Below are 57671 nucleotides of genomic sequence, written 5' to 3'. Positions count from 1 at the left end.
GAGTCTCAAGGCCGAAGGCAAGGCCACCACCGCGGAGGTGGCTTTCGTGGTGGCCGACGAACACCAGGGTCGCGGACTCGGACCGATCCTGCTCGAACATCTCGCCGGGGCGGCCGCGGAGAACGGTTTCGAGCGGTTCACCGCCGACGTGCTGGCCGAGAACCCCTACATGGTCGGCGTGTTCCGGGACGCGGGCTATCAGCTCTCGCGCAGCTTCGACGGCAGCACCGTGAACGTCGAGTTCACCATCGACCCCACCGAGGCACTGCTGACCGTGCGCAACGCCCGCGAGCGTGCCTCCGAGGCCCGCAGCGTGACGAATATGCTGCGGCCCACCTCGGTGGCGGTGATCGGCGCATCCACCGACCCCAAGAAGGTCGGCAACGCCCTGCTGGCCAACATCGTCGAGCACGGCTTCACTGGTCCGGTGTATCCGGTCAACGCCGAGGCGCGCGCGGTGCGCGGGATACGCGCCTATCCGACCGTCCGCGACATCCCCGACCCGGTGGACCTCGCGGTGGTCGCGGTGCCGGCCGGCACGATGGACGAGGTGCTCGCCGACTGTCTGCACAAGGGTGTCAAGACGCTGCTGGTGATCTCGTCGGGCTTCGGTGAGAGTGGCGCCTCGGGTATGGAATCCGAACGGCGCCTGGTGAAGTCGGTGCGAGAGCACGGGATGCGACTGGTCGGGCCGAACGCGCTGGGGGTGGCCAACAACGATCCGAGCGTGGCACTCAACGCGACCCTGGCGCCGCATGTGCCGGGCCGCGGGCGGATCGGATTCTTCTGTCAGTCGGGTGCGTTGGGGATCGCGATCCTCGACGCGGCGGCCCGGCGCCAGCTGGGTCTGTCGACCTTCGTCTCGGCCGGCAACAGGGCCGACCTGTCGGGTAACGACATGTTGCAGTACTGGGACTCCGACGAGACGACCGACGTGGTCCTGCTCTATCTCGAGTCGTTCGGTAACCCGCGTAAGTTCTACCGGCTCGCACGGGATGTGGCGCGGCACAAGCCGATTGTCGCGGTGAAGCTGGGTCGCGAGGCGCTGCCGCCGACCCAGGCCGCGCACGACTCGACCCTCGACGACGAGTCCGCCCGTGCCATCCTCGCCGAGGCCGGTGTCATCCAGGTGCGGTCGATCGAGGAGCTCTTCGACACCGCGATGGTCTTCGCCTACCAGCCGCTGCCGGCCGGACGTCGGGTCCGGGTGGTGGGTAACTCCACGGTCCTCGCGTCGCTCGCGATGGGGGAGGCGGCGGGATTCGGGCTCACCAACGCCGGACAGGTCGACCTGGGCCCGGGTGCAGGCGCCGACCAGTTCCGCACCGCGCTCGCCGAGGCGCTCGCCGATGACGACGTCGATGCGGTGATCGTGGTGTTCGTGCCGCCGGTCGCCGTCGCTCCTGACGAATATGCGCAGGCACTGATGGCGGCCAGCCAGGGTGCCACCAAACCCGTGGTCACCACCTTCCTGGCCGTCACCGGTATCGCACCGGGACTCACCGTCCGCGACACCGACGGCGCCCCGGCGCGCGGGTCGCTGCCGTCGTACTCGGGTCCCGAACGTGCGGCAGCGGCACTGGGGCGGTCCTGGCGTTACGCGGAGTGGCTCGCGCGGCCGGAGTCACCCATCGTGCGACCCAGCGGCATCGACGCCGAACGGGCTCGCGAATACGTTCGCGAGGCGATCAGCGGCGCGACCCCGGGACGGTCGATCACCCTCGACGACATCGGGTCGTCGCCGGTGCTAGCCAGCTACGGCATCGAGGTCACCCCGTTCCGGGAGGTGACCACCGCGGCGGCGGCCGTCGACGCCGCCATCGCGCTCGGTTTTCCGGTGGCCGTGAAGGCCAAGTCGCCGTACTGGCGTGGCCGGCTCGACCGCGAGGGCGCGCGGCTGGACCTGTCGGACACCACGTCGGTGGCCGCGGCGTTCACCGAGCTGACCCTGCTCACCGGCGATCGCACCATGCAGGTCCAGCAGATGGCACCCAAGGGTGTCGGGACCGCCGTCCGGGTGCGCGACGACCCGTCGTTCGGTTCGCTGATCTCGCTGGGGCTGGCCGGGGTCACCTTCGACGTACTGGGCGATCGTGCCTACCGCGGCACGCCGCTGACCGAGAGTGAGGCCTGGCGGCTGGTGAACGCGCCGCGGTCGGCACCGCTGCTGGCCGGGTATCGCGGCCAGCCACCCGTCGACCGCGCCGCGCTGGTCGATCTGCTCATCCGGGTGTCGACCCTGGTCGACGACATCCCCGAGGTCCGGGGTGTGGTGCTCGACCCGGTGCTGGTGAGCACCGCCGGCGCCGCGGTGCTCAATGCGTCCATACGGCTGGGCCCGGAGCCGACACGTGTGGTCGATTCCGGGCCCAGAAGGCTTCGCTGACAGGGGGGCATCAGCGTCGCCTCGCGCCCCCGCGCCGGCGCGGGACGTCTGTGCAGTTGTGTCGTCGACGCCGTGACCGCCTCAGGCGGGCCGCCACGGCGTCATGGCGTGAGGGTGCTCAGCCGACGTACGAGCTCAGCTGGCGTAGGAGCGCAGGCGCTCGGCACGCTCGCCCTGACGAAGTTTGGCCATCACCTCGCGCTCGATCTGACGCACGCGTTCACGTGACAACCCGAACAGGCGGCCGATCTGGTCGAGGGTGCGGGGCTGTCCGTCGTCGAGACCGAAGCGCAGCCGGATCACCTGCTGCTCGCGCTCATCGAGGGTCGCGAGCACGCTGCGCACATCCGAGTGCAGCAGACCCGCGATCACGGCGCTCTCGGCCGAGGTGGCCTCGGCGTCCTCGATGAAGTCGCCCAGCGGCGCCTCCTCGTCGCTGCCGACCGGCATGTCCAGGCTCACCGGGTCGCGGCTGTGATCGAGCAGATCGGCGATCTTCTCGGCCGGGATGCCCGACTCGTTGGCCAGCTCCTCGTCGGTGGCCTCGCGACCGAGCTGCTGATGGAGTTCACGCTTGATGCGCGCGAGCTTGTTCACCTGTTCCACGAGGTGGACGGGCAGCCGGATGGTGCGGCTCTGATCGGCCATACCGCGGGTGATGGCCTGCCGGATCCACCAGGTCGCGTAGGTGGAGAACTTGAAACCCTTGGCGTAGTCGAACTTCTCCATCGCGCGGATCAACCCGAGGTTGCCCTCCTGGATGAGGTCGAGCAGCGGCATGCCACGTCCGGTGTAGCGCTTGGCCAGCGACACGACCAGACGGAGATTGGCCTCGAGAAGGTGCGACCGGGCGGCCTCGCCCTGTCGGACCACGATGGCCAGATCCCGCTTCTTCGCCGCAGTCAGGCGCTTCTTGGTGGCGAGAATGTGCTTGGCGTAGAGACCGGCCTCGATCTGCTTGGCCAGCTCCACCTCCTGCTCGGCGTTGAGCAACGCGGTACGGCCGATGCCGTTGAGGTAGACGCGGACTAGATCGGCCGCGGGGCTTTGGGCATCCAGGTCCGCATCCGTCATGGCCGGCCGGATGGACTCCTGTGTCTCGACGTCCTTGATCCGGGTGGTGGTGGCGGTGGTGCGTTGCATGTCGGCCTCCTGCAGAGTGCGAATGACTTCATGAGGTTCAACGGCGCACATACCGAGAAAAGTTCCCGGTGGTGGATTTGAGAAGACTGTCTGACCTGCATCTATGCGGCGACGTACTGAGAAGTTGCTGAGAGATGATTAAGGTGTTCCGGCACTCGGCGCGATCCGGGCATGCAGACCGGACCGCCTGGCGTCAGCGCAGAAAGCCGTGGCGGATGAGGTCGGTGAGCACCGAGTGCACGGTGGCCGCGTCCAGATCGGCGCCGGTGGCGGCCTCGAGTAAGGCCACCGTGTCACCCACCGACAGCCCGTCGCGACGCAGACCGGCCAGCAGCGCGGTCACGATGTCGTCGGTCTCGTGCGACCACCGCGGCCCGTCGGTGCGATGCAGACGCGCGACGATCCGATCCCATGCGGGACCCTGCGGTCCGTCGGGTGAGTCACGTGCATCGGGTGCGGTGAGTGCGGAGACCTCCTCGAGCACCACGGTCGGCGGCGCCTGCAGGTGTGCGTCGGCCAGGTCGGTGGTCCTCAGCAGTTCGGTGCGGGCGAAACAGTCCGCCGCTTCGGGACCGAGCGGGTCGTCGAACGGCTGCATCATCTCCTCGGCGATCACCTCGGAGGGCCCGTCGACCCGGCGCAGATAGACGAACCCGAAGCCGACGGCACGTACGCCACTGCGCTCGAAGTGTTCGAGCCACTCGTCGGAGAGTGTGGCGCCCGCGCCCGTGCGGGGGTCGTAGCCCGCATCGCGCAGCCACGTTCCGACATACAGTGCGGGGTCGGCCACGTCGCGCTGCAGGATCCACGCCTGCACACCGTCGTCGGGAACCCACGAGGCGACGCGCTCGCGCCAGTCGTCGGAGGTGATCGCCCACGATGCGAGCAGGCTGGCCGTCCCGCCCTCGGTGAGGTGATCGGCGGCCTGCGAGATGACGATCTGACTGGCTCCGTCGAGGTCGAGTCCAGAATCGCGGTAGCTGTGCGTGACACGCGGTGGTCCCACCACGAACGGCGGGTTGGCCACGATGCGGTCGAACCGTTGACCGGCCACCGGTTCGAACCACGGACCGCGCGCGAGGTCGACCTGGGTGGCGTCGATGCGGTTGATCGCAAGTCCGGCGCGGGCCATGGCCAGCGACCGATCGGTGATGTCGGTGGCGGTGACGTGGTCGGCGTAGTCCAGGGCCGCCACGGCCTGCACGCCGCAACCGGTTCCGAGATCCAAGACGCGGTGACACGGTTCGGCGATCGTGGCCGTCAGCAGCGACAGTGAGGCATGACCCACGCCCAGCACGTGATCCTCGCCGATCTCGACCGGCCGCATGCTGCCGTCGAGATCGGAGAACAGCCATCGGGTTCCGTGGCCGATGTCGAGCGGCCGCACGTCGACGGCGGTCCGCACCATCGTGTCGTCCGTGTCATCGGGGCCGGGGTCGGCGCGGTCATCGGGGTCGGTGAGCAGCAGGCCACAGGCGAGAGCGTCGGTGACCTCGAGCGGCGCGATCGCTGCGGCGACCTCCGCACGATTCAGGGTGTCGGCCAGTAGGAACAGTCTGATCAGGGTGCCCAATTCGGCGAGACCGCGGGCGGCTCGTCGAACCGGTACCGGCTCACCGCGCCCGAGCGCGGCGTGGACGTCGGGGCCGAGGGCGTCGAGGATGCCGTCGGCGTCGAAGTGGTGGGCGTCGAAGGCCTCGCGCAACGGTTCGGCGATCAGATACAGCTTCGCCACGTCGCCCGAGCCGGGGCCGGCGGTGGTCACTCGCCGCGGTTGCGCTGTTCGAGCCGCCAGAGAGCGGCTTCGGCGGAGTTCTCGGGGTAGGGGCTTCCCGTCGAGGTGGACGCCGGCGATCCGGCTCCCCGCGCGGACTTCCCCGATCCGCGTCCGCTGCGCGGTGCGTCAGCGCCCGTTTCGGTGAAGGGGCCGTCGGTGTGGGAAGCGTCGGTGTACGTGCCGTAGCCGTTGTCGTCGAAGTCGAACCGGCCTCGCGGTGCGCCGAGTCCCTGCGGTCCGGTGTCGCGCGGTGCGTACTTGTACCGGGGGACCTCGCCGCGGCGGCGCGGCGGGCGGTCGTTGGCGATGAGCACGGCCATCCACGGGATCGGGATGGACACGGCCACGATCGCCAGCGCCCACAGACCGGATCCGGTGGTCGCGTAGACGATCCCGGCGATCACCAGAGCGGGGATGCGGATGGCCATCATGGCGAGATATTTGCGCACCCGTTCCCGATGCTGATCGTCCTGGGACGTCTCGGCTTCGGTGATGAGGATCGGCGTGCGATCGGACTCTCGTGCCACGTCCTCCACTGTTCCACTTTCATCGGTGTGACGCACGCCTCGCCCGTGGTCAGAACCGTTGAGACGGGTGCGGTGTGGGTACCCGTGTGGCAGATGTGGTGCCCGGACGCGGTGTGAGTGCCGGCCGGCCCGCGCGCGGCGCAGCGTCGGTGCGGACGACCGGGCGCAGGGGGCACAATGGCAGGTATGGGTACCCAGACGATCGAACGTCCGGACGTCCGGACCGACGAGACCACCGAAGACGACACTCCCGACGTATTCCACTACGTCAAGAAGAACAAGATCGCCGAGAGCGCGGTCATGGGCACGCGCGTGGTAGCGCTGTGCGGTGAGGTGTTCCCGGTGACGAAGTCGCCGAAGCCCGGATCACCGGTGTGCGGGAAATGCAAGAAGATCTACGAACGGATGAAGAAGGACGAGTGACCGGCCGACCTCAGTCGTCGGGAGCACGCCGATCGTCGGGTGTGCGCGGGTCGTAGGGCGTGTGCTGTTCCACGCGTCGCCGCGGCCTGCCCTCCGGCGCGGCCGGTGACCCGTGCGCGGGTCCCTGTGAGCGTGCCCGGTCGGTGACGAGTCGTCGCCGACCGGGCATCGCTGTTCTCGTGCCGGGGATCCCGGGATCCGATGATCCGGGTCGTCGGATCCGGGCGTCGGGCGTACTGCCCGCCGTGTCCGGCCCGCTGGTCTCGCTTCGTCGCCCCGCGTCTGCGTGTATCCGGTCGTTGTCCGGGACGGATGAGGCCGGGGCACACGGCTCTGGGGCCCGTGACTGCGGGGACCGGGCAGAGTCGGAGGGGTGGGGCGACGAGGTGCGCCGGATGGGGCCGGTCGGCAGTTTCGTCGGCCACACCTTGATTTGTTCGCTGATGTCGGCGGTCTGAGCGGCCATCCAGTCGCGCACCTGGTCGACATGGGTCGGTCCGGCCGGCCACATCTGCTGGATCACCGCGTTCAGCTCGGCTCCCAGGATCACCGAGAAGCCGAGGAAGAAGGTGAACAACAGGAAGGCGATCGGCGCTGCGAGCGCCCCGTAGGTGTAGCCGGTCGACGTCACGTAGGCGAGGTAGATGCGCAGGATCGTGGAGGCGCACCAGAAGACGACGCCGGCCAGGATCGCCCCGATCATCAGTCGGTGCCACGGCAGCGGTTTGGGCAGCGCGACTCGATACAGCGTCGTCAGCGCGATCACCAGCAGCAGACCGACCGCGGGGAAGTAGCCGTACTCGATGATGTGCGTCGACAACGGATGCCAGGAGTCGGGCACGATCCGACCGATGTAAGTGGGTCCGAGTGCAACCATCGGCAGCACGAAGACCGCCCCGATCAGAAAGAAGACATACAGGCCGAGTGCGAATATGCGCTGCCACACCGGATTCCGGACGGTGTGCTGATCATGCGCGGCGACGATCGAGTCGACGAAACTCGACACCGCCGACGAGCCCGCCCACAGCGACAACACGAAGCCGACCGAGATGATCTCGGCGCGTCCACGCCCCAGCACGTTGTCGACGGTGGGGGAGATGATCTGCGTCACCACGTCCTCGGAGAAGGTGCGGTTGGCGAACCCGATGATGCGCGAGTGAACGATGTCGATCGTGTCGGGTCCGAAGAGGCCGCCGATGTAGCCGATCGTCCCGAGCAGACCCAGCAGCAGCGGAGGCAGCGACAGCGTCTGCCAGAACGCGGCCTGCGCCGATCGGCCGAAGATCGAACCGTTCCAGGACTCCACGATGGTCCGCCAGATCACGAATCCGATGACCCGCACGACCCCCCGCGGACGCGTCGGCTCGCCGCGGTGACCGGTCGACGCCCCCGCGGTCGGTGGACGGCGCTGCGCGCAGTCGTCGTGACGACCTGATCTGTTCGTGATGAGTCCAGCATCGCCGATTCGAGTGCCTTGCGTGCGCACCCGATGGCGCGTGTCTGGCCGGGTGGGCCCGTAGGCGGCCGGGTAACATCGCTTCTCGTGCCGGTTCCCGCTGATGGCGGTGAACTCGGCGGCCCGGTCGAAACCCCGTACCACCGTGACGCGGCGTCTGATCGCCGGCGATGCGGGGGCGTCGCGACTGTGGCCTGGCGAGTGCGAGGAGAATCTGTACCTGTGGTGAGTACCCCGGCCGACATTGATGGACGTACATCCGACGAGCAGGTTCAGGGGGCCGCCACTGCGACCGCGGGTCCGGCCGGCGGGGCACTGCGCGCCTGGCAGCGGCGAGCGCTGACCAGGTATCTGGCCACCGGGCCGAAGGATTTCCTGGCGGTGGCCACCCCGGGTGCCGGTAAGACCACCTTCGGTCTGCGCATCGCCCAGGAGCTTCTCTCGGACCGAACGGTCGAGCAGGTGACGGTCGTGGCTCCCACCGAACACCTCAAACATCAGTGGGCGGCGGCCGCGGCGCGGGTGGGTATCGCACTCGACTCGCGGTTCTCCAACTCCGCGGGTGCCACCAGCGGGGACTACCACGGTGTGGTGGTCACCTACGCACAGGTGGCCTCGCATCCGTATCGGCACCGTGTGCGCACCGAGAACCGTCGCACGCTGGTGATCCTCGACGAGATCCACCACGGCGGTGACGCCAAGAGCTGGGGTGACGGCATCCGCGAGGCGTTCTCCGATGCCGAACGCCGGCTGGCGCTGACCGGAACGCCGTTTCGCTCCGACGACAGCCCCATCCCGTTCGTCAACTACGAGCCCGACGGTGACGGCGCGATGCGCTCGCGGGCCGATCACTCGTACGGCTACTCCGACGCCCTCGCCGACGGTGTCGTGCGACCGGTGGTGTTCCTCGCCTATTCGGGTCAGGCGAGCTGGCGCACGAGCGCCGGTGAGGAGTTCACCGCGCGGTTGGGTGAACCGCTGTCGGCCGAGCAGACCGCCCGGGCGTGGCGGACTGCACTCGACCCGCACGGCGACTGGATCCCCTCGGTGCTGCAGGCCGCCGACACCCGGCTCAAACAACTGCGCGCCTCGGGTGTGCCCGATGCCGGCGGACTGGTGATCGCCACCGACCAGAAGGTCGCCCGCGACTACGCCGAACTGCTGGGTGCAATCTCGCACACTCCGGTGACGGTGGTGCTCTCCGACGACCCGACCGCATCGAAGAAGATCGAACAGTTCTCCCAGTCCGACGATCACTGGATGGTCGCGGTCCGCATGGTGTCCGAGGGTGTCGACGTGCCGCGGCTGGCCGTCGGTGTCTACGCGACGAGTGCGTCGACACCGCTGTACTTCGCGCAGGCGATCGGCCGCTTCGTGCGGTCGCGGCGGCCAGGGGAGACCGCGAGTGTCTTCCTGCCCTCGGTGCCGGTGCTGCTGCAGCTGGCCAGTCAGCTGGAGGCGCAGCGCGATCACGTGCTGGGGAAACCGCATCGCGAGTCCGACGGTCTCGACGACGCGCTGCTCGCCGATGCGCAGAAGCAGAAGGACGAGCCGGGCGAGGACGAGCCGGCGTTCCAGTCATTGCATGCCGACGCCGAACTCGACCAGGTGATCTACGACGGCGCGTCATTCGGTACGGCGACGTTCGCCGGCAGCGACGAGGAGTCGGACTATCTGGGGCTTCCCGGGCTGCTCGACGCCGAGCAGATGCGCGCGTTGCTACGAAAGCGCCAGCAGGATCAGGTGGACAACCGCACCGCTGCCGCGGCGCCGTCGGTCCCCGCACCGGCCGCCGAACCCGACACCCGGGCGAAACTCAGTGCGCTGCGCCGCGAACTGAACAGTCTGGTCGCGATGCATCACCACCGCACAGGTAAGCCGCACGGTGTGGTGCACAACGAACTGCGCGCCAAACTCGGCGGGCCGCCGACCGCGATGGCCTCGGCCGACCAGCTGCAGGAGCGGATCGCCGCGTTGCGCACCTGGCGTTGACGAATTCGCTGACGGCGACGGCGTTGGACAACCCGCCGACGCCGATGGCGTGAAAAACAACGATGCCGAACCCCTGGGGGTCCGGCATCGTTGGTGTTCGACTCACATCGAACTCGACGACTTCTTCGTCGAGGACGGTCGACTAGACGAGTTCCTCGTCGTGGGTGGTGACAGTGGCACCCATGTCGACCAGACGTGCCTCGTGCTCGTTGAAGTGGTGGCGGCAGAACAGCAGTTCACCGCCTGCCGGGAGTGTGGCGCGTACACGTGCAGCAGCGCTGCAGCGGTCACACCGATCTGCGGCAGTGAGCGGCATGGAGATCGGGGGTGTTGTGGTCACGATGTCTGGCATTGGTTCCTCCGTCCCGGGCGAGCGTTGCGCCGTCCCTTCGCGAGCTGACGCACCAGGTCTGGCGCGTCACCCTCACTCTGTCAGACGTTTGGCGGCTCGGTATTGTTCCCACCCGCATTCTGCGAGTCTCGTCACTCATCCGTTACACGGCCCGTCGCGGACGGGGATGCTCGACACAAACGCGGTGCGCGAGCAGCGGGAATCGTGCAGCAGGGAATGTGCCAGCCCAGAGATGTACCAGCCCAGAAGACATACCAGCGAGGAAGCAGGAGTCGATCGCGATGGATCAGCAGGATGAGCAGATGGGCGGTGAGAAGGCCGGTGTGGTCGTGCATCTGTGCGGGCTGGCGGCGTGGGACGAGGCCAGAACCTCAGGAGAGGTGATCCCGCCGACAGCGGCGGCCGACGGATTCATCCACCTCAGCCAGCCGCACACCGTCGCTGTGCCTGCCAACGCCTTCTACGCCGGTCGCGATGATCTGGTGCTGCTGTGGATCGACCCGGCACGCGTAGACGGTGAGATCCGCTACGAGCAGGGATCACCGCCGAGCCCGGACGGCCAGGTGTTCCCGCATCTGTACGGCCGACTGCCGGTGGCGGCGGTGACCGCGACCAGTCGCTATCTCCCCGGGGAGGGTGGGGTGTTTGTCGCGCCGGCTCTGCCACCCGAGGTCACCGACTGAGATCTCGGGCGGGTGGGCACCGACTGCGGTCCCCGACGGAGTGCAGCTGCTGGCCGTCAGCGCTCCAGCCACAGTCGCTTGCGGGAGACGGCGCGCATCCTGTCGACCCGCGCCGGTGGGACGTCGACGGGAGGGGCGACCTCAAGGCTGTTCTGCAGTGTGACGAAGAACTCGGGCACGCTGAGGCCGAACTCCGACCGGATCTGGTCGGCCGGTCCGCCGCCGTGTTCGAGCCAGCGGCTCTCGAACTCGTACAGGCGACGAGGATCGATCGGTGAGGACATGGTGATCTCCTGCATCTGGATGTGACCCGCGCGAGCGACGTCTGACCCGGTGACTCCGGCGTCAGCGCAGTGCGCGGGTGGGATCGACGTCTCGCGATGCGACGACACTGCCGGCCGGTCGCTCACGCGGAGAACCCCCCGTCGGACCTCCAGAGTGCCACGGGATCGGCCGGTCCTCGGCAACGGAACGGCAACTATTGCCGCGGTAGGTGACATCGATTCGGTGTCCCCGCGCCAGTGGTCCTGTTCCCACGCCGGTGTCCCCACGCGGCTTCCGGCGGACGCGACTGCGCCCCGTCCGAGGGGACAGGGCGCAGTCGGTGGGTCCGAACGGGTGTCGGATGGTCGCTCGGGAGGAGCGGTCAGTCCAGGTAGTCGCGGAGGACCTGAGAGCGGCTGGGGTGGCGCAGCTTCGACATCGTCTTCGACTCGATCTGGCGGATGCGTTCACGGGTCACGCCGTAGACCTGGCCGATCTCGTCGAGTGTGCGTGGCTGGCCGTCGGTGAGTCCGAAGCGCAGACGCACCACACCGGCCTCGCGTTCGGAGAGCGTGTCGAGCACCGACTGGAGCTGGTCCTGCAACAGGGTGAACGAGACGGCGTCGACGGCCACGACGGCTTCGGAGTCCTCGATGAAGTCACCGAGCTGGCTGTCGCCCTCGTCGCCGATCGTCTGGTCGAGCGAGATGGGCTCACGCGCATACTGCTGGATCTCCAGCACCTTTTCCGGCGTGATGTCCATCTCCTTCGCGAGCTCCTCGGGAGTCGGCTCGCGGCCGAGGTCCTGAAGGAGTTCGCGCTGGATGCGGCCCAGCTTGTTGATGACCTCGACCATGTGCACCGGGATGCGGATGGTGCGGGCCTGGTCGGCCATCGCGCGGGTGATCGCCTGACGGATCCACCAGGTGGCATACGTGGAGAACTTGTAACCCTTGGTGTAGTCGAACTTCTCGACTGCGCGGATCAGACCGAGGTTGCCCTCTTGAATGAGATCCAGGAAGGCCATGCCACGTCCGGTGTAGCGCTTGGCCAGCGAGACCACCAGGCGCAGGTTCGCCTCGAGCAGATGGTTTTTGGCGCGGTTGCCGTCACGTGCGATCCAGGACAGGTCGCGGCGCTGGGCCATCGTGAGCTTCTCGCTGGATTCCATGATCCGACGCATGCGCTCGGTGGCGTAGAGACCGGCTTCGATCCGCTTGGCGAGCTCGACCTCCTCCTCGGCGTTGAGCAGTGCGACCTTGCCGATCTGCTTGAGGTAGGCGCGCACCGAGTCTGCCGACGCGGTGAGTTCGGCGTCCTTGCGGGCCTGGCGCAGCGCCTCGGACTCTTCCTCGTCCCAGACGAAGTCGCCGGAGGCCTTGTCGGACTCGCTGGGTTCGACGATGCCGTCGTCTTTCTTGCCCTTGTCGGCAGCCTTCGCCGGGGTCGTGGCCGACGCTGCCGGTGCGGCGTCGTCGCCGTCGGCCTCGTCATCGTCGTCGGATGCGGCCTCGTCGCCGGCGTCCTCGGTGTCATCGTCATCATCGAGTTCGAGGTCGATGTCGGCGTCGTCACCGAGTTCGTCGGGCTCGTCGATGTCGTCGATCCCGGCGTCGCCGTCGGCATCGCTGGGTTCGACGGAGTCATCGGCCTTCTTGGCGGTCTTCGCGGTGGCCTTCTTGGCGGCCTTCTTCGCTGGTGCCTTCTTGGCCGGTGCCTTGCGAGCTGCCTTCTTCGCCGGTGCTTTCGCGGCCGGTGCCTTGGCGGCGGCGTTGGCGCCACCCTCGGCCGTTGCGGTCTCTTCCGCGTCCGACGAGACGCTCTCAGTGTCCGACAGTGCCTGGGTGGTATTCGTGGCTGCCACGTACGACCTTTCGCGACGCTTCAACTTCACTGCGCCGTTGGTGGCAGGGCACGCTGAATGTGCTGTCCGGCCGGCGCAGGTGGGGGGCTTGAGTGGTCTGGGTTAATGCCAGACCACGCCATTGTAACGACACCGAGATCGAATTCGTCGCAGCACCAGGTCAGCCGCGGTGCACACCGGCAACGAGGGCACCACAGTGCCTCGTTCGGGCAGCTGTGCCGAGTCTGCGGGATCGCACGGGATCAGGTCGGTGACCAGCCGGGAGTCCGCTCGGCATCTGGCCGGGGATCGCGAATCAGGGATATCGCGAATCAGGGATGCAGACCCTGCTCGGCGGCCATCGCCGCACCGACGATGCCCGCGGTGTTGGCCAGGCTCGCCGGCACCACCGGCACGGTGTTGGTGAGCTTGGGAATCCACTTGTCGGACTTACGGCTGATGCCACCACCGGCGATGAACAGATTCGGCCAGAACAACTTCTCGTACTCCTCGAGAACTGTCGACACGTGCTTGGCCCACTTCTTGTACGACCAGTCCTTGTCGGTCTTCACTTTGGAACTGGCCTGCTTCTCGGCTTCCTTCTTGCCCACCTGCAGGTGGCCCAGCTCGGTGTTGGGCACCAGGGTGTCGCCGACCAGCAACGCCGACCCGATGCCGGTGCCGAAGGTCAGCAGGATCACCACACCGCTGACGTCGCGGCCGGCGCCGTAACGCTGCTCGGCCATCCCCGCTGCGTCGGCGTCGTTGAGTACTGACACGTCGTCTCGATCGAGGTACTCGGTGAACAGCTGTGTGGCGTCGACACCGATCCAGGAGTCGTCGATGTTGGCGGCGGTGCGCGCCACACCGTTGGTCACCACCGCCGGAATCGTGATCCCGACCGGACCCGACCACCCGAAGTGCTCCACCACCTCGCGCACACCGCCGGCGACCCCGTCGGGTGTGGCCGGATGGGGGGTGAGGACCTTGAAACGCTCGCCCACGAGCGCTCCGGTCTCCAGATCGACGATCCCGCCCTTGATCCCCGACCCGCCCACATCGACGCCGAAACCCTGCTTGGCGCTACTGGACTGCGTGGAACGACTGCTACTGGCTTCGCCGGACATGTTGGTCCCTTCGCTGGGTACTGTGCGGTGACTGGTGATGTCGTGCACTGCGGTGTGGAGTTGTCACTGCTCGTGAGTGGTCGCTGCTGTTGAGTTGTCACTGCTCTTGCGATGTCACTGCTGTGGAGTTGTCGGGGCGGGTGGATCAGTACACGCGGTGGTGCGCGGGTACCGAGTGGTCGCTGCCATCACGAGATCGCGCGGTAGTCGACGCTGTTCACACCCTCAGGCTAGTGGGCGCACCACGGGTGCGCTGCTGATCGACGCGCACTGAATTCGCTTGACCACCCGCGAATTTCGAATTGCCGGAATTTTTCGGCGACCACCCGTCCGACATGTCCGTTCGCGGTGGGATCGCCCACGCGGGCCGCGTCTGTGTCACGGTGTGTGGGTGACTGATGAGACCCACCACGTGGGCGCGCAACTCGATGCCGATGCCGGCGCGGATGAGACCGACACGGTCGCCGCGGACCTGACGACGATCGCGCGCGGACTCGCCGAGCGCGCCGCCGACCATGTCCGTGTGCGCCGTCGCGAACTGTTCGATCGCGACTCGCGGGGCGATACCGGCGAGCCGACGGCTGCGGCCGAACTGGTCGCGACGAAGTCGAGCCCGACCGATCCGGTGACCGTCGTCGACACCGAGACCGAGGGGCTGATCCGCGGGCAGCTGGCAGACCTGCGCCCCGACGACTCGGTGCTCGGTGAGGAGGACGGCGGCAGCGTCGAGGTTCCCGATGGGGTTCGCTGGGTGATCGACCCCATCGACGGCACAGTGAACTTCCTCTACGGCGTGCCCGCCTACGCGGTGTCGATCGCCGCGCAGATCGACGGTGTGTCGGTGGCCGGAGCTGTCGCCGACGTGGCGGGCCGACGGGTGTTCTTCGCGACGCGTGGGGCTGGATCCTTCGTCGCCGATCTCGGGTCGACGTCGGCGCGTCGACTGCGGGCCTCCTCAGCCGACAGCGTTGACCTCTCGCTGGTGGCCACCGGATTCGGTTATGCCGCCGCGCGCCGCCGACGGCAGGGCCAGATCGCTGCGGCGTTGTTGCCCCGGATCCGCGACCTGCGCCGAATCGGTTCGGCCGCACTGGATCTGTGCATGGTTGCAGACGGTGTGGTCGACGCCCACTTCGAGCACGGACTGAGTCCGTGGGACTGGGCGGCAGGCTCGCTGATCGCTGAGGAGGCCGGCGCGATGCTCCGGCTCCCGTCGGCGGCCTCGCGCTCGGATGACGGTGACCTCACCCTCGCGGCGGCGCCGGGAATCGCCGAGGAGCTCACAGCGCTACTCGACGAACTCGGCGCGCTCGACCCGATCCCGAAGTGATCTCGGCAGGCAGGTGGCCGCTGCCGGACGTGGTCAGGGGGCTGACAGCCCGCCAGGACCCGACAGATCGCCAGGACCCGACACATCGACGCGATTCAGCGCATCGACAGGACTCAGCACGCGTTCTTGTGTACCGCCCGCACGAGTGAGGGATCCACCGCGGTCTTCGCATTGTTCGGGTCGGCGGTACGCAATGCATCGAGCGCTGCCTGGGCGTCCTGGGACTGTTCGGTCGAGGTGTAGTGCTCCCCGAGCGCCAGGTCGACCACCGACCCGCTGCGTCCGTCGTTGACGAGTTCGGCGCAGGGTACCGCGACCCAGACCGCCGCCGCGGCGGCCTTGGTCGCGTCGCCGAACCGGATCTGCGCGACGCAATCCATCGGGTCGGAGTAGAGGGTGTCGTCGGCGTAGGGGTCGGTGGATGCCTGCCGGAATCCCAGCGAGGTCAGGTCGTCGAGCGCGTTCTGCGCGGCACCACGCTGGCCGGAGGCGTTGAGCACGCGTACCTGGAAGGTGGACAGGGCGGCGGGCTGCTCGCCGAGCATCGACGATTCGGCGACGACGGTGTGCTTGACCGGGACGGCGTTGGCCGCGGGTGCCTGACCGGGGGTGGCAGCGGTGGGGGAGGCCGATGGGCTCGGAGGTGCCGGGCAGGCGACGGGCACGGCGCTCGACCCTCCCGAGGCGGCTGCGATGATCCAGACCACGCCCGCGATCACCAGCAGGACTACCACTAGGACGATCGCAGGCGCATAGCGTCGGCGACGATAGGGACGGCCCCGTCTGTCGGTCGGGTGTCCGGTCGTGATCTGTGAAACCACCGTCTGCCTTCCGTGTCCGGCCGCGAGCGCGATTGCGCCCTCACCTTACGGTGCCCGCGCCGCAGGATACGGAATTGAGCGACTCTTGAAATCGGGGATGTCGTTTGGTAAGTTCCGTTCGCTTTCGATGGTGATCCGCCTACACCCCCCGATCGGAAGGTGTGGCGTATTTCACAAAATCGATTGCTGGCGACGGCAACGATTTCGAGTGCCTCGTCGTTTGTGCTGTGAGCATCGTCGGGGTTCAACGTCGGCCGCGTCGATCACATCGGAACCCGTCGGTCTGAAAACCAGCCCGAACGGTTCCGCTCGGTCACAAGCCGATCAACGGACGCTGCATCGACAGAGTGAGGCAACAACATGGCTACTGATTACGACGCACCGCGCCGCACCGAGACCGAAGACCTCGGTGAGGATTCACTGGAAGAACTGAAGGCACGGCGCAGCGAGGTGCAGGCAGCTTCCGTCGATGTCGACGAAAGCGACACCGCCGAGTCCTTCGAGCTTCCCGGTGCCGACCTGTCCGGAGAGGAACTCTCCGTTCGTGTCATCCCCAAGCAGGATGACGAATTCACCTGCACGAGTTGTTTTCTGGTCTATCACCGGAGCCGGCTCGCTCGTGAGAACGGCAATTCGCGCATCTGCATCGACTGCGCATGAGGTGACGGCCGCCCGAGCGGTGGCCGCATCAGGGACGACGCCTCGCCCCGGCCCCACGTGGGACGCAGCGTCTCCGGGCGCACGACAACGAACACGGACCCCCGACCTTCTGGGGGTCCGTTTCGTTGTGTCCGAAGGTTTTTCCTGAGGAGTTCCCCTGCGAGGCCCGGGCCGGCGGCGAGGCCGCTCGGGTCGTCAGCGCAGCTGAACCTGGCCGGCCGTCACGGTGTCAGTCGTCGTGTTCGTCGCCGGTCGACCGCGACGGCGTGCCCGAATCGTTGGATTCACCCGACTCCGTCAACGCATCGCGCAGACCGAGAGCGGCGATGACGCGATCGGGATGACGGGTGCTCACCAACCAATAGGGCGTCGGGTCGTCGGGATCGTCGAGGACCACCAGCACCATCGTCTTCACCCACGCGCGATGCATCAGGTATGCGGCAGGGTCGAGCTGGCGGCCGAGAGCCGCGGACTTCGCGCTGGCAGGAACCGAGGCGGCGCGGTCGATGACCGAGACCGGCAGGCGCGCCTTGTGCGCGATCAACTCGCGATCGTCGGTGACCGACACACTCACGCGCCCCATCGACCACAGCAACCACACGGCGATCACCGCGAGGACGATGTAGGCGACGGTGCTCCAGATCTGGTGTCCCGTCGCGATTTTCACCTCATAACCGACAACGCCGACCACCACGGCCGCACAGGGCCACCACCACCACGGCACATAGAGGCGTTCGTGGTAGCGCAGCCCCGCGCGGCGGTCGCCGGGTCGGGAGTCGGGGGTCGGGGAGTCGGACACGCCGTCAGCGTAGTCTGCCCGTTGTGACCAGCGATGCACCGCTCATCGAACCGGCCGCCGCCGGCGGCGCGACGAGTCCACGGATCGACGCGGTCGAGTTCCGCCGCCTCGACGACGGAATCCCCGCGCCCCATCGAGCCCATCCCGAGGACGCCGGCGTCGACCTCTGCTCGACCAGTGACGTCACCATCGCCCCGGGTGAACGCGCGGTGGTGGGCACCGGCATCGCGATCGCGTTGCCCATCGGCACCGTGGGCCTGGTGCACCCGCGGTCGGGACTCGCCGCGCGAGCCGGACTGTCGATCGTCAACACCCCGGGCACCATCGATGCGGGGTACCGCGGCGAGATCAAGGTCTGCCTGATCAACCACGACCCCCGGTCGCCGATCGAGATCGCGCGAGGGGATCGCATCGCGCAGCTGCTCGTGCAGCGCGTGGAGTTGCCGATGTTCGTCGAGGTGGACGAACTGTCGGACACCTCGCGTGGGGACGGCGGCTACGGCAGCAGTGGCGGACATGCGCTGCTGACCGCCTCGGACGACTCGACCGCGTCGGATCCGTCGACCTCCCGGGCGGCAGGCGAGGCGGCGACTGCAGGCGAGGCGGGGACGGGGCATGAGCCCGACCACGCGCGACCCTGACCGCGAACGGCACCCAAGATCGCACCACGAACCCTCGCACCACGACCCCGCCAGCCGGTGGCCCGGCAGGCGAGTGAACCTCAACAGATCGGAAGGACATCTGATGGCTCGACGAGACGACCACACGCAGACGCCCGAGAGTGCGCCGGCGCAGATCGGTCAGGGTCTCGGTCCCTACGACATCGCCGATTTCGGCAGTGACCCGGATCTGGAGAACTCACACCTCGACCTGGGCTCGGTACTCGTCCCGGTGGTGGAGGGTGGACAGGTCACGGTCGAGATGTCGCCGGATCACCAACCGCAGGGCGTATTCCTGGTGACGCCCTATGGGCGTATCAACGTGGCCGCCTTCGCCGCCCCCCGTAGTCCGGGACTGTGGCGCGAGGTGGTCAAGGAGCTGTCGGAGTCGTTGCGCAACGACGGTGCCACCGTCACCACCTCCGACGGTCACTGGGGACGTGAGGTCGACGCCGAGATCGCCGGCGGACGACACCACTTCATCGGCGTCGACGGACCGCGATGGCTGGTTCGCTGCGTGGCAAGCGGCCCGGTGGAGTCCTCTGAACAACTCATCCCGATCGCCCGTGCGGTGTTGAGCGAATCGGTGGTGCGTCGCGGAACAGAGCCGGCGCCACCGCGTGAGCCGCTGCCCGTGGTGTTGCCGCCGGTACTCGCCGAGCAGGTGGCGGCCGCCCAGCAGCAGATGATGGAGCAGGCGGCGTCGGGCGAGGGTCCCAACCCGTTCGTGGAGGGGGCTGTGGCCATCGACGAGAACGGTGAGGTCTCCGACGGCTCGGCGATGCGTCAGCTGCGCGACCAGCAGGGTGGCGATCGCTGAGATCCGGTGGTCTCGGGTGCGCGGGCGGCAGGGTGTGCCACCACGGTTCCCAGACGCGGCGTGCAACGGATGTCTGCGCAGCTCAGAGCTGGTTTTCAGGATGCTTCGCCAGCCGCGAACACGCCGGTCTTGGCCTTGGTGTCCCATCGGGTCTACAGTGGCGTGGATGAGCACGAGGACCGTGCCTGTGACGAGGTTTTCCCGGTCCGAAATGCCCTGAAAGTCGGCCCGGGCCGTTGTGGTGCGAACAAGCGTCGTCATCGCCGTGATCCGGGCTCACAGCCCGCCGGGTGGCCCCGGCACGACGTCACGTCAGCAGCCCACCACACACTCACACACCACTAAGAGGTAGCCATGAGCGCGACCGGATATCTCAAGCGACTGGGTCGCCGGCTCACCGAGGATCTCGACACCCTCGACGCCGAAGAGATCTCACAGGAGTCCAAGGCCGCCGGTGCGCGTAGCGCCGCCGACTGTGTCCGCGGCGAGGATGCCGTGATGCAGGGCGAGCTACGTTCGGTCGAGACTTGCTCGAAGGCGGCCAAGACCGGCGTCGCCGCGGAGTTCTTCGACGGGTCGGGGACCGTCACCCTCAAGTGGATGGGCCGACACCGGATCCCCGGCATCGAACCGGGCCGTAAGGTCGTGGTCCGTGGCCGCGTCGGCGAAAAGGACGGCCGCAAGGTGATGTACAACCCGTACTACGAGCTCCTCGGCGACGAATGACGACGCCGTCGGGACCCGGCTGAGTACGGGAACCGACGTAGGTGAGGACATGCTCGAGCAGTGACTGACGATATCGACGACGCGCGCGACGATCGCACTGACGACCGACGGCAGCCGCCGGCCGTTTCCGACGGCACTTCTGCGTCGTCAGACGCGGCAGGTGCGCACCAAACTGTCCCGGCCGGGCAGCGCTCGCACAATCCCGACCAGTTCGATCCCGACCAGTTCGATCCCGCTGACGATCCGCGTGTCGAACTCGTCGAGGCGGAGGAGGAATCGGCCACTCTGCTCGAGCAGATGGGCGGTATCTCCGGCCTCATCTACACCACCATCCCCATCCTGGTCTTCGTGCCGGCCAATGCGATCTGGAATCTGAAGGTCGCGATCATCGCAGCGCTCGCGGCGGCCGCGGTGATCCTGGTGATCCGGCTGGTGCGTCGCGACAAGCTGCAGCCCGCCGTCTCGGGATTCATCGGCGTGGCGATCTGCGCCTATATCGCCCACCGCACCGGGTCGGCGAAGGGATACTTCCTCTTCGGCATCTGGACCACGTTGGTCTATGCGGTCATCTTCGTGCTCTCGATCGTGGTGCGGTGGCCGCTGGTCGGGGTGATCTGGAACGGGATCAACGGCGCCGGGTCGAGCTGGCGCCACCGCCGGCGTACGCGTCTTGCCTATGACATCGCCACCGCGGTGTGGGCGGCGCTGTTCGCGATCCGTTATCTCGTGCAGTCATTCCTCTACGACCACAACCAGACCGGCTGGCTGGCGGCCGCGCGTATCGGGATGGGGTGGCCGCTCACCGCGGTCGCGGTCCTGGCCACGGTGCTGTTGGTGCGCCACGCCGATCGGGAGAACGGACGCGAAGCCCTCGCCGACGAGTCGGCCGCCGATGAGTCCGGCGCCGACGGAACCGGTCCGGCGCGAGACACCGCGGCCGAGCGCACCACCGCCGAGCGCGACGCCTGAACCGGGTCGAGCGCTGCGGACGCGGTGATACCGGCCGCCGATACCGGCAATCGCCGGCAGCGTCCTCAGGCGACGATGATCGCCTTGCGCAGGGGTTCCTCACCACCGTGTTCGACGATGAACACGAGTTCGTCGCCACCCTCCACCGGGTCGTCGGCCTGCGGCACGATCACCCGGCCGCCCCGCAGGATCGCGACCAGTGCGGCGTCACGGGGTAGTTCGAGTTTGCCGACGGGGCGTCCGGCCAGCGCGGTGTTGTCGGGCAGCGTCATCTCCACGAGGTTGGCCTGTCCCTGGCGGAAGGTCATCAGCCGCACCAGATCCCCGACCGACACGGCCTCCTCCACGAGGGAGGCGAGGATGCGTGGGGTCGACACGGCCACGTCGACGCCCCAGTCCTCGCCGAACAGCCATTCGTTGCGCGGGTCGTTGATACGCGCCACCACACGATCGACGGCGAACTCGGTCTTGGCCAGCAGGCTGACCACCAGATTCGCCTTGTCGTCGCCGGTCGCGGCGACCACCACGTCGAAGGTCTCCAGATGGGCGCGTTCGAGGTTCTCCAACTCGCAGGCGTCGGCGTAGACCCACGTCGCACCCGGGACGGCGGTCTCGTCGATGTGGTCGATGTCGCGCTCGAGCAGTAACACCTCGTGGGAGTTCTCGATGAGCTCGCGGGCGATGGAACGGCCCACCGCTCCGGCTCCGGCGATGGCCACCTTCATGATGTGGGCTCCTGGGTCTGTCAGGTCGGGTTGGTCAGATCAGGTCGGGTCAGGTCAGGATCGCGCGGGTCATCTCTCGTTCGGCCGGCCCTCGTTCAGTCGACCCTCGTTCAGTCGACATCGTCGGGACGCCGCCCCGCGATCGCCTGTGCGACGGTGTCGAGTTCGGTGCGCAGCGCCGCGACGTAGATCGTGTCGCCGTGCTGCAGCACGCTCTTGGACTCGGGCAGGATCGACCGGCCCTGACGTTTGAGGAAGGCCACCCGGCCGCCGGTGGCCTGCTGGAACCGGGCGAGCGGGGTGCCCACCCACGATTCGTCGTAGGGCAACAGTGTCACGGTCACCTCGCCGGTCGGGTCGACCCAGCCGGCGGCGTTCTCGCCCCGCTCGCCGAGTGCGCTGACGAAGCGTTCGGTGGTCCAGGGGACGGTTGCGACGGTGGGGATCCCCAGCCGTTCGTAGACCGCGGCGCGGCGCGCGTCGTAGATCCGCGCGACCACACGCTCGACGTCGAACAGTTCCCGCGCCACCCGCGCGGAGATGATGTTGGAGTTGTCGCCGGAGGAGACCGCGGCGAAAGCGTCGGCGGTCTCGATGCCGGCGGCGCGCAGCACCTCCCGGTCGAAGCCCACACCCTTGACCCGGCGACCGGTGAAGGAGTCGCCGAGGCGGCGAAACGCGGAGGGGTCCTTGTCCACCACGGACACCTCGTGACCTGCGTTGTTCATCGCCAGCGCCAGCGACGAACCCACGCGTCCGCACCCCATGATCACGACCTGCACACCATCTCCTCGTCCGGCTGCTGCGACTGTGGCGACACCGCTGCGACCCGGTGACCGGACGGCGGTGTCGCCACTCAGTATCACCCGCGCGTTGTCGAACCGGTGCCCGGCATGGCTTTCGCCCAGGCGAGGTCCTAGTCTTTGCGGAGTGTCAACGGTCTCCAAGGTGTCGGTAGCGGCCAAACGGCTGGTTCTCGGGCGCCCATTCCGCAGCGACAAACTGGGTCACACCCTGCTGCCCAAACGCGTCGCACTCCCGGTGTTCGCATCCGACGCGATGAGCTCGGTGGCCTACGCCCCGCAGGAGATCTTCCTGGTGCTCTCCACGGCCGGGCTGACCGCCTACAGCTACAGCATCTGGATCGGCATCGCGGTGGCCGTGGTGATGGCGGTGGTGGTCGCGAGCTACCGGCAGAACGTCCACGCCTACCCCTCGGGCGGCGGCGATTTCGAGGTCGCCACGGTCAACCTCGGGCCCAAGGCCGGTCTGGTGGTCGGGTCGGCGCTGCTGGTCGACTACGTGCTGACGGTTGCGGTGTCGATCTCGTCGGCCGCGGAGAACATCGGCTCGGCGATCCCCTTCGTCGAGGCCCACCGGGTAATCCTGTGTGTGCTGGTGATCGTCTTCCTGGCGGCCATCAACCTGCGCGGCATCAAGGAATCCGGTGCCGCGCTGGCGATCCCCACCTATGCCTTCGTGGCCGGGGTGATGGTGATGCTGGTGTGGGGTTTCGTCGACATCTACGGCTTCGGCCATCACCTCAAGGCCGAGACCGCCTCCTACGGCCTGCACGCCGAACATCCCGGACTCAAGGGCTTCGCCTACCTGTTCTTGATCGCCCGGGCGTTCTCCTCGGGTGCGGCGGCGCTGACCGGTGTGGAGGCGATCAGCAACGGTGTGCCGGCGTTCCGCAAGCCGAAGTCGCGCAACGCCGCGACCACGCTGCTGATGCTGGGCGTGCTGGCGATCACGTTGTTGCTGGGCATCATCGAGCTCGCCCGCGTGATCGGCGTCAAATACGTCTCCGATCCGGCGCGCGATCTGATCGGCGCACCCGAGGGCTATCAGCAGAAGTCGGTGATCGCCCAGCTCGCCGAGACGGTCTTCCACTCGTTCACGCCGGGCTTCTACTTCATCGCGGTGGTCACCGCACTGATCCTGGCGCTGGCGGCCAACACCGCATTCAACGGCTTCCCGGTGCTCGGTTCGGTTCTGGCGCAGGCCCGCTACCTGCCGCGGCAGCTCTACACGCGCGGCGACCGACTGGCCTTCTCCAACGGCATCATCTTCCTGGCGGTGGCCGCGATCATCTTCGTGGTCGCGTTCAAGGCCGAGGTGACCTCGCTGATCCAGCTCTACATCGTCGGCGTCTTCGTGGCGTTCACACTCAGCCAGACCGGGATGGTGCGGCACTGGACGCGACTGCTGCGCACCGAGACCGATCCGGCCGCGCGCAGCCGCATGCAGCGGTCCCGTGTCATCAACACCATCGGCCTGGTCATGACCGGCACGGTGCTGGTGATCGTGCTCATCACGAAGTTCACCGCCGGTGCGTGGATCGCCATCGTCGCGATGGTCGCGGTGTTCGTCCTGATGCAGGCGATCCACCGGCACTACATGTCGGTGCAGGCCGAACTCGACGAGTCCGACTACGAGGCGGTGCTGCCCAGCCGCACCCACGCGATCGTGTTGGTGTCCAAGCTGCACCTGCCGACCAAACGAGCGCTGATCTACGCGCGCGCCACACGGCCCGACACGCTCGAGGCGATCACCGTCAACGTCGACGAGGCCGACACCCGTCAGCTCGTCAACGAGTGGGAGAGCAGCGACATCAACGTGCCGCTCAAGGTCATCGCCTCGCCCTATCGTGAGGTCACCCGGCCGGTGGTGGACTATGTGCGCCGGGTCCGCAAGGAGTCCCCGCGCGACGTCATCACGGTGTTCATTCCTGAATACGTGGTCGGTCACTGGTGGGAGCAGATCCTGCACAACCAGTCGGCGCTGCGTCTGAAGACCCGTCTGCTCTTCGAGCCGGGGGTGATGGTCACCTCGGTGCCGTGGCAGCTGACCTCCTCGGCGCGACGCAAACAGACCGAGGATCAGCCGTTCGTCGGACCGGGGGACACCCGTCGCGGGATGGGCGGGGTGAGTCCGGACTCCTCGGTGTCGGCCCCGGCGACCGAACGCCGTAAGCGCGGCGGGACCGACCGGGATGTGAGTCGGTCGCGGTGAGCACCACGTCGATGCCGCCGGAGTCCTCCAGGGACAGCGCATTCGAGGTGCGCATCACCGCACCGGGCCATCTCGGTATCGGGATCGGCCGCCACGACGGGCGGGTGGTGTTCGTGCGCGACGTGCTGCCCGGCGAGCTGGTGCGCGTGACACCCGTCGACGATCGTGGCTCATTCGTGCGGGCCCGACTGCTCGACATCATCGAGCCCTCCGCCGATCGCATCCCGATCGCATGTCCGGCCGCTGCGCGCGGGGCCGGCTGCTGCGATCAGGCATATGTCACCGCCGCCGCGTCACGGCGGCTCAAACGCGAGGTGCTCGCCGACCAATTGCGCCGCATCGCCCATCTCGACGTCGACGCCTCGCCTCCGGGGCCGCTGCTCGGCGACGTCGAACGGATCGATCCGCAGATCCCGCTCGAGGCGGTCGTCGAGACCCAGTGGCGTACCCGCATGCGTTTCGCCCTCGACGCCGACGGCAGACTCGGTCTGCGCGTGCGGGAGAGCGACACCGTCGTCGAGGGCACCGACTGCGCACAGCCGGTCGCCGGTCTCACCGACGATCTCGAGGCTGCCGTCGCGGCCGGTCTTCACAGTCCGCCGGCGGGGACCGAGGTGGTCGTCGGGGTCGGCGACGGCGGGCGACGATCGGTGGTGGCGGTGGCCCCGCACCGTCGTGCCCACGACCGTCGCCGCGGCTCGGCCCGCCAGCATGCGCAGCGCCGACGCGCCCAGTCGGCCGCAGGACATGACCGCAGGCTGATCGCGGGGGAGCCGACACTGGTACAGACGGTGGGCGGACGGGTCTTCGAGGTGCCGGCCGACGGCTTCTGGCAGGCCCACCGCGGCGCTCCGGCGCGCTATGGGCAGGTGGTGGCGAGCTTCGCCGAGCAGGCCGCGGCCGACGCGCGGGTCGTCTGGGATCTCTACGGCGGTGTCGGGGTGCTCGGCGGGGCGGTGCTCGACACGCTCACCTCCGTGCGCTCCCTGACGATCGCCGACGCCGACGCCCGCGCCATCGACATCGCCGCTCAGACCTACGCCGGCGACGAGCGGGTGAGCACGGTGGCCGGACCCACCGTGCGCGCAACCGCCGATCTGCCCGCACCCGACCTGGTCGTCGCCGACCCGCCCCGGTCGGGGGCCGGATCGGCCGACGTGGCCGCGATCTGCGCTGCCCGACCAGGTGCGGTGATCCACGTGGGCTGTGATCCGGCGTCCTTCGCCCGCGACGTCGGTCTCTATGCCGCCCACGGCTACCGGATCAGCGCGCTGCGCGCATTCGACGCGTTCCCGCTCACCCATCACGTCGAGGCGATCGCGCTGCTCACGCCGAGCTGAGCAGGCGATGGTGTGGGACGCATGCGGTGCGCCGGGGCACCCGCGGGTCGGCCTCGCCGCGATTGTCGGCGCGTGCGCCGTAGACTGTTCGGCACATGGCCTCACGTAGAAGGAGCTCGTGCCGGTGTCAGTCCTTGATTCGGTTTCCACCCCCGCCGATCTGAAAGGACTCACGCCCGAACAGCTCGACGAACTCGCCGGAGAGATCCGCGAGTTCCTCATCGCCAAGGTCTCAGCCACCGGCGGTCACCTCGGTCCCAACCTCGGCGTCGTCGAACTGACGATCGCGATGCATCGTGTCTTCGATTCGCCCACCGACGCGGTCCTCTTCGACACCGGACATCAGTCCTACGTCCACAAGATCCTCACCGGACGCGCAGCCGGGTTCGACCAGTTGCGTCAGCGCGGCGGACTGTCGGGCTATCAGGATCGTGCCGAGAGCGAACACGACTGGGTGGAGTCCTCGCACGCCTCGGCCGCACTGTCCTATGCCGACGGCCTGTCCAAGGCCTTCGAACTCGCCGGCGAGGACCGCCACGTGGTGGCGGTGGTCGGTGACGGTGCGCTGACCGGCGGGATGTGCTGGGAGGCGCTCAACAACATCGCCGGCGCACAGCGGCCGGTGGTGATCGTGGTCAACGACAACGGCCGCTCCTACGCGCCGACGATCGGCGGATTCGCGCGGCATCTGTCGGGTCTGCGCCTGCGCCCCAGCTACGAGAAGGTGCTCGACGAGAGCAGGCGGATGCTCCAGCAGCTGCCGGTGGTGGGTTCGACGGCGTATGCGGTGCTGCACGGGATGAAGACCGGGGTCCGCGATCTCATCGCACCGCAGGCGATGTTCACCGAACTGGGGCTGAAATACGTCGGGCCGGTCGACGGCCACGATCTGGTCGCCCTCGAGCAGGCATTCTCACGGGCCAAGGCCTTCGGTGCGCCGGTCATCGTGCACACCGTGACCCGCAAGGGCAACGGGTACGCGCCCGCCGAGAACGACGAAGCCGACCAGATGCACTCCACCGGGATCATCGACCCGCTCACCGGTCGCCCGACGAGTGTCCCCCCGCAGGACTGGACCTCGGTCTTCTCCGGCGCGCTCATCGACGCCGGGAGCACACGCGAGGATGTGGTGGCGATCACCGCCGCGATGGGCGGCCCCACCGGACTCGCCGCATTCGGGGACCGCTATCCCGACCGGCTGTTCGACGTGGGTATCGCCGAACAGCACGCGCTCACCTCGGCTGCCGGACTCGCCGCGGGCGGCCTGCACCCGGTGGTGGCCATCTACTCGACATTCCTCAACCGCGCCTTCGACCAGCTGTTGATGGATGTGGCGCTGCTCAAGATGCCGGTCACCCTGGTGCTCGACCGCGCCGGGATCACCGGCCCCGACGGCCCCAGCCACCACGGCATGTGGGATCTGTCGCTGCTGTCACTGGTACCGGGCATGCGGGTGGCGGCCCCGCGCGACGCGATGCGGCTGCGCGAGGAGCTCGGCGAGGCGCTGGAGGTGTCCGACGGGCCCACCGCGCTGCGCTTCCCCAAGGGTGCGGTGCCCGAGGACATCCGGGCGGTGTCGCGTCTGGCCGATGGCGTCGACGTCTTGCACCGCCCGCCGCGCGACGCCCACGACGACGTGCTGATCGTCGCGGTCGGCGCATTCGCCGGCCTGGCGGTCGAGACCGCCGAGGGATTGTCCCGTGAGGGTTTCGGCGTGACCGTCGTCGATCCCCGCTGGGTGCTGCCCGTACCCGACTCGGTGGTCGAGCTCGCGGGTCGTCACCGACTGGTGGTGACCCTGGAGGACAGCGGTGTACAGGGCGGCGTCGGAGCGGCCGTCGACGTGCGCCTGCGCGAAGCCGGCATCACCACGCCGGTCATCCACCGTGGCATCAACCAGGATTTCATCGCCCACGCCTCGCGTTCGCAGATCCTCGCCGATCTCGGACTCACGGCCAAGGCGCTGACCCAGATGATCACCGGCGCCGCGTCGGGTCTGTCGACCGAGCCGCTGTCCGGTGACACCGGACGGTCACCGGAGGCCGGCGGATCGAGCGCGGTCAGTCACTCAGAGCGTCAGTGATCGGCTCGACGGTGAGCGTGCGCTGCCAGTTGCGGGCGTGCGCGGCCGCCAGCTCCGAGTCGACCGCCTCGACGGTCAGCGGCCCCTCGACGCCACGCCAGCACAGCCCGCGCACAGTGTCGGGGGCCAGTAGATTCTCCACCGGCACCTCGACCTCCTCGGCGATCTGCACCAACGTCGGACGGACGCGCGAATAGCGTTGGGCGGCTTCGGGATTGCGTGACTCCCAGCGGCTGGTCGGGGGGATGGCGCCGGTGTGCCGACGTCGGGGCAACTGCGAGTCGGGCAGGGCGCGCGCCCGGGCGATCGCCGCATACCACTCGCCGGCCGAACGACGCTGACGTGAGCCGCCGAAGACGGGCAGGCGAGTCAGCTCCTGCGGGCTCGCGACATCGGAGACCGCTGCGGCGATGATCGCCGAATCGGGCAGCACCCGGCCGGGCGCGATGTCGCGGCGCTGCGCCATCGCCTCGCGGGTCTCCCACAGCGACTTGATGATCGCGAGCTGGCGGGGATTCTTGATCTTGTGGATCCCCGAGGTGCGCAGCCAGCGGTCCTGACGCGGCGGCGGGGCCGGCTTGGTGCGCACGTATTCGAACTCCTCGCGCGCCCAGTCGAGTTTGCCGTTCTCCTCCAGCGCCGCGGCGACCGCGTCGCGCAGTTCGACGAGGACCTCGACGTCGAGTGCCGCGTAGTTGAGCCAGTCGTCGGGCAACGGGCGTGTCGACCAGTCGGCGGCGCCATGCCCCTTCGCCAGCCCCAGACCCAGGAAGTGGGCGACCATCGTCGCGAGGTTCACCTTGGGCAGGTTCAGCAGCCGTCCGCCGAGTTCGGTGTCGAACAGGCTCGCGCAATGCAGGCCCAGCTCCCGCAACGACGGAAGGTCCTGGTCGGCGGCATGAAGCACCCATTCCGGACCGTCGAGCGCCTCGGCGAGCGGACGCAGCGCGTCGGGATGCTCGATCGGGTCGATGAGATGAATGCCCGCCCCGGCGCGCCGGATCTGCACCAGATAGGCGCGAGGGGAGTAGCGGAAGCCCGACGCCCGCTCGGTGTCGAGTGCGACCGGACCGGACCCGTGCGCCAGCGCGTCGGCAGTGTGCGCGAAGTCGTCGGCGGAGGTCTCCACCGGTGGCACGCCTTCTGCGGGATGTTCCAGCGGGGTCGGTTCGGGCTCGGCGTGCGCCGCGACGGTGTCGGTCGGGGTCGATGATTCGCCGTGGCGGTCGTCGGAGCCGGTGTCGTGTGTTTCGTTGACGCTCATCGCCGCCCCTTCAGCCGACGGAGCTGGGGGCGCCCAGGCGGGTCACGCCCGAGGGCGGCAGCCCGGCGGCCGAGGCGAGGACGTCGCAGAAGGCCTCGACATGTGTCGCGAGATCGGGTTCGGTCGCCGTCCAGGAGGCGCGCAGTTCCAGCTGGTGGGCGCGGGGCGGGCCGGCGATGTCGCCGAACCGGACCGACGTGGTGGCGGTGACCGTCCCGCCGAGTGCGGTGACCGGCGAACCGGGTCGCGCGGCGTCGACGCTCTCACCCTGCGCGTCGGTGCCCAGTGCGTCGACCAGCCAGCTCCAGGCCACATCCGGCAGCAACGGGTCGGCGGCCAGCGCGGCCTCCACCTCGGCCTGGATGTAGGCGACCAGACGCAGTGTGCCGTTCCAGGCGTCCTGGCCGTCGGGGTCGTAGAGCAGGATGAGGCGGCCGAATGCGGTGCCGTCCGAGTCGGTGGGCACCTCGTCGGTGTCCGGGCGCACCTCGGCGCCCACCGCATAGCTGTAGGGCGCCAGCCGCTGCGGGGGCCGAATGCTGCCCACCTCGATCTCCGAACGGATCCGGGCAGCGTGCATGGAATCCACCGCACTGCGAAAAGTCGCAGGCTGCGCTGAGGCTCCGGAAGTCGTCACAAGGTCGACGGTATTGAAACTCCGACGAATGCGGTAGGAGGCGCGCCGCATCACGGGGTGTCGTCGCCGCCGGGGACCCGTGAGACCATGGACGCGATGACCAGGGCGCCTCGAACTCAGACTCGATCCACACCTCTCGTCGCTGCCGCGACCGGCGGGCAGACGACACGCAGACCGGTGTGGTTCATGCGGCAGGCGGGCCGTTCACTGCCCGAATACCGCGCCGTGCGCGCCGACCGCGGGATGCTCGAATGCTGCTTCGACACCGAGACGATCGTGGAGCTCACCTTGCAGCCCGTGCGTCGGCACCACGTCGATGCGGCGATCCTGTTCTCCGACATCGTGGTCCCGCTGCGCGCGGCGGGCGTGGGTCTGGAGATCGTCGCCGGCACCGGCCCGGTGATCGCCTCACCGGTGCGCACCCGCGACGACGTCCACGACCTGCCGGCGCTCGACCGGGCCTCGGTCGGTGCCATCGAAGCCGCGGTGACCGAACTGGCACGCGAGCTGAGTGACACCGACGTGGCGTTGATCGGTTTCGCCGGCGCGCCGTTCACCCTGGCCTCCTACCTCATCGAGGGCGGTCCGAGCCGCACGTATCAGCGCACCAAGGCGCTGATGCGCGAGGATCCGTCCACCTGGAACGACCTGATGGGCCGCCTGACCAACATCACCGTGGAGTTCCTGCGCGTGCAGCTCGACGCCGGCGTCGACGCCGTGCAGCTGTTCGACTCGTGGGCGGGCGCGCTGTCGGACGCCGAATACCGCACCTACGTTCTCCCGCATTCGGCGCGGGTGTTCGCCGAGGTGGCCGACTACGGTGCACCGCGGATCCACTTCGGTGTCGGCACCGGTGAGCTGCTGACCGCGATGGCCGACGCCGGACCCGAGGTCCTCGGCGTCGACTGGCGCGTGCCGCTGGCCACCGCGGTGAGCCGGGTCAACCGCCCGGTCGCGCTGCAGGGCAACCTCGACCCCACCGTGTTGTTCGCCGGTGAGACCGTGGTCGACCGGGAGGTGGCGCGGGTGATCGACGATGCCGACGCGGCGATCGCCGCCGGTGCGGTGGGGCATATCTTCAATCTGGGGCACGGCGTGCTCCCGGACACCGACCCCGGTGTCTTGACCCACGTTGTGGAGCTGGTGCATTCGATGTGAGCGGTACCGACCCATCACCGGAGTCCGGGCATAGAGCCCGCGTCGCCGTCGTCGGCGGTGGGGTCTCCGGACTCGTCGCCGCGATGCGCATGCGTGCGAGGTGCGGACGCGATGCGGTGATCGACCTCTACGAGGCGGGCGACGAACTCGGCGGTGTGCTGCACGCGAGGACGCTGGCAGGTCTGCCGGTGGACGTCGGCGCCGAAGCGTTCGTGGTGCGTCGCCCCGAGGTCGCCGATCTGGTCGGCGAACTGGGGCTGTCGCACCATCTGGTCCACCCCACCTCCGCCCGGCCGGCCGTTCTCGCCAGGGGAGGACTGCACCGACTGCCGCGTCCGGCGCTGATGGGCATCCCCGCCGACGCTGAGGCGATCGCCGAGGTGGCAGACGCCGCCGACGTCGAGCGCACCCGATCCGAGCCCACCCGCGGGCTAGCCTGGGATCCCCACACCGACATCTCGGTGGGGCAGCTGGTCGGCGAACGGTTCGGACGATCAGTGGTCACCTGCAGTGTCGACCCGATGCTCGGCGGCGTCTACTCGTCGCTGGCCGACGACATCGGCGTGCGCGCCGCGATACCGGCGCTGGCAGCGGCCCTCGATTCCGGGGCGCCCTCGCTCACCGCGGCGGTGGCGTCGCTGGTCGGCGCCGGAAGTGACGGACCGGTGTTCGGCGCACTCGACGGCGGATACCGCATGCTCGTCGCCGCACTCGAGGCCACCGGCGCTGCACACATCCTGCGCGACACCCCGGTGGCTGCGGTCGCACCCGAACCCACCGGCGCGGTGGTGGTCACCGAATCGGGTGTGGCGGCATCCTATGACGCGGTGATCCTCGCCGTCCCCGCGAACGTCGCGGCGCGACTGGTCGCCGCCACGGTGCCTGGCCTCGCCGACGCGCTGGGCCGGGTCCCGATCGCCGGGTCGGCAGTGGTGGCCATGGCGTGGCCGACAGAGGCCGCACTGCCGGCCAACTCCGGGGTCCTGATCGGCACCGACGAGGACTTCACCGCCAAGGCGTTCACCTTCTCCACCAACAAGTGGGCGCATCTGCGCGACGATGTGCAGGTGGTGCGGGCCTCCTTCGGGCGACTCGGCCAACCCGTCGAGGCCACCGACGACGAACTCGTCGCGACGGCCGTCGCCGATCTCGCGCGCGTCGTGGAGTTGGGTGAGTTCGAATCGGGTGTGCGCACACCGTCGCTGCCGGCCGGCGGTCCGGTGGACGCCCTCGTGCAGCGCTGGCCCAGCGGATTGCCCTCCTACGGTCCCGGTCACCTGCAGCTGGTCGCCGAGATCGAATCGCACCGCCCGGCGCGGATCGGTCTGGCCGGATCGGCGTATGCGGGAGTCGGTGTACCGGCATGTGTCGGGCGGGCGGGACGAACGGCCCGGATCGTTGCGGACGAAATGCGCAGTGGCACCATGGTGTCGTGACCCGCTTGGACTACTCCGAACTCAACTCCACCATCCGCTACCTGATGTTCTCGGTCTTCGCCTACCGGCAGGGAGAACTCGGCGACGAGCGTGACGTGGCCGTCGCGGAGACCGAAGGATTCTTCAAAGGACTGGCCGACCGCGGCGTGGTGGTGCGCGGCACCTACGACGTGTCGGGGATGCGCGCCGACGCGGACTACATGATCTGGTGGCACGCCGAGACCGTCGAGCAGCTGCAGGCCGCCTACGCCGACTTCCGTCGCACCACCCCGCTCGGGCGGGCCAGCACCCCGGTGTGGAGCAATGTCGCGTTGCACCGCCCGGCCGAGTTCAACAAGAGCCACATCCCGGCCTTCCTCGCCGGCGAGGAGCCCGGCGACTACATCTGCGTGTACCCGTTCGTGCGTTCCTACGAGTGGTATCTGCTCCCCGACGCCGAGCGCCGCAAGATGCTCGCCGACCACGGGATGGCCGCCCGCGGCTACAAGGACGTGCGCGCCAACACCGTGGCGTCCTTCGCACTCGGCGACTACGAATGGATCCTCGCCTTCGAGGCGCCCGAGCTCTACCGGATCGTCGACCTGATGCGTGATCTGCGGGCGACCGAGGCGCGCATGCATGTGCGGGAGGAGACGCCGTTCTTCACCGGTCCCCGGGTGTCGGTGGAGGTGATCGTCACCAGCGCTCCCTGAGCGTCAGGGATACACCACTCAGCGACGATGCCCTGGGCGAGACACGGTCTCGCCCAGGGCATCGTCGTCGGAGCAGGGGATCAGTCGTCGGAGCAGGGGATCAGTCGGCGCTGTCAGCGACTCCCGTGTCGGCACCGGCAGCACCCTGTTCCGTTGAGCCGGATCCGGATCCGGATTCGGCCGGTTCGAGTGTCAGGCTGATCGAGTTGATGCAATAGCGCAGATCGGTGGGGGTGTCATAGCCCTCACCCTCGAAGACATGGCCGAGGTGGCTTCCGCAGTTGGCGCACAGCACCTCCACGCGTCGCATACCCAGCGAATTGTCGACCCGCTCGATCACCGCATCGCCGGCCAGTGGTGTGAAGAACGAGGGCCACCCGCAGTGGGAGTGGAACTTCGAATCCGACCGGAACAGTTCGGCATTGCAGGCCCGGCACCGGTAGACGCCCTCGGTCTCGGTGTCGGTGTACTCGCCGGTGTAGGGGCGTTCGGTGCCCGCCTCCCGCAGCACGTGGTATTCCTGCGGGGTGAGCAGCGCGCGCCATCCCTCTTCGGTGGTGGGCAGCGCGGATTCGGTGGCGTCGCTGTCAGCGGTGTCGTTCTCAGCAGTGTCGTTGTCGGCGGCGACGGACTTGTCGGCGGTCATGACTTCACGGTAACCGCGTGTGCGCTCGGATGCTCGTGGCCGCTGGGTCGCCTGCTCAGCGCCCGGATGTCGAGTGCCCGGAACAGCAGCACACAGAACACCGCCACCATCAGCAGCGACCAGCCCCAGGTGACCTTGTTGTACTCCATGGCCCGGCCGAATGCGGCCCACCGGTGCGAGAGCATCGAATCCAGGCTCATGCACCCGTACACGCCCACCCAGGCCGGCCAGTTGCGCATCGTCGATCCGGAGACGAACACCGTCATCAGCAGCGGGAACAGCAGCATCGAGTAGTAGCCCTGCCCGAGGGACGACACCAGGAAGCTGGTGCACAGCAGCACACCCGCGGACGTGGTCATCCACAGCAACTCGTCGCTCTGCCGGTAGTAGCGGTAGAGGAACCACAGACTGAACACGGCCATGAGCACGAAAGCGATCCGCAGCACGTAGAGCAGCCACGGCGCGATGCCGAAGTACAGACCGTTGCCGGCGATCGAGCTGTTGTAGTAGTCGCGCACCTCGGCCAGATAGGGCGTGGTCCGGCGCAGGAACGAGGACGGGTCATTGCTGACCGGCCAGGCGATGAGCGTCAGCAGCAGCGGGATGCCGATGGCGGTGATGAAGACCTTCCACTGCCGGTTGAGCAGCGGCAGCAGCAGCAGGACCGCGAGTACCGGTTTGACCGCCAGGGTGATGCCGATGGGAACGCCGGCCAGCAGATCCCAGCGCTTGCGCATCCACATCAGGAACAACACCTCGCCGAGGAGGACGAAGGCGTTGAAGTTGGTGAACACCAGTGTATGGGTGACGGTCTCGGTGCAGAAGAAGAAGAGCAGGACCGCAGGCAGCACCCAGGAGTCCAGGGGCAGCCCGAAGAGCTTGACCAGCAGCACTGCCGATATCAACAGCACGATCACCGACGCGATGATGAACAGCCATCGTGAGTGTTCGGGGTCGATGTACGCGATCGGCGCCATCAGCAGGGTGCCCGAGGGCGGGTACAGGTAGTGCGGATCGACGGTCGAGTAGTTCTCCGAGTACACCGACTGCCCGCGCAGGAAGTGCAGCGCCGCGTTGTAGACGGGGGTGAAATCGTCGGTACGGTCGCCGTTCACGGCGAGGATCACCGTGCGGTGGGCGATCGTGAGGATCGCCAACGGCCACAAGATCAGCGTGAGGACGCGTCCACCACTCATCGTCGGGTGAAGAACCTTGTCGAGAACCGGCACTCGCGCACAGTACTACGAACCCCAGACCGAGCCGGAACCCGACACCGCTCCGATCAGGAGGGGCAGTCGGTGGTCGTGGGCGCCCGACCGCTCGACAGGTACTGCCCCACGGAGTCCACGGCGCAGTCCGAGCGTGTCGACACGCCGTAGGCGGGCCCGTTCCACCCGATAACGGCGAGTGTGCCCGACGCGTTGGTGATCGTCGCGGCGACCGACGAGACGCCGCCGTTGCCGTTGATCGGATCGCCGGCGCCGTTGAGCACCACCACCGGCACGTCGAACCCGGTCGGGGCGGGCGGCTTCGGGGCAGCGGGCCAGCCACTGCACCGCAGCAGTGACATCGCCGAGATCCCCGCCATCCGATACTGCCCGGTCAGCGACGCGATCAGCGTGGCGGCCTCATTGCGCCCCGGCGGCGAGGACGCATCGTTGCAGGTCGACACCTGCTGCCCGTCGGTGGCCCGCAACTCCCGTCCGGTGACCACCGCGGCGGCCAGCGCCCCGGTCGATCCTGATGCGGCCTGACTGATCATCGTCGACACGGCCGTGATCAGGTCGGTGCGCTGTGTCGGGCCCGTGGCGATCGCGGTGGTGATCGCCGTGAGCACGTCGATGTCGCTGAGCGAACCGAGACCGCCGGTTCCCGCGCGTCCGATCAGTGCCGCGATCGCCGCCGCCGGGTCTGACCCCAGTGAGCAGGTGACGGCCCGGCACTGGTCGGAGAACGCGCGCAGCGCCGCATCCACACCCGTCACCCGTGCGGTCGTCGCGTCGGCTGCGGTCGCAGCGTAGGGGACAGGGGTGTCGAGAACGAGGCGGCCCAGGTGCGTGCGATGGTTCGCCGCATAGGCCAGGGCCACATCCGACCCCTCGCCGATCGAGAGCAGTCCGATCCGGTTCATGCCCAGACGCGTGCGCAGCACCTCGATGTCGGTCGCCGCGTTCTCGGCGGTGTAGGCCAGTTGCAGCGGACTGATCTGATCCGAACAGGTCGAGAACGCCGATGCCGCTCGGGTGCTGAGTGAGTCCTGGCGTGCCGCAGAGGCCCCGACCTCGCCCGGCGGGTTCAGCGCGTCGGTCCACAGGGCCGTGCGCTGGGTGCGCGTGAGGCAGTCGAGCGCGTCGCTGCCCCCGATACCCCGGCGGTCGATCGCGATCACCGGATGCTCGCCGAGCAGACGTTTGCCCGAGCCGCCGACGAACGACATCAGCGTCGCCGAGGAGGCCATGTCGGTGCCCGAGGTCAGAACGATCGGCGCCGCATCTGCCGGCGTCGACGACACCGCGGCCCGCACCAGCCCGACCCGCACGCGGTCCACCGCCGAGCGGTCCGGCAGCGCCGGCGCCAGGATCGACGCACAACCGAGCTCGACGCCGGGGGTCCGGGCGAATGGGTAGGTGCTGCGCAGTTCTGCCGTGCAGTCGCGCCAGTCCAGCCGCGACGTCGGCGGGTCGAGTTGGGGGACGCTGGAGGTGTGCGGTGCCGCACTCACGCCATCGTTCCCGCCGTCGTCGCGCAACACCAGACCGGGGCCGGGGTCGGGTCCGATGGCGCAACCCGCCGCGACAGCGATCACCGCACACAAGGTCGCCACGATCGAGAGGCGTGAGCGAGCAGACCGTCGACGTGATGAGGTCAGCGGCGCGCGTGGCATACCGATGAGGTTAACGAGTCCGTCAGTTCTGCCTGCGCACCCAGCGGGTGAAGAGGTAACCGTCGTCGTCGGCGAGTACGTGCGCGCGGCGCATCCCGTGCAGCGCTCCCTCGGTGCTGGAGGTGGTGATCCGTCCGCCGTCGCCTCCGACGAGGGCGGGGCTCACGGTCAGGCACAACTCGTCGAGGAGATTCTCGTCGATCAGTCGGCCCAGCAACGTCGGTCCGCCCTCGCACAGCACACGCGGTCGGCCGATGGAGGCGAGATGATCCAGGGCGCGCGGCAACTCGACCGTCGACTCGCCGCAGTCCACGAGTGTGGCGCCCGCAGCGGTCAGCGCGTTCCTCGGTTGTACCGGCGCGGACCGGCAGGTGAGGATGACGGTGGTGGGTGCGATCACCGCAGGGTGGTCGAGGGGCAGATGCAGTGAACTGCTCAGGATCGCGAGCAGAGGAATCGGCTCCTGTCCGGCGGCCGCACGGTGTTTGGTGAACTTCTTGGACTTCTTCGTCGGCCCGTAGTCCTCAGCGATCACCGTGCCCGACCCCACCAGGACGGCGTCGGCCAGTCCGCGCAGCACGCGAAAGACGTCGTGATCACCGTCGCCACCGAGGGCTCCGGAGGTGCCGCGCACCGCGGCCGCGCCGTCGACGGAGGAGATCATGTTGCCGCGCACCCACGCACGCGGCCGTTTCGCACCGGTCACATTGTCGGGGTAGGCGTATGCGGCGATCAGATCTTTCGTGTCGAGTGTGACCTGGGTCGCTTTCTGCAGCGCGTACATCAGACCATTCTGTCGCGGTCGATAGTCTCTGGCCATGACCGACCGCCTGAGTGACCGCAACCCGCAGGTCGCTCCGCAGACATTGATCGACGAGATGGTTCCGCCGGCATCGTTCGACGGGGTGTCCTTCGACACCTACATCCCTGATCCGCAGCATCCGTCCCAGGCGCAGGCGGTCGCGACCTGTCGCGATTTCGTCGCCCGTGCCGCGAAGGTGCGCGCCGGCAAACGGAATCTACTGGGTCGCAAGCAGACCACCAACGGTATCGGCGTCTACCTCGACGGCGGCTTCGGCGTCGGCAAGACACACCTGTTGACCTCGGTCTACAACGCGATGCCCGAGCCGAAGTCGTTCGCGACGTTCGTGGAGCTGACGCATGTGGTCGGCGCACTGGGCTTCTCCAAGGCCGTCGACGAACTCGGCGACCGGTCGGTGCTGTGTATCGACGAGTTCGAACTCGACGATCCCGGCGACACGATGCTGGTGTCGCGGATGCTCAGTGAGCTCACCGCGCGCGGGGTGTCGATCGCCGCCACGTCCAACACGCTGCCCGGCCAGCTCGGCGAGGGGCGGTTCGCCGCCCAGGACTTCCTCCGGGAGATCCGCAAACTCGGATCGCTGTTCGAGACGATCCGGGTGGACGGCCCCGACTATCGCCACCGCGATCTCCCGCCGGCCCCCGCGCCGACGAGCGACGAGGAGCTGCGCGAGATCGCCGAGTCGACGCCGGGCGCCACCCTCGACGATTTCGACGCGCTCTGCGAGCACCTGGGGAAGTTGCACCCGTCGAAGTACAAGCAGCTGGTCGCCGGGGTGACGTTGGTCTGCCTGTCCGATGTGCATGCGGCCGACAACCAGTCGGTGGCGTTGCGTCTGGTGGTGCTCGCCGACCGGCTCTACGACGCCGGGATCCCGGTGGTGGTCTCCGGCGGCAAGCTCGACGAGATCTTCACCGACGAAATGCTCGCCGGCGGTTACCGTAAGAAGTACCTGCGCGCCACGTCGCGACTGCTCGCGCTGTCGCGGTTCGCCGACTCCAGCGACAGCTGAGGACAGCGCACAACAGCGCACCTCGTCGGCACCACCCGGTCTCTTTCAGGTGCCGGGTCAGGGTAGACGTCCGGTCAGAGCAGGCGCCGGGTCATCACGTAGTCGTGTTCGGTGCGGTTGCCCACCCGGAACGTCTTCGTCCCGGCGATGTCGAAGCCCATCTTGCGGTAGAAGCGCTGCGCGCGGACATTCTCCTGATTCACCCCGAGCCACGCCAGCGCCGACCCGTGGCCGGCCGCGAGGTCGAGTGCGGCGGCCATGAGCGCAGCCGAGACCCCGCCGCCGTGCCTGTCGGGCAGGACATACATCTTGGAGATCTCGGTGGCCGGTTCGGTGACCACCGAGAGCACATCGGGATCACGTGGCCGGGCGTACACCACCAGCGAGTAGCCGACGATCGCCGTCGAGTCGTCACGCGCAATGAGCACTTCCCGGTCATCGGCTGCGAGGTAGTCGGCGAATCGCTGCGCAGACAACGTGGAGTCGATGAACGCGGCGATGTCGGCCGGTGCCGACGACGGCGGGCAGGCCAGCGGGAAGGTCACCGCCGCGACCGCTGCCAGTTCGGTGGCGTCGGCCGGGTCGCGGGTGATGCTGACCGTGACTTCCCGCGCACTGACTGCGGCCATCGGTGTGTCGGGTCGGGCCGGCTCGGTCGAGGAGTCTGCCGGTGGCGGAACGCTGGTCACAGACCGAGCGTACGAGCCCCGTCGAGATACATGCCCAGCTGGTCGTGCTTGTCCAGCAGCGGCGGGATCTGCTCGACCCAGCCGTTGAGCGTGGCCATCCCGCCCACCGGATGAGCCCCGGCGGTCACGAAGTCGACCATCGCGCGGCGGATGTGGTTGGGATCGGTGACGATCAGCGAACTCGTGGCCCCCAGTGTGCGCATCAGCGATGTGGAGTACAGGGCATTGCCGACGGTCGATCCGGCGCGGGTCTCCGCGTGCACCCGGGAGGCCGGCAGTCCTCGGCCGACCAGCCAGCTCTTCATCGCCGCTGCCTCGGTGATGCCGTTCTGGGGATTGCCGCCGGTGACGATCACCGGCGAGCCGGGCGCGGCCAGTGCCTGCAGATAGCCGGTCGACAGACGCCCGATCAGATCGTCACGCATCGCGCCGTTGGGCAGCAGGCCGTAGCCCAGGATCACGATCGCGGTCTGCGGTCCGACCAGTCCGGGAAGTGGATTGGGGATTGACAGGGCTGAACTCGTGACCGCGCCGAGCATCACGTCCACACCGCTGCGCAATCCGCCGTCGATGGCCGAGAGCCGGTTGAGTGAGTCGGCCTTGGTGACGAGGTCGAGGTTGTAGTCGGCGACGACTGCCCGCAACGCCAGTGCGTCGGCATTGCGCGGCTGCGCTGCGACGAGGCCGTTGAGGGTGTTCTCGGCCGCGCCCGCGTTGTCGTTAACGAACTGATTCCACGCTGTGTCGTAGGCCGAGGCGGCCGAGGCCACCGGTGTCGCGCCGATCGTCAATCCGACGGCGGCCAGTGCGGCGAGCATCAGCACCGAGACCCGCGTGGCGATCGTCGAGCGCGTGCGTGGTCCGGCGGCGTACACGGTCATCGGTGGGTTCCCCTCGTCGGCGACTGGTGGTGCGGTGACAGATGCCCGTGAGAGAGTCTAAGGACCGACACGCTGTTACGGAAGTGAATTCTGGGGTTCCTGATAACAAAGATTCGTGCAGTCGTGATGTGGGGTGACCCGAATGTGCTGCTTAGCCGCCGCATGGGTCACCTGTAGATCACGGTGCCAGGGTTCGCGCGAAGCCCCGAAATCCCGGGGGATGAAGTGATGAACACCACAGCGGTCACCAGTCGGCGCGGATCAGATCCGCGCACTTCTCGGCCATGGTCATCACCGTGATGTTCGGGTTCACCACGGGCAGTTTCGGCATGGCCGACGCGTCGACCACGCGCAGACCCCGCACCCCTTTGACCCGCAGCGCCGGGTCGAGCACGGCCATCGGGTCGGCGACCGAACCCATCTGCGCGGTGCCGGCGGGGTGGTACACGGTGTTGTGGGTCTTGTGCATGTAGTCGATGAGATCGTCGTCGGTCACCGCATCCGGACCCGGTGCCAGTTCGCGGGCCACCCACTCCCGCAACGGGTGCTGGGCTGCGATATCGCGTGCGAGCCGCAGCCCGGCGAGCATCACCGACTCGTCATGCCCCTCGGGGTCGGTGAAGTAGCGCGGATCGACCCGCGCGCGATCGCGGAAATCGCGTGAGCGCAGCCGCACGGTCCCTCGTGATCGTCCCTGCGTGACATTGGGGGTGAGGCAGAAGCCGTTGTCGGTCGTCGGATATCCCCACCGCAGCGTGTTCATGTCGAACGGGACGCTGCCGTAGTGCATCATCAGGTCGGAGTGGTCCAGCCCCGCCTCGGTGGTCGCGAACAGCCCGATCTCCCACCATTGCGTCGACTCGGTGACCATCGGTCGCGATGCCTCCCAGAACACCAGCCCTTCCACGTGGTCGTCGAGGTTCTCACCCACGCCGGCTGCGTCGACACGTACCGGCACCCCCATCTCGGCGAGATGGGCGCCCGGGCCGATTCCGCTGAGCATCAACAACTTCGGTGTATCGATCGCGCCGGCGGTCACGATCACCTCGCGGTCGGCGGTGGCGATGTCGAATCCGGTGAGGTCGGGTCGCTGATAGCGGATTCCGGTGGCGCGCATCGTGTCGTCGATGAGTATCTCGCTGATCCAGCTGTCGGTGAGGACGGTGAGGTTGGGCCGTGTCCCGAGGATCGGATGCAGATAGGCGTGCGAGGACGACATGCGGATGCCGTTCTCGTCGGCGTTGATCTGCAGCCACCCCGCGCCGTTGGGTTCCCAGTCGCCGCGGTTGAAGTCGACCGTCGGCAGTCCGAGCGCGGCCGCGGCCTCGAGCACGGCCGCACCGCACGGGTCGACGGGTCCGACGTCACGGATGCGTACCGGGCCACTGTGTCCATGCGGGTAGCCCTGATAGGAGCCGTGCGCGGTGTTGTTCTCCACCCGCGACACATACGGCAGCACACCCTCGGGCCCCCACCCGGTTGCTCCTGCGGCTTCCCAGTCCTTGAGCCCCTGCGCCAACGGCCAGAACGCGATACATGAATTGTGCGAGGAGCATCCGCCGAGCACCTTCGCACGCGCATGGCGCAGGAAGCTGTTGCCCCGCTCCTGCGGCTCCACGGGATAGTCCCAGTCGTAGCCGGAGTCGAGCAGGTGCATCCATTCGCTGAGCACCAGGATGTTGTCGTCACCCACATCGCTGGGCCCGGCCTCGACGAGGCAGACCGTGACGTCGGGGTCCTCGGAGAGCCGGGAGGCCAGCACGCAGCCTGCGGTGCCGCCGCCGGCGATGACGAAATCGTAGGTCTTCTCCACGGTGTCAGGCCTCCTCGGCGATGGCCGAACCCGCGGTGGTGCCGGTAACCGCACCGTCGATCGGCGAGCTGACGCCCGACGTGGTGGCCGTCGCTCCCGCACCGGTGGAGCTGTGGCTGGCGAGGACCCCGATGTTGCGCCGTCCCACGGTCGCGTACCAGAGCAGGCCGGCGCCGAAGATCACCCCGATGTAGACGAAAGCGCCCCACGTGTTGAACCACGGTGTGCCGTACACCGATACGCGCGGCCAGGCGAGGTTGAGTGCCATCGCCACACCCCACACCACCGCGACGATGTTCACCAGCACCCCCCAGCGGCCCATGGTGAAGTAGCCGCCCTCGGCGAGGTCGGCCGGTGGCCATTGCCCGCGGGCCCGCTTGAGCAGCATCGGAGCGGTCACCAACAGGTAGGCGAGATAGATCATGATGATCGCGATCGAGGTGAGGACCGTGAAGATCTTGGGCTGGTCGATGTTGATCACCAGGATCACGATCGCCACCGCACCCACCACCAGGGCCGGCACCACCGGCGTCTGCCGCTTCGGATCGACGCGGGCCAGTCGCTCACCGAAGGGCAGCGCGTTGTCGCGTGCCATCGCGAACATCAATCGGATGGCCGCGGTGTGCACCGCCAGCGAGCAGACGATCACCGCGATGACGATGCAGATGAGGAAGACCTTGCCCAGCGGTCCCCACATCACCGATTCGACGATGTACTGCAGGCTGCCGGTGGGCTGGCCCAGTGCCGGATCCTTGAGGTCGGGTGCGGCCATGATGGCGAACACCAGGATCGCTCCGCCGATGACGAACGAGGCGAGGATGGCACGCAGGATCGCCTTCGGCGCGGTGCGGCGCGGCTCCACCGTCTCCTCGCCGAGCGAACTCGCGGTGTCGAATCCGTACATGACGTAGCCGGAGGCCAGCGAGGCGACCAGAAATGCGCCGAGGTATCCGCCGCTCTCGCCGGCCCCATAACCATGCGTGGAGAAGAACACCTGCGGGCCACGAGTCACGTTGCACGCGAGGATGATCGCGATGAGGATCGCGGCGATCAGCTCGACGAACACGCCGATGCTGTTGATGAGCGCCATGAGTCGCACGCTCCAGGCGTTGATCGCGGTGGTGATGGCGATCATGATGGCGCCCAATATCACTGCGTTGACCGCATAGTCGGTGGCGTTGTCGTCACTGCCGTAGAACTGGAACCCGCTCCACAGCCGGGGCAGGTTCAGCTGCAGTGCGAGCACCACTGCCGCAAGCGTGACCACCGACGCGGTGAACATCAGCCATCCCGCCGACCATCCCACGAATTGGGACCCCAGCCGCTTGGCCCAGTTGTACACCGATCCGGCGACCGGATACTTCGCGGCGAGCTCCATGAAACACAGTGCGACACAGAGCTGCCCGACGAAGACGATCGGCCACGACCAGAGATAGCCGGGTCCGGCGGTCCCGAATCCGAAGTAGAACAACTGAAAGGTGCCGGTGAGTATGGAGATGTAGCTGACCCCGGCAGCGAAACTGGCGAATTTGCCGATGCTGCGATCGAGTGACTGCTTGTACCCGAATTCCTCGAGTCCGTCCGATCCGCCCTCAGCCGTGCTGTCCGGTGTCGTCGTTCCTGATGTCGTCGTTTTTGATGTCGTCACGATGTGTCCCCTCCGAAGTGAACCACCGCGGCGCCGTCGGCGCAGTGTTGTGCCAGATATGTTTGGTCTCTTGGTATTCCGCCAAACCGGTTGGTCCGAGCTCACGTCCGTTGCCCGACTTGCCGAATCCGCCCCACTCGGCGGCTGGTGTGTAGTAGCCGAAGTCGTTGCACCACACGGTGCCGTGTCGCAGTCCGCGCGTCATCCGGGCCGCGACCGCGGCGTCGGAGGTCTGCACGCCGGCGGCGAGGCCATAGTCGGTGTCGTTCCCCAGAGCCAACGCCTGCGCCTCGGTGGTGAACCGTTCGACGGTGAGGATCGGACCGAAGGTCTCCTCGCGCACGATGCGCATGCTTCTGTCGCAGTGGTCGAAGATGGTGGGAGAGAACCAGTATCCACCGGGGTGGCGGTCCGCTGATTCCGGCGCGCCTCCGCCGGTGCGGAGTACGGCTCCCTCTGCCAATGCCGACGCCACATAGTCGGTCATCTTGTCCAGCTGTGCCTGCGACACCAACGGCCCAGTGGCCGATCGGGGGTCGAGGCCGTCGCCGATCCGGATCTGCGATGTGGCGGTGACCAGTGCATCGACGAAGTCGTCGGCGATCGACTCCTCGACGATCACACGTGTGCCCGCGGAACACACCTGCCCCGAATGCAGGAACACGCCGGTGAGCACGAGATCGACGGCGGATTCCCAGTCGGCGTCGGCGAACACGATGTGCGGATTCTTGCCGCCGAGTTCGACAGCGACCTTGGTGATGTGCTGGGCCGCGGTCGCCGAGATCACCCTGCCGGTGGACAGCCCGCCGGTGAAGGAGATGAAGTCCACGTCGTCGGTGTCGGTGAGGGCCGGACCCAGTGACGATCCCGCTCCCTGCAGCAGGTTCAGCACACCCGGCGCCACCCCGGCCTGCTCGCACAGTAGGACGAACGCGATGGTCGACAACGGCGTCACCTCCGAGGGCTTGGCCACCATCGTGCATCCGGCGGCCAGGGCCGGAGCGATCTTCCACGACATCTGCAGGAGCGGATAGTTCCACGGAGCGATGAGCACGCAGACACCGATCGGTTCACGGACCACGCGACTGATCACCGCCGGGTTGCCCACGTCGACGGCGCGGTCGGCGGTGACCTCCACCAGACTGGCGTAGTAGCGCAGCACCGATTCGACGTCGGTGAGGTCGATGAGGCTTTCGGCCAGCGTCTTGCCGGTGTCGAGTGTCTCCAGCCGCGACAGTTCCGCTCTGTTGGCCGCCACCAGGTCGGCGATACGCCGCAGCAGTGCCGCACGCTCGGCGACCGGTGTCCTCGGCCATTCCCCGTGATCGAATGCCCGCCGGGCGGCGGTGATCGCTGCGGTCGCATCCGCCGGTGTGGCCTCGTCGACCGTCATGAACGTCGCGCCGGTGGCGGGGTTGACGATGTCGCGGGTGGATCCGTCGCTGGCGTGGCGCCATCGACCGTCGATGTAGAGCTGCGTCTCACCGATCAGCGGTGAGGCGGTGGTCTGCTCGGACGAACGTGTCTCGGACACTGTCAGTATGCACCTCTCGTCTGGGGCGGGGTGGGGCGATCCGGCAGCTGCCGGGATCGCTCTCGGTGGTCGCCCATGCGCTCAGAAGTCGATCACGACCGGAGTGAGCGGCTCCGAACAACACAGCAGGATCTTGCCTGCAGCGATCTCGCGCGCCGCGATTCCCCCCTGATGGTTCATCGCCACCTCGCCGGAGACCTTGGCCACCTTGCACGACCCGCACACCCCGATGCCGCAGGAGGACGGCACCGTCACCCCCGCGGCGGCGGCGGCCGCGAGGATCGTCGAACCGGGCGCCACGGTGACGTGTCGTGCTCGTCGGCTGAAATCCACCCGGAGACCACAGGTGGCCGGTTGGGGCATCGCGAACCCGAAGCTCTCCTCGTGAATCCTGGCCAACGGCACGCCCGCGGCGAGTAGGTGGGTGCGCACATGCGCCCGGAATCCACCCGGCCCGCACAGGAAGACCTCCCGGGTCGCGAGGTCGCCGCAGATGTCGCCCAGCAGTGTCGCGTCGACACGTCCGCTGCGTTCTTCAGTTCGCCGGTCCTGCGGCTCTGCGCCGCCCGGCGCAGCGGTGGTGGCGCCCGAATAGGCGAGGGTGAGCCGCAGGTTGGGGTGCAGTCGCGTGAGTTCCTCGAGCTCGTCACGAAAGGCGACCTCGGCGGCGGTGCGGGCGACGTGGAGGACCACGACGTCGGCGGGCCGGTGGGCCGTGGATCCGGCGGCCGACGCATCGGTGAGTGAGCGCAACATCGACATGATCGGCGTGATGCCGCTTCCCGCGGAGACGAGAAGCAGTCCGCTCGTCGGTGTCTGCGGCAGGGTGAAGCGACCGAGCGGGCCGAATGCGTGCACGCATGTCCCCGGTATGAGGTTCTCGTGCAGCCACGTCGAGACATACCCGTTCCCACCATGTTTGACCGCGATGGTCAGTTCGTCACGGCGGCCCGCTGCCGAGGTGATGCTGTAGCAGCGTTCGATCCGCCGCCCGTCGATGTCGAATGCGAACGTGAGGAACTGTCCGGCCACGAACTCCACCGGCCGTTCGTCGAGCGGGGTGAAGGCGAACTCGGTCATGGCCTCGGTCAGTGCCCGGCGTCCCGAGCACATGAGCCGCAGCGGTCCCTGTGACCTCGTCATCGGTGGCTCCCGTCGGGGTCCTCGGCCGCCTGCGGCCAGGTGTGTTCACCGCGCAGTGCGCGCACATACCAGTTCACGAAGGCCTCGACCTGGAATTCGGAAGGACCATAGGGCCCGGGAACATAAGCAGGACTGGCGATCCCGCTGTGGGCGAGTTCCACCAGATCGGCGTCTTGTCTGTTGGTGACATCCCACACCGAGGTGAGTCGGTCGAGGTCGTAGTCCACCCCCTCGACCGCATCGCGATGGACCAGCCAGGTGGTGCGCACCAGTGTCTTGTCGGGGGCCAGCGGGATCACCGAGAACAACAGACCGTGGTCGCTGGTGATGTGCAGCCACATATTCGGTTGCATGTGCATCGAGACCCGTCCCAGTCGGGCTTCGCCGAGGTCGGTGAGCAGTCGCGTGCAGGCCAGCGTGCCGTCGAGGGTGAACGATTCGCCGGCGAGGTCCATCGCCTCACGTTCGATGTGGAATCCGGTAGGACGGGTGTCGAGCTGGGCGATCCGCTTGTGCGGCAGGCCGAGTCGGTCCCAGACGGACACCAGTTCCTCGGTCGCCTGGCGGTACCGCGACATCACCGGGCCCAGCCGCGGGGGTATCGCGTCGGTGTCGCTGTATCCCCAGGTGGGGAAGAAGACGTTGAGCAGTTCCGGATGCCCGCCGCAGTGATAGCACTCGCGGTTGTTCTCCATCACCAGTTTCCAGTTGCCGTTCTCCACCAGGTCGGTCTGCCTGGCGACCTTGGCATTGGCCAGGTCGTGCGGGCGCAGGTACGGCTCGACGATGTCGGCGAGATCATCGAGGTCCGCCGGTGGCTGGTCGGCGAGGCAGATGAAGACGAGACCGGCGATGGTGCGCACACGTACCGGACGCAGCGAGAAGCAGGTCTTGTCGAAATCGGGGGCCTGCGCATCGGCGTAGGTGAGGTTGCCGTCGGTGCCGTAGGTCCACGAGTGGTAGCGGCACACGATCGTGCCCGTGGAACCGGCAGGTTCGGTCAACAGGCGCGCTCCGCGATGGCGGCACACGTTGTGATGTGCGCGCACCTCGTTCGCATCGTCACGGATCACGATGATCGACCGGGTGGCGAACGTGACGGTCACGAAGTCGCCGGGTTCGGGGATCTCGGCTTCGGCGGCGGCGAAAATCCAATGCGCGGAGAAGATCTCGTCGATATCGCGGGTGAACCACTCGTCGCTGACGTAGAACGGCGCCGGCAGACTCTGACCGCTCACCCGATGGACGAGCTCCGGCGGGGGTGCGGGGTCGCCGATGCTCGGGGCGTTCGCTGCGGCAGCGGGCAACTGTGACATGAGAAACGGACGCCTCTCGGACGGACACTCGACGGTGTCACCCAAACGCGGACGATGGTGCCCCGCACGCCTGCCCCGCGAGTGAGGCGCGATCGGCACCGACGCGGCAGAGTCGGATGCCCTCGTTGCGCGGTGGTGGTGGTCTGTCGCCGATCGCGCGACGTGTCCTCGAGTTGCGGAGTGGGGTCGGTGGCGGAAGAGTGCTTGTTGCTACATACGCAACACTGCGCGGTAGGTGCAACAAGTGTGCGATGGCCGATGAGGGGTGTCAACCCGACCTGGCCACCGCAGACGCGTGAAAGCGCAGGTCTTACACGGTGTTTACGTGACAGTCGGCGATCGGTCCGTCCTGTTGCGTCATCGACAACATGCCCCGGGAATACGAGTGCAGGAGTACGCCATGGCGACGAGTGACACCGACCGCGCGGCCGACGCCGCCATCGTCCAGTCGGTCGACCGTGCGGCGCGGATACTCGAACTGCTCACCGACCACCCGGAATTGGGCGTCAGTGACATCGCGCGCGATCTGGGTGTGCACCGTTCGACGGCGTTCCGGCTGCTCGCCACTCTCGAATCCCGCAACCTCGTGGAACAGGAGACCCACCGCGGCACCTACCGGCTGGGGCTCGGCGTGCTGCGCCTGGCCGGCACGGTCGCCGCCCGCATCGACCTCGTCGGCGACGCGCAGGTGGCCTGCGACCGGGTGGCCCAACGTCTCAACGAGACGTCGAATGTCGCCATCCTCGACTCGGGTGCCGCGGTGAACATCACCCAGACACTCGGCGCTCAGATGGTCGCGGTGACCAGGCAGTACGTCGGCCGCCGCACTCCGCTGCACTGCACCTCGACAGGCAAGGTGCTGCTCGCGCACGCCACCGACGACGTCATCTCGCAGGTGCTGTCGGCACCGCTGGAACGCTTCACGCACGCGACCCTCACCGATGCCGAGTCGCTGGGTCGGGAATTGGTCAGGGTCCGGACGAACGGATGGGCCGCGGCGAACGAGGAATGGGAGCCCGAGACGAATGCGGTGGCTGTACCGGTGTACGGGGCCTCGCCAGCTGGACGCCGGTCGGACGGGGATGCGGTGGTGGCAGCCTTGTCGATCACCGCGCCGGCCTTTCGTCTCGCGCCGAGCGCCTTCGTCGACGCCGCAGCCGTATTGCGCGAGGTTGCTGACGAGTTGGGTGGCCGCCTGGGACACGTGGTGCCGACCGCGCCCGTTACGGGTCGGTAAACACCTGCTCCCGGGCGTGAAACGGGATTGCTGGCGTGTGTGGTTGCGCCTAGCCTGATCGCAGATCGAGTATGTTGCGTACTGCAGAGCGGGAGTGCGTCATACGCAACAAGACCTGTGCAGTCGCAGGAGATGCCCGAGCTCGCCCCGAGCTCCCGGGCTTGCCCGTCGACTCGGCTCACCCCACGGAGGTCCGGCCATGAGCCTCACAGCAGTTCCCCGCGTCGTGATCATCGGCCTCGGTGTGGTCGGTGCCGCCCTCGCCGACGAGCTGGTGCTGCGCGGGATCACCGACGTCACGGTGGTCGAGCAGGGTCCGTTGTTCGTCACCGGCGGATCGAGCTCGCACGCACCGGGTTTCGTCTTCCAGACGTCGCCGAACCGCGTGATGAGCACCCTTGCCCAACGCACCCTGGACAAACTCGACGGACTGACCGTCGACGGCGACTGGGTGATGAAACGCGTCGGCGGCCTGGAGATCGCGACCACACCGGAACGTCTGACCGACCTTCGGCGACGCCACGGGCTGGCGAGTTCGTGGGGGATCGACTCGGCACTGCTGTCGCCGGAGGAATGTGCGCGCCTGTGGCCGGGCCTGGACCAGTCGAGTGTGCTCGGCGGCTTTCACACGCCGTCGGATGCGGTGGTCAAGGGTGTGCGGGCGGTCGCCTGGCAGGCGCAGCGCGCGATGGCGGGCGGTGCGCGGATCCTCGGGCACACCCGAGTGGTGGGCATCACCACGGCCGGATCGCGGGTGACCGGGGTCGAGGTGGTCGGGGTACCCGCCGCCGACGCGTCCCGACGGACCATCCCCGCCGACGTGGTCATCTCGTGCGCCGGACTCTGGGGCCCTGGTCTGGCGCGCGACCTGCTGGGTTTCGAGCTGTCGATGATGCCGATGGAGCACGGTTTCGGGTGGAGCACTCCGCTCGCCTCGCTGGCGGGGCTCGACGAGGCGACCGAGCTGGTCAAGCCGATGCTGCGTCATCAAGACCATGCGATGTACCTGCGCGAGTGGGGTCCGACGATCGCGATCGGCGCCTACGAGCATCGCCCGATCCCGGTGGAACCCGAGCGGATCGCCGGCGCCGACGACTTCGCCGCCACCGGCACGCACCCGTCGATGCACGACTTCACAGTCGATGACTTCGCACCCACCTGGGCCGAGGCACAACGGATCATCCCCGAACTGCGCTCGGCGGACCTCGACACCGACCGCTGCTTCAACGGGATCTTCTCCTTCACACCCGACGGCGGTCCGATGCTCGGCCCGGTCACCGGGGTCGACGGATTGTGGCTCGCGCAGGCAGTGTGGGTCACCCAGTCGGCCGGGGTCGCGCAGGTCGTCGCCGACTGGGTGACCTCCGGCGACCCCGGCATCGACACGCACGGATTGGACTACCGCCGATTCGACCCGGCGGTCGTCAGTCACGACTTCACCGTCGCGCGGGCCTGCGAGGCCTATGACGAGGTCTACGACGTGATCCATCCCCGCGCCAGCACGCTGCGGCATCGCGCCCTGCGGACCACCGGATTCCACGACCGTCAGGCCGCACTCGGCGCGGTGTTCGGTGAGGTCGCCGGGTGGGAGCGGCCGCTGTGGTTCGAGGCCAACGCCGACCTCCCCAGACCTGCTGTCGCCGAACGTGATCGGTGGTCGGTGCAGTTCTGGTCGCCGATCGCGGCCGCCGAGGCGATGGCCACGCGGACCACGGCCGGGTTGTTCGACATGAGCGCGCTACCGCGTCTGGAGGTCTCGGGTCCGGGGGCGACCGCACTTCTGGACTCGCTGCTGAGCACGAGCGTGGACAAGCCGATCGGCCGGATCGTCTACGGACTGCTGTTGGACAACTCCGGTGGCGTGCTCTCCGATGTCACCGTCGCGCGCCTGGGCGCCGAGCGCTATCACCTCGGCGTCAACGGCAACCTCGACGCGCAATGGATTGCCTCACATCGTGATCCGCAGTCGGCGGTACAGGTGCGCGATGTCGGTAGCGGCTCCTGCGGGCTGGGCCTGTGGGGTCCGCGGGCGCGTGACATCCTGTCCGCGCTCACCGCCGACGATGTCAGTGACGAAGGGTTCGGGTTCTACCGGGCCAAGCAGATCCGGGTGGCCGGCGCGCCGGTCCTCGCGCTGCGGCTGAGCTATGTGGGCGAGCTGGGCTGGGAACTCTACACACCGGCCGAGTTCTCCCGGCACCTGTGGGATGCGTTGTGGGAGGCCGGACGTCCGCACGGTCTGGTCGCCGCGGGACGCCGCGCCTTCGAGAGTCTGCGCCTGGAGAAGGGCTACCGACTGTGGGGCACCGACCTCACCCGCGAGGACACCCCCGAGGAGGCGGGTATCGGCTTTGCCGTCCGCCCCGGTGACCGGTCGTTCATGGGACGCGATGCGTTGTCCCGACGAGAAATTCGACGACGCCTGACCTGCCTGACCCTCGACGACCCCGACCGTGTGGTCCTCGGCTCCGAACCCGTCTATCACCACGGTGACGTGGTCGGTTATGTCACCAGTGCTGACCACGGATACACCACCGGCCTGTCGATTGCCTACGCCTGGTTGCCGCCGGAACTCTGCGCGGTGGGTACGGGTGTGGAGATCGAGTACTTCGGTCGGCGACTGGCGGCCACCGTCACCGCCGAACCGATCTTCGATCCGGAGTCCAAACACATGCGCTGTTGACAGATGCCGTATGGACGCTCCGTGTCCGACGGTGGACGAGGAATGCTCAGCAGCACGAACAGAAGGTGGGAAGTGGACAGTTACGACGTCATCGTTATCGGTGTCGGCTCGATGGGTGGCGCGGCGTGCAACGCACTGGCCGAGCGCGGCGTGTCGGTCCTCGGGCTCGAGACCTATCAGCCCGGCCACGACCAGGGGTCGGCGCACGGCGGGACACGGATCATCCGTCAGTCCTACTTCGAGGATCCCGCCTATGTCCCGTTGCTGCGCAGCGCCTATGACGGCTGGCGGAAACTGGAGACCGAATCGGGCCGTTCGATCATGAACCTGTGCGGCGGCATCTACATCGGCGACCCCGAGAATCCGGTGTTCGCCGGCAGCCGCGAGGCGGCCGAGAAGCACGGCCTCGCCCACGAGATCCTCGACGCGTCGGAGATCCGCAGCCGGTTCCCGACCATGGACCCCGCCGACGACGCGCTCGCGCTCTACGAGGACAACGCCGGCTACGTGCGCCCCGAGGAGACCACGATCGCCAACGCCGAAGTCGCCGCGCGCAAGGGCGCCACGCTGCGCTTCGGTGAACCGGTGATCTGGTGGGGTGCGACCCCCGGTGGCGGGGTGGAGGTGATCACCCCGCAGGGTCGATACGGCGGCGACCGACTGATCGTGACACCGGGGGCGTGGGCACCGCAGATGCTCGCCGACATGGGGCTTCCACTGTCGATCGAACGCATGATCTTCCATTGGTTCACCCCTGACTTCTCCGCGGTGCCCTACGAGTACTGGCATGAGGACAGGCATCCGATCTACGTCGAGGAAACCCACGCCAATCAGCAGATCTACGGATTCCCGATGACCGACGGCCGCGACGGCGGATTCAAACTCGGCTTCTTCCGCGTCGGGACACCCACCACCGCCAACACGATCGACCGCGTGGTCCGCGACGAGGAGAACGAGACGATGAGAGATCGTGCGCGCCAACTCTTCCCGCATCTCACCGGACCGGTGGTGCAGGCCAAGACCTGCCTCTACTCGGTGACGCCCGACGAGCATTTCGTGGTCGGGACCCACCCCGCACACGAACAGGTCAGTGTGGGTTGCGGTTTCAGCGGACACGGCTTCAAGTTCGTCCCGGTGATCGGTGAGATCCTGGCCGACCTCGCCACCGCCGGACGCACCGATCACCCGGTCGCGCTGTTCGATCCGCGCCGACCCGCACTGGCCGCGATATGACCGGACACGACCGTCACCAGCGGTGACCGTCACGAGCGGTGGCCGGGACCAGCGGCACTGGGGCCCGCGACGACACCGCCGATCGGCTCCCTCACCGCCTGACACCGTGCAATACTCACACCGACTTCACAGAGTTCGGTAGGTGCGGCGGCGCAACGTGCGCGGATGCATTCGGAGGTTCGGGTGGCGGTGGCGGTGGCAGGCAACCGGCGCGGCCGGGTCGTGACGGGTGTGATCGCGGTGGTGTCGACGGGGCTCGTCTCCGGCGGCGCGGCGGTGGCCGCACCGGCCTTCGCGGGCTCACCGGATCTACCGAGCTCGGGATGCGTCAACGACAAGCCCGCACCCGATGACGGCGGGACCGGGTCGGCCGGATCCTCGGTGCTGCCGGAGAAGATCACCATCGGCATCCCGTATCCGCACGTGTTCACCGTCCCGATGCCCGCGCCCGCAGATCCTGCGCCGGTGCGGATCCCGTCGCAGAAGCCGCTACCGAACATCTGCGTCGATCCGTGTCCCGACATCACCGGCACACCGACTCAGAACGCGCTCACGTCTGGATCTGCGTTCATCCGGATTCCGAAGGTCCAGGTCACCCCGTCACCGATCAACATCGCGATCCCGGTTCCGAACCCGAATCCGCCGGTGCTCCCGCCGCGACCACCCGCCGCCGCTCCGGGAACCGCCCCGGCACCACAGGCGGCGCGTCCCTCGGCACCGTCGGTGTCGGGGCTCACGGATGTGGGAACGGTGACCGGTCGCGGGTCGACCAGTCGCACCGACAAGCGCTGGCAGATCAACGGCACCGATCTGGGGATCATGTGGCAGGCTGCCCCGGGCAAGGTCGCGGTCGCTTTCGGAGACACCTTCGGTCAGGGCTTCACCCCGCCCGGTGCCAACGGAACCGACTGGCGCAGCAACGTTCTGGGCTTCTCGGGCACCACCGATCTCGACAAGGGGCTGTTCATCGACACGATGGTGCAGGACAGCCGATGTCACGCCGCGCAGGGTGTCGAGTCGCAAGATCGACGGTATCGAGCTGACCACCATCCCGACCTCGGGGTTCGCGCTGGGCAACCGTCAGTACATGAGCTACATGTCGGTGCGCAGTTGGGGACCGGTGGGTGGCGTGTGGCGCACCAACTACGGCGGCCTCGCCTACTCCGATGACGGTGGGTCGACCTGGGTACGTGATCCGTATGCGGTGTGGGACAACATCTTCGGACTGTCCAAGTTCCAGGTGTCGGCGATGGTGCCGCATGAGGGCTATGTCTACATGTTCGGCACACCCAACTCGAGGCTGGGAGCGGTGGCTCTCGCGCGCGTGCGCGACACCGACGTCCTGAACAAGACCGCATATCAGTACTGGAATGGGGGCCGTTGGATCCCCGCCACCGATCCGAACGTCGCACAGACATTGTTCAGCGCGCCGGTGGGGGAGAGCTCGGTGCGCTACGACGCCGCCCGACACCGTTGGCAGATGACCTATCTCGACGTGGTGCGGGGTCAGATCCTGCTCCGCGAGGCCACCGAGCCGCAGGGCGTCTGGTCGGCTCCGGTCCCGCTGGTCTCGTCGGCGCAGTACCCGCAGCTCTACGGCGGGTTCATGCACCCGTGGTCCAACGGCCGTGACCTGTACTTCACGATGTCGTCGTGGGTCACCTACAACGTCGAGCTGATGCGGGTACGACTGAACTGACCGGCGGCGGGACGCGCGGAGATTCGGGCAGAAGCCGAGTGCCTCAGAGAGAGGCTTCCAGGCGTGCGATCTCGATCCGACGCACCGCCTCGCGCAGCGCCTGGTCACGCTCGGCGATGTCGCTGTAACGGCGGGTGATGGGCAGCAGCTGGGTCACCACCTCGGTGCCGGTGACCGACACGTCGTTGGCGGTGGCCCAATCAAGGGTGAACTGCAGGATGTCGCGGTCGAGTGTGTCGTTCACGCCGATGTTCCTCATCGAGATTCAGTGTGGATAGTGCGGGCTGGCGTCGTGGCACGGCGCAAACAGCCGCATCGAGCCACAAACGATCCGACTCTATCACGGGAATCACACTCGCGCGAGTTGTTCCTGCAGGTCAGCCCGTCGGCTGAGGCAGGCTCGCCTGGCATTCGCCGATGCTATGCGTGGCGATGCACTGCTGCCATTGCTCTTGTGACCATTGCCCCTGTGGCCATTGACCCTGGGAATACTGACCCGGGGGCTGCCGGCCCTGGTCGTCGACCCACGGATGCGTAGGAGGCTCGGCGTTGCCGGCGCGCCAGCTGTAGTCATCGCACACCACCTGCCGGCCCGACGCATCGGTGGTCGCCATCCCGATCTGATATCCGAAGCAGCGGCTGCCCACACTCGGTGCGGTCACGGCCGGAGCGGTCGGCGTGGGGATCGTCGCCGGCGGTTGGGGCGAGGGCGGCGCGGGGCTGTCGGGGTGCGTGCCCACGGGTCGCGACCAGACGTAGAGATCTGTGCCCTCGAGCAGGCTGCAGGTGGCGGTTGCACCGTCGGCCATCACCGCAGTGGCCCCCGCGTTGCCGCATCGAGTTCCGGCCTCGACCGGTTCTGCAGTGCTCGGCTCCGTCGTCGAGTCGGTCGGTGTGTTCGTCGGGGGTGATGCTGGCGTGGACGGAGCGTCGGTGAGACCCGGCGACGGTTGGGTGGCACGGCCGGGGGAGTCGGTCGGCCGCATGGCCAGAGGGGAAGCCGGGGTCGAGGACGAAGACCTCGCGACGTCACGGCCGCCGCCGCACGCGGCCAGGAGGAGTACCAGCACAGTGATGCCGACCACCGGCAGCAGTGCGGGACTCAACCTCATGAATTCAGTATCACGAAGAAGGGCTGTGCCACTGCGGAGAATGCCGACTGGTCGCTGCATTGTGACCTCACATCCTCGCGTGACCCCCGAGATGCGACCCTGAGGAGTGACCTGCTGAACGGCACCAGGCGCGGGACCAGAAGGCTTGCAACACTGCCATCGCCGTCCCGCTTGGTGCACGCAATGGTCACGGATACAAGAAAGGCCCGGTGAAAACCGGGCCTGACCTGCAATGACTCTGGTGCGCGATACTGGGATTGAACCAGTGACCTCTTCCGTGTCAGGGAAGCGCTCTCCCACTGAGCTAATCGCGCCGGACCTATGGGTGTGGAGGTGGCGACGGGAATCGAACCCGTGTACACGGCTTTGCAGGCCGTTGCCTCACCACTCGGCCACACCACCACGGCGATTTCTCGCTCCGAGCGGATGACGGGATTCGAACCCGCGACCCTCACCTTGGCAAGGTGATGCGCTACCAGCTGCGCTACATCCGCGTGCCCCGCGGTGAACATTTCGTTCTTCGCGGTGCGGGTCAGAACATTATCCGACGCATCTGTACTTGCCAAATCGCCTGGTCAGACGGGCAGATCGGCGCTCGTGCCGTGCTCGCGTGTGAGGGTTGAAGTGAACGCGCGGCGATCACCGACCGGATTTGGTGAATGAAGGGTATGTCGTGTTAGTGTCTGTCCTCGCGAGAGCCGAGAAATCTTCGGCACGCGGTCCCGTGGCTCAGTGGAAGAGCGTCCCGTTCACACCGGGGAGGTCGCTGGTTCGATCCCAGCCGGGACCACAACGATAAACCCGCTGGTGACAGCGGGTTTTTTGCTTTCCACCGGACGAGGCGAGACCTGGTGGTATCTGGAATGCGGAACCTCGCCGGATGTCGCGGCAACTCACATGTCGTCGGAACCACTTGGTTCCAATCGGCTTACCGATACTTGTGCCATCTCGGAGATCTCTTGGGTCCAGAAAAACTGGGCGCGCCTAGTTGTACTGACCATAGAGGTTGGTGACGGCGTGGCGAGCTGACGAGACGAAGACCTCCGAGTTGTCCATCTCGGCCTGCTCAGACGGCTTGAACGCCACTCCTTCTTCGGCATGCGGCGATGGACCTCGGTCAGCGCGTCAGTGTCCCCATCGAAACCAGCGCGCGGGTGATGGCGGCCTCGATGATCTCAATGATGAAGGCGCGAGCGGGGGCTGAATGCTTCGCAAGTCGACGCACGGGACTTGTCGTCGCTCTCGACCTGGTAACTCTGTCCTCATGGACGATCGCGAGTTCAGTGACAGCATCCGTAAGGAGTTGGCCAGCCGCGATGAAACCGCCAGCTTCTTGCGTGAGCATTGGAGCCACCACGCCGACGCCGGAAGTGACTTGGCCGAGGATGAGACGCGCTTTCCCGACATCTGGGCCGCCACCGTTGCTCGACGGCTGCTTCTGCACGCGAATGAGTGCATCGAGGCTGGGAGCCTGTTGATGCTGAACGGCGACTGGGCCGTTCCTCAGTTCGCACTATTGCGTGCCGTGTATGAATCGGCTGGCAGTGCTGTGTGGCTACTGCAACCCGAAGACGCCGATGTCAGGCTCGCGAGACTGCTCTCACAACATCGAGAATCCTGGCGCTACTCAGAGAAGGCCTACCGGGGAGCGCCTCTCGACGTTAGCGAACAGGAGCAACGCCAGCGGTGGGCAGATTCCGCGGCAGCCAGACTTGGCCTCGATCTCAAATCGGCTAAAGCCGGAGGCTACGAGAAGTTGATCGAGGCGGTCGACGACCTGCCTGCGCACCCAGAGTCGCTATTGACGGCATGGCGGTTGTGCTCAGGTGTCAGCCACGCGAAGACCTGGGCGCTCAACGAGGTCACCACTGAGATCGGCAGTCACGCGATGTACGAGCATGGGCGCGTGAGCCAACGGATTCCCAATCGGGAGCTGTTCCTGACCGACTTGCGGATTGCGCGCCGTACGATCCAACACGCGTTTGTGCTGTACCGCATCCGCACAACCGCGAGACCTCACGACCTCGTGCTCAGGCTGGTTCGTCTCGATGCCGACGGTAGCGAGGTACCTGACTAAACCTGTCAGCCGGGTCTCCAACTCCTAACTGGGGCCTGGTGCACGGATAGGTGACAGGGTTAGTCACGCGGCCTGAGGGGCCTCGTGGTTGATGATGGTCTCGAATTCAATGGGGGTCAATCTGCCGAGGCGGT

46 protein-coding genes, 4 tRNA genes and 3 pseudogenes (1 of these 53 running past the window's edge) are annotated in these 57671 nt (G+C 67.7%); 23 read left to right on the top strand and 30 right to left on the bottom strand.

The annotated features are described in order from the left end of the window. A protein-coding gene (locus tag IEW22_RS06175) for a bifunctional acetate--CoA ligase family protein/GNAT family N-acetyltransferase (protein ID WP_373284137.1) crosses the window boundary here: on the top strand, nt 1-2386 show its 3' portion. The gene continues 413 nt to the left of window position 1, outside the view; 2386 of the gene's 2799 nt are visible here — the last part of the coding sequence; its start codon lies beyond the left edge, outside the window; the stop codon is at nt 2384-2386. Nucleotides 2387-2521: 135 nt separating this feature from the next. Here IEW22_RS06175 and IEW22_RS06170 read toward each other — a convergent pair whose 3' ends face one another. The 3 genes and pseudogenes from IEW22_RS06170 to IEW22_RS20005 all read right to left on the bottom strand — a co-directional run. Beyond that, complete coding sequence (locus tag IEW22_RS06170; protein ID WP_188585727.1) at nt 2522-3529, bottom strand: sigma-70 family RNA polymerase sigma factor; 1008 nt, start codon at nt 3527-3529, stop codon at nt 2522-2524. Between the two features lie 193 nt (nt 3530-3722). After that, nucleotides 3723-5294: a DUF7782 domain-containing protein gene (locus tag IEW22_RS06165; RefSeq protein ID WP_229742224.1), complete on the bottom strand. Its 1572-nt coding sequence runs from the start codon at nt 5292-5294 to the stop codon at nt 3723-3725. A gap of 266 nt (nt 5295-5560) precedes the next feature. Further along, nucleotides 5561-5833: pseudogene (locus IEW22_RS20005) on the bottom strand (DUF3099 domain-containing protein); the annotation flags it as partial. A 186-nt stretch (nt 5834-6019) separates the two neighbouring features. On the opposite strand from IEW22_RS20005, the gene IEW22_RS06155 reads away from it, so the two are divergent. Further along, nucleotides 6020-6256: a DUF3039 domain-containing protein gene (locus IEW22_RS06155; RefSeq protein WP_188585725.1), complete on the top strand. Its 237-nt coding sequence runs from the start codon at nt 6020-6022 to the stop codon at nt 6254-6256. Between the two features lie 10 nt (nt 6257-6266). Here the strand turns inward: IEW22_RS06155 and IEW22_RS06150 are convergent, their stop codons facing one another. Then, on the bottom strand, nt 6267-7598 hold the full coding sequence (locus tag IEW22_RS06150; RefSeq protein WP_229742223.1) for a YihY/virulence factor BrkB family protein: 1332 nt from the start codon (nt 7596-7598) through the stop codon (nt 6267-6269). 429 nt (nt 7599-8027) lie between these two features. Between IEW22_RS06150 and IEW22_RS06145 the strand changes: the two genes are divergently transcribed. Next, a complete protein-coding gene (locus IEW22_RS06145; protein WP_229742242.1) occupies nt 8028-9704 on the top strand; it encodes a DEAD/DEAH box helicase in 1677 nt (558 codons plus the stop codon). Nucleotides 9705-9846: 142 nt separating this feature from the next. On the opposite strand, the gene IEW22_RS06140 is transcribed toward IEW22_RS06145, so the two are convergent. After that, complete coding sequence (locus IEW22_RS06140; RefSeq protein ID WP_188585724.1) at nt 9847-10056, bottom strand: DUF7455 domain-containing protein; 210 nt, start codon at nt 10054-10056, stop codon at nt 9847-9849. Nucleotides 10057-10337: 281 nt separating this feature from the next. Here IEW22_RS06140 and IEW22_RS06135 point away from each other — a divergent pair, with 281 nt between their 5' ends. Further along, nucleotides 10338-10739: a DUF952 domain-containing protein gene (locus IEW22_RS06135; protein ID WP_229742222.1), complete on the top strand. Its 402-nt coding sequence runs from the start codon at nt 10338-10340 to the stop codon at nt 10737-10739. Between the two features lie 56 nt (nt 10740-10795). Here IEW22_RS06135 and IEW22_RS06130 read toward each other — a convergent pair whose 3' ends face one another. The 3 genes and pseudogenes from IEW22_RS06130 to ppgK form a co-directional block, all read right to left on the bottom strand. Then, complete coding sequence (locus tag IEW22_RS06130; protein WP_188585723.1) at nt 10796-11023, bottom strand: DUF3263 domain-containing protein; 228 nt, start codon at nt 11021-11023, stop codon at nt 10796-10798. A 362-nt stretch (nt 11024-11385) separates the two neighbouring features. Then, nucleotides 11386-12936 (bottom strand): annotated as a pseudogene (locus IEW22_RS06125) (RNA polymerase sigma factor); the annotation flags it as partial. Between the two features lie 242 nt (nt 12937-13178). Further along, complete coding sequence (gene ppgK, locus IEW22_RS06120) at nt 13179-13973, bottom strand: polyphosphate--glucose phosphotransferase (protein ID WP_188585722.1); 795 nt, start codon at nt 13971-13973, stop codon at nt 13179-13181. A 412-nt stretch (nt 13974-14385) separates the two neighbouring features. Between ppgK and IEW22_RS06115 the strand changes: the two genes are divergently transcribed. Beyond that, nucleotides 14386-15303 carry an inositol monophosphatase family protein gene (locus tag IEW22_RS06115; protein WP_188585840.1) on the top strand — a complete coding sequence of 306 codons (918 nt, stop codon included), beginning with the start codon at nt 14386-14388 and terminating at the stop codon, nt 15301-15303. 113 nt (nt 15304-15416) lie between these two features. On the opposite strand, the gene cei is transcribed toward IEW22_RS06115, so the two are convergent. After that, nucleotides 15417-16124 (bottom strand): envelope integrity protein Cei, encoded by a 708-nt coding sequence (gene cei / locus IEW22_RS06110; protein ID WP_188585721.1) that lies wholly within the window; start codon nt 16122-16124, stop codon nt 15417-15419. A 360-nt stretch (nt 16125-16484) separates the two neighbouring features. Between cei and IEW22_RS06105 the strand changes: the two genes are divergently transcribed. Next, nucleotides 16485-16784, top strand: a complete 300-nt coding sequence (locus tag IEW22_RS06105; protein WP_188585720.1) for a DUF4193 domain-containing protein — start codon at nt 16485-16487, stop codon at nt 16782-16784. A gap of 229 nt (nt 16785-17013) precedes the next feature. Here the strand turns inward: IEW22_RS06105 and IEW22_RS06100 are convergent, their stop codons facing one another. Next, a complete protein-coding gene (locus IEW22_RS06100) occupies nt 17014-17583 on the bottom strand; it encodes a DUF3093 domain-containing protein (RefSeq protein ID WP_188585719.1) in 570 nt (189 codons plus the stop codon). 44 nt (nt 17584-17627) lie between these two features. Here IEW22_RS06100 and dut point away from each other — a divergent pair, with 44 nt between their 5' ends. The 4 genes from dut (at nt 17628) to IEW22_RS06080 (ending at nt 20757) form a co-directional block, all read left to right on the top strand. Next, entirely contained in the window at nt 17628-18224 is a 597-nt protein-coding gene (gene dut / locus IEW22_RS06095) for a dUTP diphosphatase (RefSeq protein ID WP_373284143.1), read from the top strand. 103 nt (nt 18225-18327) lie between these two features. Continuing rightward, entirely contained in the window at nt 18328-19062 is a 735-nt protein-coding gene (locus tag IEW22_RS06090) for a DUF3710 domain-containing protein (RefSeq protein ID WP_188585718.1), read from the top strand. 354 nt (nt 19063-19416) lie between these two features. Further along, entirely contained in the window at nt 19417-19788 is a 372-nt protein-coding gene (locus IEW22_RS06085) for an OB-fold nucleic acid binding domain-containing protein (protein ID WP_188585717.1), read from the top strand. Nucleotides 19789-20085: 297 nt separating this feature from the next. Then, the gene (locus tag IEW22_RS06080; RefSeq protein ID WP_188585838.1) at nt 20086-20757 is read left to right on the top strand and encodes a DUF3159 domain-containing protein; all 672 of its coding nucleotides are present in this window, start codon (nt 20086-20088) and stop codon (nt 20755-20757) included. A gap of 65 nt (nt 20758-20822) precedes the next feature. On the opposite strand, the gene IEW22_RS06075 is transcribed toward IEW22_RS06080, so the two are convergent. Continuing rightward, on the bottom strand, nt 20823-21482 hold the full coding sequence (locus IEW22_RS06075; protein WP_188585716.1) for a potassium channel family protein: 660 nt from the start codon (nt 21480-21482) through the stop codon (nt 20823-20825). A 110-nt stretch (nt 21483-21592) separates the two neighbouring features. Further along, nucleotides 21593-22264 (bottom strand): potassium channel family protein, encoded by a 672-nt coding sequence (locus IEW22_RS06070; protein ID WP_188585715.1) that lies wholly within the window; start codon nt 22262-22264, stop codon nt 21593-21595. A 148-nt stretch (nt 22265-22412) separates the two neighbouring features. On the opposite strand from IEW22_RS06070, the gene IEW22_RS06065 reads away from it, so the two are divergent. The 3 genes from IEW22_RS06065 (at nt 22413) to dxs (ending at nt 27920) form a co-directional block, all read left to right on the top strand. After that, on the top strand, nt 22413-24497 hold the full coding sequence (locus tag IEW22_RS06065) for an APC family permease (protein WP_188585714.1): 2085 nt from the start codon (nt 22413-22415) through the stop codon (nt 24495-24497). Beyond that, entirely contained in the window at nt 24494-25837 is a 1344-nt protein-coding gene (locus IEW22_RS06060) for a class I SAM-dependent RNA methyltransferase (protein WP_188585713.1), read from the top strand. Before IEW22_RS06065 ends, IEW22_RS06060 begins: the two co-directional genes overlap by 4 nt. Before the next feature lie 124 nt (nt 25838-25961). Beyond that, complete coding sequence (gene dxs, locus IEW22_RS06055; protein ID WP_188585712.1) at nt 25962-27920, top strand: 1-deoxy-D-xylulose-5-phosphate synthase; 1959 nt, start codon at nt 25962-25964, stop codon at nt 27918-27920. Here dxs and IEW22_RS06050 read toward each other — a convergent pair. Both IEW22_RS06050 and IEW22_RS06045 read right to left on the bottom strand, forming a co-directional pair. After that, the gene (locus IEW22_RS06050) at nt 27898-29184 is read right to left on the bottom strand and encodes a ribonuclease D (protein WP_188585711.1); all 1287 of its coding nucleotides are present in this window, start codon (nt 29182-29184) and stop codon (nt 27898-27900) included. The two genes, dxs and IEW22_RS06050, sit on opposite strands and share 23 nt — an antisense overlap. A 10-nt stretch (nt 29185-29194) precedes the next feature. Continuing rightward, nucleotides 29195-29821: a DUF3000 domain-containing protein gene (locus IEW22_RS06045; protein WP_188585710.1), complete on the bottom strand. Its 627-nt coding sequence runs from the start codon at nt 29819-29821 to the stop codon at nt 29195-29197. A 96-nt stretch (nt 29822-29917) separates the two neighbouring features. On the opposite strand from IEW22_RS06045, the gene hemE reads away from it, so the two are divergent. Genes hemE through hemQ form a run of 3 tightly spaced genes read left to right on the top strand, consistent with a single transcriptional unit; the run spans nt 29918 to nt 33107 of the window. After that, nucleotides 29918-30979 carry a uroporphyrinogen decarboxylase gene (hemE, locus tag IEW22_RS06040; protein ID WP_188585709.1) on the top strand — a complete coding sequence of 354 codons (1062 nt, stop codon included), beginning with the start codon at nt 29918-29920 and terminating at the stop codon, nt 30977-30979. Then, nucleotides 30976-32415 carry a protoporphyrinogen oxidase gene (hemG, locus tag IEW22_RS06035; protein WP_188585708.1) on the top strand — a complete coding sequence of 480 codons (1440 nt, stop codon included), beginning with the start codon at nt 30976-30978 and terminating at the stop codon, nt 32413-32415. Before hemE ends, hemG begins: the two co-directional genes overlap by 4 nt. Further along, nucleotides 32412-33107 (top strand): hydrogen peroxide-dependent heme synthase, encoded by a 696-nt coding sequence (gene hemQ / locus IEW22_RS06030; RefSeq protein ID WP_188585707.1) that lies wholly within the window; start codon nt 32412-32414, stop codon nt 33105-33107. Before hemG ends, hemQ begins: the two co-directional genes overlap by 4 nt. 100 nt (nt 33108-33207) lie before the next feature. On the opposite strand, the gene msrB is transcribed toward hemQ, so the two are convergent. From msrB to IEW22_RS06010, 4 genes are read right to left on the bottom strand one after another with little or no spacing between them, the layout of a single operon-like run. Then, nucleotides 33208-33753, bottom strand: a complete 546-nt coding sequence (gene msrB / locus IEW22_RS06025) for a peptide-methionine (R)-S-oxide reductase MsrB (protein ID WP_188585706.1) — start codon at nt 33751-33753, stop codon at nt 33208-33210. Further along, nucleotides 33750-34982, bottom strand: a complete 1233-nt coding sequence (locus IEW22_RS06020; protein WP_188585705.1) for a glycosyltransferase family 87 protein — start codon at nt 34980-34982, stop codon at nt 33750-33752. Before IEW22_RS06020 ends, msrB begins: the two co-directional genes overlap by 4 nt. 53 nt (nt 34983-35035) lie before the next feature. Beyond that, nucleotides 35036-36637, bottom strand: a complete 1602-nt coding sequence (locus IEW22_RS06015) for an alpha/beta hydrolase (RefSeq protein WP_188585704.1) — start codon at nt 36635-36637, stop codon at nt 35036-35038. Nucleotides 36638-36659: 22 nt separating this feature from the next. Then, a complete protein-coding gene (locus tag IEW22_RS06010; RefSeq protein WP_188585703.1) occupies nt 36660-37421 on the bottom strand; it encodes a pyrimidine reductase family protein in 762 nt (253 codons plus the stop codon). 34 nt (nt 37422-37455) lie between these two features. Between IEW22_RS06010 and zapE the strand changes: the two genes are divergently transcribed. After that, complete coding sequence (gene zapE / locus IEW22_RS06005; protein ID WP_188585702.1) at nt 37456-38472, top strand: cell division protein ZapE; 1017 nt, start codon at nt 37456-37458, stop codon at nt 38470-38472. 74 nt (nt 38473-38546) lie between these two features. Here the strand turns inward: zapE and IEW22_RS06000 are convergent, their stop codons facing one another. The 7 genes from IEW22_RS06000 to IEW22_RS05970 form a co-directional block, all read right to left on the bottom strand. Then, nucleotides 38547-39161: a GNAT family N-acetyltransferase gene (locus IEW22_RS06000; protein ID WP_373284136.1), complete on the bottom strand. Its 615-nt coding sequence runs from the start codon at nt 39159-39161 to the stop codon at nt 38547-38549. Then, nucleotides 39158-40042 (bottom strand): YdcF family protein, encoded by an 885-nt coding sequence (locus IEW22_RS05995; protein ID WP_229742220.1) that lies wholly within the window; start codon nt 40040-40042, stop codon nt 39158-39160. Before IEW22_RS05995 ends, IEW22_RS06000 begins: the two co-directional genes overlap by 4 nt. A gap of 244 nt (nt 40043-40286) precedes the next feature. Then, the gene (locus IEW22_RS05990) at nt 40287-41855 is read right to left on the bottom strand and encodes a GMC family oxidoreductase (protein WP_188585701.1); all 1569 of its coding nucleotides are present in this window, start codon (nt 41853-41855) and stop codon (nt 40287-40289) included. Between the two features lie 4 nt (nt 41856-41859). After that, on the bottom strand, nt 41860-43503 hold the full coding sequence (locus tag IEW22_RS05985) for an APC family permease (protein WP_188585700.1): 1644 nt from the start codon (nt 43501-43503) through the stop codon (nt 41860-41862). Beyond that, a complete protein-coding gene (locus tag IEW22_RS05980) occupies nt 43448-44995 on the bottom strand; it encodes an aldehyde dehydrogenase family protein (RefSeq protein WP_188585835.1) in 1548 nt (515 codons plus the stop codon). Before IEW22_RS05980 ends, IEW22_RS05985 begins: the two co-directional genes overlap by 56 nt. A gap of 123 nt (nt 44996-45118) precedes the next feature. Beyond that, nucleotides 45119-46180 carry a flavin reductase family protein gene (locus IEW22_RS05975; RefSeq protein WP_188585699.1) on the bottom strand — a complete coding sequence of 354 codons (1062 nt, stop codon included), beginning with the start codon at nt 46178-46180 and terminating at the stop codon, nt 45119-45121. Beyond that, the gene (locus tag IEW22_RS05970; RefSeq protein WP_188585698.1) at nt 46177-47496 is read right to left on the bottom strand and encodes an aromatic ring-hydroxylating oxygenase subunit alpha; all 1320 of its coding nucleotides are present in this window, start codon (nt 47494-47496) and stop codon (nt 46177-46179) included. Before IEW22_RS05970 ends, IEW22_RS05975 begins: the two co-directional genes overlap by 4 nt. A gap of 400 nt (nt 47497-47896) precedes the next feature. Between IEW22_RS05970 and IEW22_RS05965 the strand changes: the two genes are divergently transcribed. The 4 genes and pseudogenes from IEW22_RS05965 to IEW22_RS20455 all read left to right on the top strand — a co-directional run bounded on the left by IEW22_RS05965 (nt 47897) and on the right by IEW22_RS20455 (nt 54348). After that, nucleotides 47897-48733, top strand: a complete 837-nt coding sequence (locus IEW22_RS05965; protein WP_188585697.1) for an IclR family transcriptional regulator — start codon at nt 47897-47899, stop codon at nt 48731-48733. 199 nt (nt 48734-48932) lie between these two features. Continuing rightward, nucleotides 48933-51416: a GcvT family protein gene (locus IEW22_RS05960; RefSeq protein WP_188585696.1), complete on the top strand. Its 2484-nt coding sequence runs from the start codon at nt 48933-48935 to the stop codon at nt 51414-51416. 72 nt (nt 51417-51488) lie between these two features. Continuing rightward, nucleotides 51489-52649, top strand: coding sequence for an N-methyl-L-tryptophan oxidase (gene solA, locus IEW22_RS05955; protein WP_188585695.1), 1161 nt, complete (start codon nt 51489-51491; stop codon nt 52647-52649). Nucleotides 52650-52814: 165 nt separating this feature from the next. Then, nucleotides 52815-54348: pseudogene (locus tag IEW22_RS20455) on the top strand (DUF4185 domain-containing protein). Nucleotides 54349-54391: 43 nt separating this feature from the next. On the opposite strand, the gene IEW22_RS05945 reads toward IEW22_RS20455, so the two are convergent. The 5 genes from IEW22_RS05945 to IEW22_RS05925 form a co-directional block, all read right to left on the bottom strand. Further along, the gene (locus tag IEW22_RS05945) at nt 54392-54607 is read right to left on the bottom strand and encodes a hypothetical protein (protein WP_188585694.1); all 216 of its coding nucleotides are present in this window, start codon (nt 54605-54607) and stop codon (nt 54392-54394) included. A 118-nt stretch (nt 54608-54725) separates the two neighbouring features. Beyond that, the gene (locus IEW22_RS05940) at nt 54726-55460 is read right to left on the bottom strand and encodes a hypothetical protein (RefSeq protein WP_188585693.1); all 735 of its coding nucleotides are present in this window, start codon (nt 55458-55460) and stop codon (nt 54726-54728) included. A gap of 239 nt (nt 55461-55699) precedes the next feature. Beyond that, a tRNA-Val gene (locus IEW22_RS05935) sits at nt 55700-55774 on the bottom strand. A 14-nt stretch (nt 55775-55788) separates the two neighbouring features. After that, a tRNA-Cys gene (locus IEW22_RS05930) sits at nt 55789-55862 on the bottom strand. Nucleotides 55863-55881: 19 nt separating this feature from the next. Beyond that, nucleotides 55882-55954 (bottom strand) — tRNA-Gly (locus tag IEW22_RS05925). Between the two features lie 224 nt (nt 55955-56178). On the opposite strand from IEW22_RS05925, the gene IEW22_RS05920 reads away from it, so the two are divergent. Together IEW22_RS05920 and IEW22_RS05915 are read left to right on the top strand one after the other, a co-directional pair. Beyond that, nucleotides 56179-56250, top strand: a tRNA-Val gene (locus IEW22_RS05920). Between the two features lie 474 nt (nt 56251-56724). Beyond that, nucleotides 56725-57537, top strand: a complete 813-nt coding sequence (locus tag IEW22_RS05915; RefSeq protein WP_188585692.1) for a hypothetical protein — start codon at nt 56725-56727, stop codon at nt 57535-57537. The last annotated feature ends 134 nt before the right edge of the window (nt 57538-57671 follow it).

It is taken from the genome of Gordonia jinhuaensis (assembly GCF_014639795.1).
In the GTDB taxonomy this organism is placed as follows: Bacteria; Actinomycetota; Actinomycetes; order Mycobacteriales; family Mycobacteriaceae; genus Gordonia_B; species Gordonia_B jinhuaensis.
This window is presented reverse-complemented; position numbering and strand designations above follow the sequence as displayed.

What these genes read in the sequence shown, in the direction of transcription:
- msrB (WP_188585706.1), bottom strand. Translation starts at nt 33,753, where the DNA reads ATGACCGCCGACAAGTCCGTCGCCGCCGACAACGACACTGCTGAGAAC.
- IEW22_RS06080 (WP_188585838.1), top strand. Translation starts at nt 20,086, where the DNA reads ATGGGCGGTATCTCCGGCCTCATCTACACCACCATCCCCATCCTGGTC.
- IEW22_RS05915 (WP_188585692.1), top strand. Translation starts at nt 56,725, where the DNA reads ATGGACGATCGCGAGTTCAGTGACAGCATCCGTAAGGAGTTGGCCAGC.
- IEW22_RS06140 (WP_188585724.1), bottom strand. Translation starts at nt 10,056, where the DNA reads ATGCCAGACATCGTGACCACAACACCCCCGATCTCCATGCCGCTCACT.
- IEW22_RS06130 (WP_188585723.1), bottom strand. Translation starts at nt 11,023, where the DNA reads ATGTCCTCACCGATCGATCCTCGTCGCCTGTACGAGTTCGAGAGCCGC.
- zapE (WP_188585702.1), top strand. Translation starts at nt 37,456, where the DNA reads ATGACCGACCGCCTGAGTGACCGCAACCCGCAGGTCGCTCCGCAGACA.
- IEW22_RS05965 (WP_188585697.1), top strand. Translation starts at nt 47,897, where the DNA reads ATGGCGACGAGTGACACCGACCGCGCGGCCGACGCCGCCATCGTCCAG.
- hemE (WP_188585709.1), top strand. Translation starts at nt 29,918, where the DNA reads ATGACCAGGGCGCCTCGAACTCAGACTCGATCCACACCTCTCGTCGCT.
- IEW22_RS06075 (WP_188585716.1), bottom strand. Translation starts at nt 21,482, where the DNA reads ATGAAGGTGGCCATCGCCGGAGCCGGAGCGGTGGGCCGTTCCATCGCC.
- IEW22_RS05960 (WP_188585696.1), top strand. Translation starts at nt 48,933, where the DNA reads ATGAGCCTCACAGCAGTTCCCCGCGTCGTGATCATCGGCCTCGGTGTG.
- IEW22_RS06155 (WP_188585725.1), top strand. Translation starts at nt 6,020, where the DNA reads ATGGGTACCCAGACGATCGAACGTCCGGACGTCCGGACCGACGAGACC.
- IEW22_RS06105 (WP_188585720.1), top strand. Translation starts at nt 16,485, where the DNA reads ATGGCTACTGATTACGACGCACCGCGCCGCACCGAGACCGAAGACCTC.
- IEW22_RS06015 (WP_188585704.1), bottom strand. Translation starts at nt 36,637, where the DNA reads ATGCCACGCGCGCCGCTGACCTCATCACGTCGACGGTCTGCTCGCTCA.
- ppgK (WP_188585722.1), bottom strand. Translation starts at nt 13,973, where the DNA reads ATGTCCGGCGAAGCCAGTAGCAGTCGTTCCACGCAGTCCAGTAGCGCC.
- IEW22_RS06135 (WP_229742222.1), top strand. Translation starts at nt 10,338, where the DNA reads ATGGATCAGCAGGATGAGCAGATGGGCGGTGAGAAGGCCGGTGTGGTC.
- IEW22_RS06050 (WP_188585711.1), bottom strand. Translation starts at nt 29,184, where the DNA reads ATGAGCGTCAACGAAACACACGACACCGGCTCCGACGACCGCCACGGC.
- IEW22_RS05945 (WP_188585694.1), bottom strand. Translation starts at nt 54,607, where the DNA reads ATGAGGAACATCGGCGTGAACGACACACTCGACCGCGACATCCTGCAG.
- IEW22_RS05970 (WP_188585698.1), bottom strand. Translation starts at nt 47,496, where the DNA reads ATGTCACAGTTGCCCGCTGCCGCAGCGAACGCCCCGAGCATCGGCGAC.
- IEW22_RS06010 (WP_188585703.1), bottom strand. Translation starts at nt 37,421, where the DNA reads ATGTACGCGCTGCAGAAAGCGACCCAGGTCACACTCGACACGAAAGAT.
- IEW22_RS05995 (WP_229742220.1), bottom strand. Translation starts at nt 40,042, where the DNA reads ATGACCGTGTACGCCGCCGGACCACGCACGCGCTCGACGATCGCCACG.
- IEW22_RS06170 (WP_188585727.1), bottom strand. Translation starts at nt 3,529, where the DNA reads ATGCAACGCACCACCGCCACCACCACCCGGATCAAGGACGTCGAGACA.
- IEW22_RS05975 (WP_188585699.1), bottom strand. Translation starts at nt 46,180, where the DNA reads ATGACGAGGTCACAGGGACCGCTGCGGCTCATGTGCTCGGGACGCCGG.
- IEW22_RS06085 (WP_188585717.1), top strand. Translation starts at nt 19,417, where the DNA reads ATGAGCGCGACCGGATATCTCAAGCGACTGGGTCGCCGGCTCACCGAG.
- IEW22_RS05940 (WP_188585693.1), bottom strand. Translation starts at nt 55,460, where the DNA reads ATGAGGTTGAGTCCCGCACTGCTGCCGGTGGTCGGCATCACTGTGCTG.
- IEW22_RS06090 (WP_188585718.1), top strand. Translation starts at nt 18,328, where the DNA reads ATGGCTCGACGAGACGACCACACGCAGACGCCCGAGAGTGCGCCGGCG.